General features: G+C 70.7%; 58 protein-coding genes and 1 pseudogene (2 of these 59 running past the window's edge). 37 read left to right on the forward strand and 22 right to left on the reverse strand.

All coding sequences use genetic code 11. The features are described from left to right. Window positions 1–1,394 carry the 3' portion of a sialate O-acetylesterase gene (locus ACO2Q0_RS08465; RefSeq protein ID WP_423351056.1) on the forward strand. It extends 142 nt beyond the left edge of the window, so only the last 1,394 of its 1,536 coding nucleotides appear in the window; its start codon lies off the left edge, out of view; the stop codon is at window positions 1,392–1,394. An 81-nt stretch (window positions 1,395–1,475) separates the two neighbouring features. Next, window positions 1,476–1,823 carry a hypothetical protein gene (locus ACO2Q0_RS08470; RefSeq protein ID WP_423351057.1) on the forward strand — a complete coding sequence of 116 codons (348 nt, stop codon included), beginning with the start codon at window positions 1,476–1,478 and terminating at the stop codon, window positions 1,821–1,823. Window positions 1,824–1,888: 65 nt separating this feature from the next. Here ACO2Q0_RS08470 and ACO2Q0_RS08475 read toward each other — a convergent pair whose 3' ends face one another. Then, complete coding sequence (locus ACO2Q0_RS08475; protein WP_423351058.1) at window positions 1,889–2,668, reverse strand: SDR family NAD(P)-dependent oxidoreductase; 780 nt, start codon at window positions 2,666–2,668, stop codon at window positions 1,889–1,891. Between the two features lie 65 nt (window positions 2,669–2,733). Between ACO2Q0_RS08475 and ACO2Q0_RS08480 the strand changes: the two genes are divergently transcribed. Continuing rightward, on the forward strand, window positions 2,734–3,156 hold the full coding sequence (locus tag ACO2Q0_RS08480; protein ID WP_423351059.1) for a YkvA family protein: 423 nt from the start codon (window positions 2,734–2,736) through the stop codon (window positions 3,154–3,156). Here the strand turns inward: ACO2Q0_RS08480 and ACO2Q0_RS08485 are convergent. Genes ACO2Q0_RS08485 through ACO2Q0_RS08495 form a run of 3 tightly spaced genes read right to left on the reverse strand, consistent with a single transcriptional unit; the run spans window position 3,140 to window position 5,961 of the window. After that, on the reverse strand, window positions 3,140–4,051 hold the full coding sequence (locus tag ACO2Q0_RS08485; protein WP_423351060.1) for a DMT family transporter: 912 nt from the start codon (window positions 4,049–4,051) through the stop codon (window positions 3,140–3,142). The genes ACO2Q0_RS08480 and ACO2Q0_RS08485 overlap by 17 nt on opposite strands. After that, a complete protein-coding gene (locus ACO2Q0_RS08490) occupies window positions 4,048–4,899 on the reverse strand; it encodes an SDR family NAD(P)-dependent oxidoreductase (RefSeq protein ID WP_423351061.1) in 852 nt (283 codons plus the stop codon). The genes ACO2Q0_RS08485 and ACO2Q0_RS08490 overlap by 4 nt, the downstream gene beginning before the upstream one ends. A 60-nt stretch (window positions 4,900–4,959) precedes the next feature. After that, on the reverse strand, window positions 4,960–5,961 hold the full coding sequence (locus ACO2Q0_RS08495; RefSeq protein WP_423351062.1) for an NADPH:quinone oxidoreductase family protein: 1,002 nt from the start codon (window positions 5,959–5,961) through the stop codon (window positions 4,960–4,962). A 134-nt stretch (window positions 5,962–6,095) separates the two neighbouring features. On the opposite strand from ACO2Q0_RS08495, the gene rlmN reads away from it, so the two are divergent. The 3 genes from rlmN to ACO2Q0_RS08510 are packed head-to-tail and all read left to right on the forward strand — an operon-like array spanning window position 6,096 to window position 8,577. Further along, entirely contained in the window at window positions 6,096–7,262 is a 1,167-nt protein-coding gene (gene rlmN / locus ACO2Q0_RS08500; protein ID WP_423351063.1) for a 23S rRNA (adenine(2503)-C(2))-methyltransferase RlmN, read from the forward strand. Between the two features lie 57 nt (window positions 7,263–7,319). After that, window positions 7,320–7,742, forward strand: a complete 423-nt coding sequence (locus ACO2Q0_RS08505) for a DUF350 domain-containing protein (protein ID WP_423351064.1) — start codon at window positions 7,320–7,322, stop codon at window positions 7,740–7,742. Between the two features lie 4 nt (window positions 7,743–7,746). Then, complete coding sequence (locus ACO2Q0_RS08510; RefSeq protein WP_423351065.1) at window positions 7,747–8,577, forward strand: S1 family peptidase; 831 nt, start codon at window positions 7,747–7,749, stop codon at window positions 8,575–8,577. Here ACO2Q0_RS08510 and ACO2Q0_RS08515 read toward each other — a convergent pair. Genes ACO2Q0_RS08515 through ACO2Q0_RS08525 form a run of 3 tightly spaced genes read right to left on the reverse strand, consistent with a single transcriptional unit; the run spans window position 8,574 to window position 11,760 of the window. Then, complete coding sequence (locus ACO2Q0_RS08515) at window positions 8,574–9,953, reverse strand: AmpG family muropeptide MFS transporter (RefSeq protein ID WP_423351066.1); 1,380 nt, start codon at window positions 9,951–9,953, stop codon at window positions 8,574–8,576. The two genes, ACO2Q0_RS08510 and ACO2Q0_RS08515, sit on opposite strands and share 4 nt — an antisense overlap. A gap of 35 nt (window positions 9,954–9,988) precedes the next feature. Further along, the gene (locus ACO2Q0_RS08520) at window positions 9,989–11,551 is read right to left on the reverse strand and encodes a response regulator (protein WP_423351067.1); all 1,563 of its coding nucleotides are present in this window, start codon (window positions 11,549–11,551) and stop codon (window positions 9,989–9,991) included. A gap of 23 nt (window positions 11,552–11,574) precedes the next feature. Further along, window positions 11,575–11,760, reverse strand: a complete 186-nt coding sequence (locus tag ACO2Q0_RS08525; protein WP_423351068.1) for a hypothetical protein — start codon at window positions 11,758–11,760, stop codon at window positions 11,575–11,577. Here ACO2Q0_RS08525 and ACO2Q0_RS08530 point away from each other — a divergent pair. The 4 genes and pseudogenes from ACO2Q0_RS08530 to ACO2Q0_RS08545 all read left to right on the forward strand — a co-directional run. Next, window positions 11,761–11,820 (forward strand): annotated as a pseudogene (locus ACO2Q0_RS08530) (hypothetical protein); the annotation flags it as partial. 169 nt (window positions 11,821–11,989) lie between these two features. After that, window positions 11,990–12,328 carry a hypothetical protein gene (locus tag ACO2Q0_RS08535; RefSeq protein WP_423351069.1) on the forward strand — a complete coding sequence of 113 codons (339 nt, stop codon included), beginning with the start codon at window positions 11,990–11,992 and terminating at the stop codon, window positions 12,326–12,328. Between the two features lie 191 nt (window positions 12,329–12,519). Next, a complete protein-coding gene (locus ACO2Q0_RS08540; RefSeq protein ID WP_423351070.1) occupies window positions 12,520–12,879 on the forward strand; it encodes a hypothetical protein in 360 nt (119 codons plus the stop codon). A 63-nt stretch (window positions 12,880–12,942) separates the two neighbouring features. Continuing rightward, window positions 12,943–13,398: a hypothetical protein gene (locus tag ACO2Q0_RS08545; RefSeq protein ID WP_423351071.1), complete on the forward strand. Its 456-nt coding sequence runs from the start codon at window positions 12,943–12,945 to the stop codon at window positions 13,396–13,398. On the opposite strand, the gene ACO2Q0_RS08550 is transcribed toward ACO2Q0_RS08545, so the two are convergent. The 9 genes from ACO2Q0_RS08550 to rdgB form a co-directional block, all read right to left on the reverse strand. Then, window positions 13,350–14,882 carry a YifB family Mg chelatase-like AAA ATPase gene (locus tag ACO2Q0_RS08550; RefSeq protein WP_423351072.1) on the reverse strand — a complete coding sequence of 511 codons (1,533 nt, stop codon included), beginning with the start codon at window positions 14,880–14,882 and terminating at the stop codon, window positions 13,350–13,352. The two genes, ACO2Q0_RS08545 and ACO2Q0_RS08550, sit on opposite strands and share 49 nt — an antisense overlap. Before the next feature lie 161 nt (window positions 14,883–15,043). After that, window positions 15,044–15,991, reverse strand: coding sequence for a glutathione synthase (gene gshB, locus ACO2Q0_RS08555; RefSeq protein ID WP_423351073.1), 948 nt, complete (start codon window positions 15,989–15,991; stop codon window positions 15,044–15,046). 58 nt (window positions 15,992–16,049) lie between these two features. Continuing rightward, window positions 16,050–17,702 (reverse strand): alginate O-acetyltransferase AlgX-related protein, encoded by a 1,653-nt coding sequence (locus tag ACO2Q0_RS08560; protein WP_423351074.1) that lies wholly within the window; start codon window positions 17,700–17,702, stop codon window positions 16,050–16,052. Beyond that, window positions 17,702–19,141: an MBOAT family O-acyltransferase gene (locus tag ACO2Q0_RS08565; RefSeq protein ID WP_423351075.1), complete on the reverse strand. Its 1,440-nt coding sequence runs from the start codon at window positions 19,139–19,141 to the stop codon at window positions 17,702–17,704. Before ACO2Q0_RS08565 ends, ACO2Q0_RS08560 begins: the two co-directional genes overlap by 1 nt. 66 nt (window positions 19,142–19,207) lie before the next feature. Further along, window positions 19,208–20,023 (reverse strand): transglutaminase family protein, encoded by an 816-nt coding sequence (locus ACO2Q0_RS08570; RefSeq protein WP_423351076.1) that lies wholly within the window; start codon window positions 20,021–20,023, stop codon window positions 19,208–19,210. Window positions 20,024–20,043: 20 nt separating this feature from the next. Next, on the reverse strand, window positions 20,044–20,427 hold the full coding sequence (locus ACO2Q0_RS08575; protein ID WP_423351077.1) for a YraN family protein: 384 nt from the start codon (window positions 20,425–20,427) through the stop codon (window positions 20,044–20,046). Next, a complete protein-coding gene (gene rsmI / locus ACO2Q0_RS08580) occupies window positions 20,424–21,290 on the reverse strand; it encodes a 16S rRNA (cytidine(1402)-2'-O)-methyltransferase (protein WP_423351078.1) in 867 nt (288 codons plus the stop codon). The genes ACO2Q0_RS08575 and rsmI overlap by 4 nt, the downstream gene beginning before the upstream one ends. A gap of 64 nt (window positions 21,291–21,354) precedes the next feature. Continuing rightward, window positions 21,355–22,473, reverse strand: coding sequence for a radical SAM family heme chaperone HemW (hemW, locus tag ACO2Q0_RS08585; RefSeq protein ID WP_423351079.1), 1,119 nt, complete (start codon window positions 22,471–22,473; stop codon window positions 21,355–21,357). A gap of 26 nt (window positions 22,474–22,499) precedes the next feature. Continuing rightward, window positions 22,500–23,099, reverse strand: coding sequence for an RdgB/HAM1 family non-canonical purine NTP pyrophosphatase (gene rdgB / locus ACO2Q0_RS08590; protein ID WP_423351080.1), 600 nt, complete (start codon window positions 23,097–23,099; stop codon window positions 22,500–22,502). 390 nt (window positions 23,100–23,489) lie between these two features. Between rdgB and ACO2Q0_RS08595 the strand changes: the two genes are divergently transcribed. Continuing rightward, the gene (locus ACO2Q0_RS08595; protein ID WP_423351588.1) at window positions 23,490–24,020 is read left to right on the forward strand and encodes a DUF2975 domain-containing protein; all 531 of its coding nucleotides are present in this window, start codon (window positions 23,490–23,492) and stop codon (window positions 24,018–24,020) included. 1 nt (window position 24,021) lies between these two features. Further along, the gene (locus ACO2Q0_RS08600) at window positions 24,022–24,258 is read left to right on the forward strand and encodes a helix-turn-helix domain-containing protein (RefSeq protein ID WP_423351081.1); all 237 of its coding nucleotides are present in this window, start codon (window positions 24,022–24,024) and stop codon (window positions 24,256–24,258) included. A gap of 27 nt (window positions 24,259–24,285) precedes the next feature. Here ACO2Q0_RS08600 and rph read toward each other — a convergent pair whose 3' ends face one another. Next, window positions 24,286–24,999, reverse strand: a complete 714-nt coding sequence (rph, locus tag ACO2Q0_RS08605) for a ribonuclease PH (protein ID WP_423351082.1) — start codon at window positions 24,997–24,999, stop codon at window positions 24,286–24,288. A 109-nt stretch (window positions 25,000–25,108) separates the two neighbouring features. On the opposite strand from rph, the gene hrcA reads away from it, so the two are divergent. The 3 genes from hrcA (at window position 25,109) to dnaN (ending at window position 28,057) form a co-directional block, all read left to right on the forward strand. Continuing rightward, complete coding sequence (hrcA, locus tag ACO2Q0_RS08610) at window positions 25,109–26,176, forward strand: heat-inducible transcriptional repressor HrcA (RefSeq protein WP_423351083.1); 1,068 nt, start codon at window positions 25,109–25,111, stop codon at window positions 26,174–26,176. A gap of 13 nt (window positions 26,177–26,189) precedes the next feature. Further along, on the forward strand, window positions 26,190–26,813 hold the full coding sequence (gene grpE, locus ACO2Q0_RS08615) for a nucleotide exchange factor GrpE (RefSeq protein ID WP_423351084.1): 624 nt from the start codon (window positions 26,190–26,192) through the stop codon (window positions 26,811–26,813). A 125-nt stretch (window positions 26,814–26,938) separates the two neighbouring features. Beyond that, window positions 26,939–28,057 carry a DNA polymerase III subunit beta gene (gene dnaN, locus ACO2Q0_RS08620; RefSeq protein WP_423351085.1) on the forward strand — a complete coding sequence of 373 codons (1,119 nt, stop codon included), beginning with the start codon at window positions 26,939–26,941 and terminating at the stop codon, window positions 28,055–28,057. 40 nt (window positions 28,058–28,097) lie between these two features. Here the strand turns inward: dnaN and ACO2Q0_RS08625 are convergent, their stop codons facing one another. Beyond that, window positions 28,098–28,346, reverse strand: a complete 249-nt coding sequence (locus ACO2Q0_RS08625) for a zinc-finger domain-containing protein (protein WP_423351589.1) — start codon at window positions 28,344–28,346, stop codon at window positions 28,098–28,100. Between the two features lie 150 nt (window positions 28,347–28,496). Between ACO2Q0_RS08625 and ACO2Q0_RS08630 the strand changes: the two genes are divergently transcribed. Next, window positions 28,497–29,450 carry an ABC transporter ATP-binding protein gene (locus ACO2Q0_RS08630; RefSeq protein ID WP_423351086.1) on the forward strand — a complete coding sequence of 318 codons (954 nt, stop codon included), beginning with the start codon at window positions 28,497–28,499 and terminating at the stop codon, window positions 29,448–29,450. On the opposite strand, the gene ACO2Q0_RS08635 is transcribed toward ACO2Q0_RS08630, so the two are convergent. Beyond that, the gene (locus ACO2Q0_RS08635; RefSeq protein ID WP_423351087.1) at window positions 29,447–29,851 is read right to left on the reverse strand and encodes a GFA family protein; all 405 of its coding nucleotides are present in this window, start codon (window positions 29,849–29,851) and stop codon (window positions 29,447–29,449) included. The genes ACO2Q0_RS08630 and ACO2Q0_RS08635 overlap by 4 nt on opposite strands. Before the next feature lie 72 nt (window positions 29,852–29,923). Next, window positions 29,924–30,475 (reverse strand): GNAT family N-acetyltransferase, encoded by a 552-nt coding sequence (locus ACO2Q0_RS08640; RefSeq protein ID WP_423351088.1) that lies wholly within the window; start codon window positions 30,473–30,475, stop codon window positions 29,924–29,926. 80 nt (window positions 30,476–30,555) lie between these two features. Between ACO2Q0_RS08640 and mutS the strand changes: the two genes are divergently transcribed. Continuing rightward, window positions 30,556–33,243, forward strand: coding sequence for a DNA mismatch repair protein MutS (mutS, locus tag ACO2Q0_RS08645; RefSeq protein WP_423351089.1), 2,688 nt, complete (start codon window positions 30,556–30,558; stop codon window positions 33,241–33,243). Here the strand turns inward: mutS and ACO2Q0_RS08650 are convergent. Further along, the gene (locus ACO2Q0_RS08650; protein WP_423351090.1) at window positions 33,213–33,578 is read right to left on the reverse strand and encodes a hypothetical protein; all 366 of its coding nucleotides are present in this window, start codon (window positions 33,576–33,578) and stop codon (window positions 33,213–33,215) included. The two genes, mutS and ACO2Q0_RS08650, sit on opposite strands and share 31 nt — an antisense overlap. Before the next feature lie 58 nt (window positions 33,579–33,636). Between ACO2Q0_RS08650 and ACO2Q0_RS08655 the strand changes: the two genes are divergently transcribed. The 18 genes from ACO2Q0_RS08655 (at window position 33,637) to trmB (ending at window position 52,506) form a co-directional block, all read left to right on the forward strand. Further along, window positions 33,637–34,587, forward strand: a complete 951-nt coding sequence (locus ACO2Q0_RS08655; RefSeq protein ID WP_423351091.1) for a glycosyltransferase — start codon at window positions 33,637–33,639, stop codon at window positions 34,585–34,587. A gap of 22 nt (window positions 34,588–34,609) precedes the next feature. Further along, complete coding sequence (locus tag ACO2Q0_RS08660) at window positions 34,610–37,426, forward strand: [protein-PII] uridylyltransferase (RefSeq protein ID WP_423351092.1); 2,817 nt, start codon at window positions 34,610–34,612, stop codon at window positions 37,424–37,426. Window positions 37,427–37,438: 12 nt separating this feature from the next. After that, window positions 37,439–39,169, forward strand: coding sequence for a DEAD/DEAH box helicase (locus tag ACO2Q0_RS08665; RefSeq protein WP_423351093.1), 1,731 nt, complete (start codon window positions 37,439–37,441; stop codon window positions 39,167–39,169). Window positions 39,170–39,200: 31 nt separating this feature from the next. Next, a complete protein-coding gene (murJ, locus tag ACO2Q0_RS08670; protein WP_423351094.1) occupies window positions 39,201–40,811 on the forward strand; it encodes a murein biosynthesis integral membrane protein MurJ in 1,611 nt (536 codons plus the stop codon). Window positions 40,812–40,968: 157 nt separating this feature from the next. Next, window positions 40,969–42,003 carry a tryptophan--tRNA ligase gene (gene trpS, locus ACO2Q0_RS08675; RefSeq protein WP_423351095.1) on the forward strand — a complete coding sequence of 345 codons (1,035 nt, stop codon included), beginning with the start codon at window positions 40,969–40,971 and terminating at the stop codon, window positions 42,001–42,003. Between the two features lie 44 nt (window positions 42,004–42,047). Further along, window positions 42,048–42,527 carry a universal stress protein gene (locus ACO2Q0_RS08680; RefSeq protein WP_423351096.1) on the forward strand — a complete coding sequence of 160 codons (480 nt, stop codon included), beginning with the start codon at window positions 42,048–42,050 and terminating at the stop codon, window positions 42,525–42,527. 54 nt (window positions 42,528–42,581) lie between these two features. After that, window positions 42,582–43,157, forward strand: coding sequence for a NifU family protein (locus ACO2Q0_RS08685; protein WP_423351097.1), 576 nt, complete (start codon window positions 42,582–42,584; stop codon window positions 43,155–43,157). Between the two features lie 37 nt (window positions 43,158–43,194). After that, complete coding sequence (gene tsaB / locus ACO2Q0_RS08690; protein ID WP_423351098.1) at window positions 43,195–43,839, forward strand: tRNA (adenosine(37)-N6)-threonylcarbamoyltransferase complex dimerization subunit type 1 TsaB; 645 nt, start codon at window positions 43,195–43,197, stop codon at window positions 43,837–43,839. Next, window positions 43,836–44,291 carry a GNAT family N-acetyltransferase gene (locus ACO2Q0_RS08695; protein WP_423351099.1) on the forward strand — a complete coding sequence of 152 codons (456 nt, stop codon included), beginning with the start codon at window positions 43,836–43,838 and terminating at the stop codon, window positions 44,289–44,291. The genes tsaB and ACO2Q0_RS08695 overlap by 4 nt, the downstream gene beginning before the upstream one ends. Before the next feature lie 70 nt (window positions 44,292–44,361). Beyond that, window positions 44,362–44,733 carry a Fur family transcriptional regulator gene (locus tag ACO2Q0_RS08700; protein WP_423351590.1) on the forward strand — a complete coding sequence of 124 codons (372 nt, stop codon included), beginning with the start codon at window positions 44,362–44,364 and terminating at the stop codon, window positions 44,731–44,733. A gap of 41 nt (window positions 44,734–44,774) precedes the next feature. Further along, complete coding sequence (gene miaB / locus ACO2Q0_RS08705) at window positions 44,775–46,118, forward strand: tRNA (N6-isopentenyl adenosine(37)-C2)-methylthiotransferase MiaB (protein WP_423351100.1); 1,344 nt, start codon at window positions 44,775–44,777, stop codon at window positions 46,116–46,118. Further along, window positions 46,115–47,071, forward strand: coding sequence for a PhoH family protein (locus ACO2Q0_RS08710; RefSeq protein ID WP_423351101.1), 957 nt, complete (start codon window positions 46,115–46,117; stop codon window positions 47,069–47,071). Before miaB ends, ACO2Q0_RS08710 begins: the two co-directional genes overlap by 4 nt. After that, a complete protein-coding gene (ybeY, locus tag ACO2Q0_RS08715; protein ID WP_423351102.1) occupies window positions 47,068–47,532 on the forward strand; it encodes an rRNA maturation RNase YbeY in 465 nt (154 codons plus the stop codon). Before ACO2Q0_RS08710 ends, ybeY begins: the two co-directional genes overlap by 4 nt. 46 nt (window positions 47,533–47,578) lie before the next feature. Next, window positions 47,579–48,418 carry a hemolysin family protein gene (locus tag ACO2Q0_RS08720; RefSeq protein ID WP_423351103.1) on the forward strand — a complete coding sequence of 280 codons (840 nt, stop codon included), beginning with the start codon at window positions 47,579–47,581 and terminating at the stop codon, window positions 48,416–48,418. Between the two features lie 7 nt (window positions 48,419–48,425). After that, a complete protein-coding gene (lnt, locus tag ACO2Q0_RS08725; RefSeq protein ID WP_423351104.1) occupies window positions 48,426–49,994 on the forward strand; it encodes an apolipoprotein N-acyltransferase in 1,569 nt (522 codons plus the stop codon). Window positions 49,995–50,051: 57 nt separating this feature from the next. Next, window positions 50,052–50,471 (forward strand): helix-turn-helix domain-containing protein, encoded by a 420-nt coding sequence (locus ACO2Q0_RS08730; protein ID WP_423351105.1) that lies wholly within the window; start codon window positions 50,052–50,054, stop codon window positions 50,469–50,471. 111 nt (window positions 50,472–50,582) lie between these two features. Continuing rightward, window positions 50,583–51,803: a methionine adenosyltransferase gene (gene metK / locus ACO2Q0_RS08735; RefSeq protein WP_423351106.1), complete on the forward strand. Its 1,221-nt coding sequence runs from the start codon at window positions 50,583–50,585 to the stop codon at window positions 51,801–51,803. A 28-nt stretch (window positions 51,804–51,831) separates the two neighbouring features. Beyond that, on the forward strand, window positions 51,832–52,506 hold the full coding sequence (trmB, locus tag ACO2Q0_RS08740; RefSeq protein WP_423351107.1) for a tRNA (guanosine(46)-N7)-methyltransferase TrmB: 675 nt from the start codon (window positions 51,832–51,834) through the stop codon (window positions 52,504–52,506). On the opposite strand, the gene ppa is transcribed toward trmB, so the two are convergent. Continuing rightward, window positions 52,503–53,030, reverse strand: coding sequence for an inorganic diphosphatase (gene ppa / locus ACO2Q0_RS08745; RefSeq protein WP_423351108.1), 528 nt, complete (start codon window positions 53,028–53,030; stop codon window positions 52,503–52,505). The genes trmB and ppa overlap by 4 nt on opposite strands. A 243-nt stretch (window positions 53,031–53,273) precedes the next feature. On the opposite strand from ppa, the gene rimP reads away from it, so the two are divergent. Further along, entirely contained in the window at window positions 53,274–53,819 is a 546-nt protein-coding gene (gene rimP, locus ACO2Q0_RS08750) for a ribosome maturation factor RimP (protein WP_423351109.1), read from the forward strand. A 12-nt stretch (window positions 53,820–53,831) separates the two neighbouring features. Beyond that, on the forward strand, window positions 53,832–53,924 hold the beginning of the coding sequence (gene nusA, locus ACO2Q0_RS08755) for a transcription termination factor NusA (protein WP_423351110.1). Its footprint extends 1,632 nt past the window's final position; the window shows 93 of its 1,725 coding nt (coding positions 1–93); its start codon is at window positions 53,832–53,834; its stop codon lies beyond the right edge, outside the window.

Below are 53,924 nucleotides of genomic sequence, written 5' to 3' on the forward strand. Positions count from 1 at the left end.
GCGCCAATACCGGCTTCGGTCAGATGCCGGACGCCTGGGGCCCTGAGGTCCACTTCGCCATCCAGTTCCGCGCCGAGCACCCGGACGAGGTGCTGCGGATCGTGAAGTCGGCCTGGGGCGGCTCGCCGCTCGACCAGGACAACGGCGCCTGGAAGTACGACTGGTCGCCGCGCAGCCGGGACGAGATCTTCGACGCCACCACCCAGATGATCCGCCGCGCGTCCAGCGCCGCGGACGGCGCCCTCCCCGAGGCGGTGTTCTGGGGCCAGGGCGAGACCGACGCGGAGACGCCCGCTTCGGCCGCCGCCTATCGCGCGAACCTGCCCGAGCTCTTCGCCGCCGTCCGCGCCGAATGGCTGCACGACGCCGACGGCCACATCGGCTTCTACCGCATCAACTCCAGCGCCGCGCACGGACCCGACGTCCGCTATGCACAGTCCGAGGTGGACCAGGCCGACGGCGCGGCCGACAGCATCGACGCCCGCGCCTACCCGCTGCTGGGCGACGGCCTGCACTTCTCGGCCGAGGGCTACCGCCTGTCGGGCGAGGACTACTTTCGGCTGTTCGAAGGTTGGCGGGCGGGCGGCGGGTCGAACGATCCCGGGGCCGGCCGGGTCATAAACTCGTCCGGTCCGGGCGATGCGCTGATCGGCGGCGCCGGCGCGGACACGCTGAACGCCAGCCAGGGCTCCGACGTGCTGACCGGCGGCGGCGGAGCCGACGTCTTCGCCTGGGCCGCCCAGCCCTGGTCTCCGGCCCGGGTGACCGACTTCACCGCCGGCGAGGACCGGCTCGACCTCTCGGACCTCCTGAAGGCCGCGGGCTATTCCGGCGCCGACCCGGTCGCGGACGGCTGGGTCTTCCTGTTCGACGACGGCGCCGGCGGCCAGAAGGTGCTGGTGGACCCGGACGGCCCCGGGGGCGCCTGGGCGAACTTCGTCGTCCAGCTCGAAAAGACGGGCGATCTGACCTGGGCCGACCTGCAGGGTCAGGGCGCCGAGCCGCCGCCGTCGGCCGGCGTGCGGGTGGACTCCGAAGGGCCCGGCGACACGCTGGAAGGCGGCGCTGGGGCCGACACCCTCGTGGCGAGCCGCGGGTCGGACGTCCTGGCGGGCGGCGCCGGCGCGGACCGCTTCGTCTGGACGGCCGAGCCCTGGTCGCCAGCCGAGGTGAAGGACTTCACGCCGGGCGAGGACCGGCTGGACCTGTCGGCGTTGGGCCTTGCCGGCGATCCGCTGGCGGATGGCCGCATCGTGCTCCTGGCCGACGGCGCGGGCGGCGCGAAGGTGCTGCTTGATCCCGACGGCGCGGGCGGCGGCTGGGGCAATTACGTCATCCACCTGCAGGGCGTCGCCCCCGAGCGGCTCTCCGTGGCCGACTGGATCTTCAGCTAGGCCGTCTTGCCACGCCCTGCGGTGGTGCTAGCGTCGACCCAAGCGCCGCGTCGAAACGACGGCGCGCATCGGGAGGATGCCATGCGGCCACTGGCCTTCGCCGCCCTCGCGGCTCTCATCGCAACGTCCGCCGCCCACGGCCAGACCGCGCCTGTCGCCAAGGGTCCGGCCGTGACGAACGTCGACGTGCCCGCCTTCTGCAACGCCGCGGGCTTCGCCGACGACAAGCACCAACCCGCCGGCTTCGCGATCCCGGCCGACAAGGGCGGCGGCACGCTCGAGTACGTCGACAAGACCCGGTCGGAATGCCAGCAGGTGGTCGGCAAGAAGCCCACTGGGCAATACAAGCGCCCGACGGTCTGCCCGCTGGGCGCGGGCCGCATCCAGCCCGACGGCGCCTGGATCTGCCGTTCGCAGAAGACCGGCTGAGGCCACGAAAAAAGGCCCCCGGCGTCGCCGCCGGAGGCCTCGTTCCTCCCGGATCGGCTCGCCGCTTAGCGCGGCGCCATCCGGATTGCGCCGTCCAGACGGACGTGCTCGCCGTTGAAGTAGCCGTTGCGGATCATCTCCAGCGCCAGCGAGGCGTATTCCTCGGCGTTGCCGAGGCGCTTCGGGAACGGCACGGAGGCGGCCAGCGCCTCCTTCACCTGCGGCGGCGCGCCCTGCATCAGCGGGGTGTTGAAGATGCCGGGCAGGATGGTGTTCACGCGGATGCCGTCGCCGGCCAAGTCGCGGGCGATCGGCAGGGTCATGCCGACGACGCCGCCCTTCGACGCCGAATAGGCCGCCTGGCCCATCTGGCCGTCGACCGCCGCCACCGAGGCGGTGTTGACGATGGCGCCGCGCTCGCCGTCGATGGGCTCCAGGTCCAGCATGCCCTTCGCCGACTTGGCGATGCAGCGGAACGTGCCCACCAGGTTGATCTGGATGATCAGGTTGAAGGCGTCGAGCGGGAAGTGCTTGGTCTCGCCCGTCTGCTTGTCGCGGCTGGCGGTCTTGGCCGCGTTGCCCGTGCCGGCGCAGTTCACCAGGATGCGCTCCTGGCCGTGGGCGGCGCGGGCCTTGGCGAAGCCGGCGTCCACGTCCTCTTCCGAGGTGACGTTGACCTTGCAGAAGACGCCGCCGACCTCTTTGGCGACCTGTTCGCCCTTCTGTTCGTTCATGTCGAAGATGGCGACCTTGACCCCTTGGGCGGCCAGCGCCCGGACGGTCGCTTCGCCGAGACCCGAGGCGCCGCCCGTGACCACCGCCGCGACGGATGAATTCAGTTCCATGAGCGCTGCGCTCCCCTATGATGACGCCCCAGAACGGAGGGCCGTTCGGTGAAGGCTTTAGCCCGATGAGCGCCAGCGAAAAAGCGTCACCCAACGTCAATGCCGCGTTCGATCCGGCCGCGCCGATCGCGCGCGACCACGCTCTCGTGCCCTCGGTGATGAAGCTCAACGAGGAACGCGTCGCCCGCGGCTTCTGGCCCAAGATCCGCAAGGTGGCAGCCAGCATACCCTTCGCCAAGGAGGCGCTGTCGGTCTGGTACTGCGCGCGCGACGACGAGACCCCGATCGCCGCCAAGGGCATGATGCTGGCCGCGCTCGCCTACTTCGTCGTGCCCACCGACGCGGTGCCCGACTTCATCGCCGGCCTGGGCTACACCGACGACGCGGCGGTCTTCGCCGCCCTGATGAGCGTTATCGGCAAGAACCTGAAGCCTCGCCACAAGGACGCCGCCAAGCGCGCCATCGAGGATCTCAGGGCCGACGACTGAGCCGCTGCTCGCGCCAGGTGATGAACAGCGTCGAGGCCACCACGACGCCTGCGCCCGCCATGGTCCACGCCGTCGGAACCTCGTGGAACAGCAGAAAGCCGGCCGCCGCCGAGAACACCAGCCGGGTGTAGTCGATCGGCGCCATGGCGGCCGCGTCACCCACCTGCATGCCCTTGATGTAGCAGGCCTGGGTGACCGTCCCCATCACGCCCATGGCGCAGAGCAGGGCGAGGTCCAGCGGCTCGGGCCATCGCCACGTCAGCACGGCGCCCGGGATCGAGAAGATCAGGCCCAGCGTCATCGCCCAGACCAGCAGCACGGTCGGAGAATGGTCCCGGGTCATCACCTTCATGCCCGTGATCGTCAGCGCGAACAGGAACGACGCGGCGAGCATGGCCAGCGCCGGCAGGCCGACGTCGAACCCCTGCGCGCCCGGGCGGATCATCAGCAGCACGCCCAGGAAGCCCACGATGGCCGCGCCGATCCGCAGCGGCCCCACCGTCTCCCGCACCACGATCGCCGCCAGCGGCACGAGCCACAGCGTCCGCGTGAACGACAGCGCGTTCGCATCCGCCAGCGGCATCTTCTGGAAGGCGTAGAAGGAAAGGATCAGGGCGATCGTGCCGGCCGACGAGCGGAAGAACAGGATGCCCGGCCGCGTCGTGCGGTAGGCCGCCCGTCCTCGCCTCAGGATCACGGGCAGCAGCACCGCGAAGCCCGCCGCCTGGCGGTAGAAGGTCTGCAGCGCCGCCGGATAATCGCTCCCGAGGAACTTGATCAGGGTCGTCATGACCGTGAAGCCGAGCGCGGAGGCCAGCATCCACAGCGCGCCCTGCAGGTTCGGCGTCAGGCCCGGCCTGGCCTGCGGCTCGACGTCGCCCGCCTCGTCGGTCATCCCGGCTGGGGCGCGAAGTCGGCGAACAGCGCCATCAGCGGCGAAGCGGCTTCCGGGTCCCAGGAATGGCGGCTGCCGACGGTGATGCCGCCGTCCACCACCAGATGCTGCCCGGTCATGAACACCGAAGCGTCCGACGCCAGGTAAAGCGCGGCCTGGGCGATGTCTTCGGGCATGCCGGCCTTTGGAATCGGCTGCGCTTTCGGCGCGTTCTCGGCGACGCGGGCCGCCATCTGGTCGGCGACTTCCCGCGGCAGGCCCAGCGAGGCGCCGAAGATCGAGGTGGCGATCAGGCCGGGGCAGATGGCGTTCACCCGGATCTTCTGCGGCGAGAGCTGGGCCGCGGCGCAGCGGCTCATGTGCACGACCGCCGCCTTGGCCGAGGAATAGGCGAGCGGACCCCAGCCGGCCTGCAGGCCGGCGATCGAGGCGGTGTTGATGATCGAGCCGCCGCCGCGCTCAAGCATCAGCGGCGTCGCGTGCTTGATGCCGAGCGCGGGTCCCCGCACCAGGACGTCGAAGATCCAGCTCCAGCGTTCGGGCTCGATCTCGGCGACGGTCCGCATCATGTCGGAGATGCCGGCGTTGTTGAACAGGATGTCCAGGCCGCCGAACTCGGATTTGGCGAGCCCCACCGCCGCGGCGATGTCGGCCTCCAGCGTCACGTCGCACCGGGCGTAGCGCACCTGGCCGCCGAAGCGGCGCTCCAGCATGGCACCCTTCTCGTCCTGGATGTCGGCGGCCACCACCTTCGCGCCCTCGGCGACGAACAGCTCCACCGTGCCCAGACCGATGCCCGAGACGCCCCCGGTGATCACCGCGACCTTGCCGTCCAGACGACCCGCCATGCCGTCCTCCCTGATTGTTGGTTATCGCTGATCAGTAGAGACGTGGCGGCGTCGCCGCAACTACTCCACTGTCACCACCACCTTGCCCATCGCCCGGCGGCTGGCCAGGTGCTTGATGGCGTCGGCGGCGCGCGCCAGCGGGAAGCGTTCCGACACGTACGGCTTGATCTTGCCCTGTTCGTACATGGCCATCAGCTCGGCCACGCTCTCGCGGTGCTTCTGCGGGTTCTTGCCCACCCAGGCGCCCCAGAAGACGCCCACGATGTCGCAGCCCTTCAGCAGGGCGAGGTTCAGCGGGATCTTCGGGATTTCGCCGGCCGCGAAACCCACCACGAGATACTTGCCCTCCCAGGCGATGGAGCGCAGCGCCGGCTCGGCGTAGGCGTCGCCGATGGCGTCATAGATCACATCGGCGCCGTTGGGGCCCGTGGCCTCCTTGAACAACGCGGCGAGCTGCTTCTGGCCGTCCTTGTCGAACGGCCCGCGCGGATAGACCACGCCGGCGTCGGCGCCCTTGCTGATGCACAGGTCCACCTTCTCCTGGCTGGAGGCGGCGGCGATCACCCGCGCGCCCACCGCCTTGCCCAGTTCCACGGCCGCCAGGCCCACGCCGCCCGCGGCGCCCAGCACCAGCATCGTCTGACCGGCCTTGAGCTGGGCCCGGTCCTTCAGGGCGTGCCAGCTCGTGCCATAGGTCATGATGAACGCGGCGGCCTCGTCGAAGGGCATGGAGTCGGGCATCTTCACCAGCCGGGCAGCCTCCAGGGCCAGTTCCTCGGCCATGCCGCCCCAGCCGGTGTTGCCCAGCACGCGGTCGCCGGGCTTCACGTGGGTGACGCCCTCGCCCACGCTCTTCACCACGCCGGCGATCTCGCCGCCCGGCGAGAACGGCCGCTCGGGCTTGAACTGGTACTTGTCCTCGATGATCAGCACGTCGGGGAAGTTGACGCCGATGGCCTTCACCTCGACCACCGCAAAGCCCGGCTTGGCCTCCGGCGACGCCACGTCCTCGAGGACCAGGGTGTCCGGACCGCCGACTTCCTTGCTCAACAGGGCCTTCATGAGCGCCTCTCCCAATCGTTGCAGGCGGCGACGCTAGCCAGTCGAACGCCTGTTTGAAAGCCCGGATTTCGTGACGCATTTGGCCGAAGGGCCCGCCTCACCTATATTCGCGCGCTCAGCGAAGGACTTACCTCTTGGGCGTGACCCTCGATCTCAGCCGCTCGGCGGCGCAGCCTCTTGCGCCTCGAAAGCCGAACCTCTCGGGGATGACCCGGGCGGAGCTGGCCGCCTGCCTCGTCGAGCTGGGCGTCGTGCGGCCCGAGAAGGCCAAGATGCGCGCCAGCCAGCTCTGGCGCTGGATGCACCACTACGGCGTCACCGAATTCGACAGGATGACGGACGTCGCCAAGGAGACCCGCGCCGCGCTGGCCGACGTCTGCGTGATCTCGCGTCCCGAGGTGGTCGAGCGCCAGGTCTCCAAGGACGGCACCCGCAAGTGGCTGATCCGCATGGCCCCGGGCATCGAGGTCGAGACGGTCTACATCCCGGACGTCGGACGCGCCGGCGCCTTGTGCGTCAGCTCCCAGGTCGGCTGCACCCTCAACTGCACCTTCTGCCACACGGGCACCCAGGCGCTGGTCCGCAACCTCACCGCCGCCGAGATCGTGGCCCAGGTGCAGGTCGCCCGCGACGATCTCGGCGAATGGCCGAGCCCCAAGGAGGACCGCCGCCTGTCGAACATCGTGTTCATGGGCATGGGCGAGCCGCTCTACAATCTGGACAACGTCGCCGCCGCCATCGACATCATCGCCGACAACGAAGGCATCGCCATCTCGCGCCGGCGGATCACCGTCTCGACATCGGGCGTCGTGCCGCAGCTCCCGGAGCTCGGCGAGCGCACCCAGGCCATGCTGGCCATCTCGCTGCACGCCACCAACGATGAGCTGCGCGAGAAGCTGGTCCCGCTCAACAAGAAGTACCCGATCGCCGAGCTGATGGCGGCCATCCGCGCTTATCCGGGGCTGTCGAACTCCAAGCGCGTGACCTTCGAGTACGTGATGCTGAAGGGGGTCAACGACAGCCCGGCCGAGGCCAAGGCCCTGGTCCAGCTGCTGCGCGGCATCCCGGCCAAGATCAACCTGATCCCGTTCAATCCGTGGCCGGGCAGCGAGTACCAGTGCTCGGACTGGGGCACGATCGAACGCTTCGCCGCGGTGCTGAACCGCGCGGGCTACGCTTCGCCCATCCGGACGCCGCGGGGGCGGGACATCCTGGCCGCGTGCGGCCAGCTCAAGAGCGAGAGCGAGAAGCTGCGGGCGAGCGCGCGCCGTAAGCTCCAGGCCGACCTGCCGGCCGACTGACCTTTTGGCCAAGGCCGTGCTAACGGTGGCGCCTCGTTTTCGGGGGAGTTTCGCCTGATGCCCACGCCGTCGCCTGAGATCCAGGCCTTCGCCACCGGCTTCCCGATCACCCTGCTGCACATCGCGGTCACGATGCTGATCCTGCTGGGGGCCGGCGCGCTCTACATCCTGCTGACCCCGCACAAGGAGATCACCCTCATCCGCGAAGGCAATGCGGCGGCGGCCGTGTCGCTGGGCGGCGTGATGCTGGGGCTCTCCATCCCGCTGGCGGTGTCGTTGCAGGCCTCCACGAACCTGATCGAGATCGGCCTCTGGGGCGCGGCCACGGTGGTGGTGCAGCTGCTGGTGTTCCGGCTGGTGGACGTCATGCTGCACGGGCTGCCCAAACGGATCCAGGACGGCGAGATGGCCGCCGCGGCCATGCTGGTCGGCGCCAAGCTGTCCACCGCCGTGATCGTCGCCGCCGCGGTGACCGGCTGATCCGATGCATTTCCCCAGGCTGCCGGACTGGGTGGTCTATGCGGCCGTCGTGCTCGCGCTGCTTTTCGCGGCGCTCGGGCGCGGCGAACGCGCCGACGCGCCTGCGGCGCCGCCCGACGTGGGCGAGCCGCTCGGGGACACCGTCGGCCCGGCCTCGCCCTTCGATCCCAACGTGGTGGTCGACGTGCCGAGCCAGACCGGCCCGGCCACCGGCACCGCCTTCTCCATCGCCCGCTCGGGCGTCTGGCTGACCGCCCGCCACGTGGTCGAAGGCTGCGCCCGGGCGGCGCTGGTGGTGGGCGACGGCGTCGGCGTGGCGACCGAGGTCCATATCGATCCGCGTGGCGAGGCGGCGCTGCTCTACACCGAGGGCGGCTCCGAGCCCCTGCCGCTGGCGCTGGGCGAGCCGCTGCGGCGCGGCCAGCGCGCCTATCACCCCGGCTTCCCGCAAGGCGAGCCCGGCGAAGCGACCTCGCGCCTGCTCGGGCGCGAGACCCTTCTCGTCAGGGGCCGCGGCGCCCGTAGCGAGCCGGTGCTGGTGTGGGCCGAGACCGGCCGCACCAAGGGACTGGAGGGTACGCTGGGCGGGTTGTCGGGTGCGCCGGCGCTGGACGCCCAGGGCCGCGTCGTGGGCGTCACGATCGCCGAGAGCCCGCGCAGGGGCCGCATCTATACGACCGCGCCCGAGATCGTGACCGCCACCCTGGCCGCCAGCGGCCGCCGCTTCGCGGCCAACGCCGAAGGACCCTCGCTGACGCCGCAGAACTACTTCTACGCCGCCGACGACCTGCGCCGCGGCCTGCGCGTCGCCCAGGTCGTCTGCCTGACGGATTAGGTCGCGGCCGCCGCCAGCGCCCGCTGCGCGCGTCGATGTCGCGCGCCCAGCACGAGGCAGAGGATCAGGGCCGGCACGCCGATGACGGCCGTTCCGGTGAAGAAGATCGCATAGGCGGTCATCGGGTCGTAGGTCCGCTCCAGCGTCTCCACGATCTGGCCCGAGAAGCCCTTCAGCACCTTGCCCAGCAGGGCGTAGAAGCTCGAGAGCAAGGCGTACTGGGTGGCCGTGTAGCCCAGGGTGGTCAGGCTCGACATGTAGGCCACGAGCGCCGCGCCGGCGAAGCCGGTGGACAGGTTGTCGACGATCAGCACGAAGCTCAGCGTCTCGACGCTGCCGCCCATGTAGGCCAGCGCCGCGAACGCCAGATTCGAGCCCGGCCCCAGGATCGCCCCCAGGATCAGGGTCGGGGTGAAGCCCAGGCGTACCGCGCTGAGCCCGGCGAGCGTGATGCCGACGACCGTTGCGCCGAGGCCGACCGTCGCGCGGACCCCGCCAACCACCTCCTTCGACAGGCCCACGTCCACGTAGAGCGGGCCCACCATCGGGCCCATCATGAAGTCGGGCAGCCTGTAGAGGCTGATGGCGGCGAGCATGAGCAGGGCGGCGCCGACGCCGTGATCGCGGAAGAAGGCGATGAAGGGGCCCACGACCGCGTCGAAGAGGCCGCGCGGCGTCCACAGCGCCGGACCCTTCTGGGCCTGGGCGGCCTCGGGGTTGATCCGCGCAGGCTCGGTCGCGAACAGCGTTGCGGTGAGGCCGATGCCGACCGCAAGCGCGCAGAGGACGTAGGAGTTGTTCCACCCGAGCTTGGCCGCGGCGATCAGGATCAGCGCGTCGGTGGCCAGGATCGCGATGCGATAGCCGAGCTGGTAGGCGGCGGTGAGCAGCCCCAGGTCCTCGTCGCTCTCGGCGCGCTCGATCCGCCAGGCGTCGACCACGATGTCCTGGGTGGCCGAGGCGAAGGCCACGAGCAGGGCGAAGCCTGCGAACGTCAGGAGTCCGCCCTGCGGTCCGATCGCGGCCATGGCGAACAGGCCCGCGCCGATCAGGACCTGCGACAACAGCATCCAGCCGCGCCGCCGCCCCAGGCGGCCGAGCAGCGGCACGCCGACCTTGTCCACCACCGGCGCCCACAGGAACTTCATCGAATAGGCGATGCCCACCCAGGACAGGAAGCCGATGGTGGCGAGCTCGATGCCCTCCTCGCGCAGCCAGAAGCCGAGCGTGTTGCCGGTCAGCATGAACGGCAGCCCCGACGAGAAGCCCAGCAGCAGGGTGATCAGCACGCGCGGATGGCGCAGCGCCTTCAGCACGTCCCGCGAGGTCGGGGCCTTGCGCTTCGGCGTGGCGTCGGCGGCGGTCTCTGTGGTCATCGACGTTCCTGCGGGACGCCCCCCGGCATCCTCGGTCAGCCGACCTTGGCGCGCGCCGCGGCCTTCGTCCAGCGGGCCCCGGCGCCGCACTGGGGTCCCGTCCATAGCGTCAGGATCGCCCGCAGCGCGTCGGGCGACAGCGGCTTGACCAGGAAGTCGTCCATGCCCGCCGCCAGGCAGGCGCGGCGGTCGTCCTCGAAGGCGTTGGCGGTCAGCGCCACGATCGGCGCGGCCACGCCGTCCTCGCGCATCCGGCGGGCGGTCTCCTCGCCCGAGAGGCCCGGCATGCGCATGTCCATCAGCACCAGGTCGAACACCTGGGCCCGCGAGGCCGCCAGCGCCTCTTCGCCGCCGACGGCATGCTCCACCGCGCAGCCTTCCCGCGTCAGCAGGGCGCGCGCCAGCATGGCGTTGATCGGGTTGTCCTCGACCAGCAGGACGCGGGCGCCCGGCGCGGCGGCCGCCGCGATCCGCTCGTCCTCACGGGGGTCGTCCGGCGCGCTGGCCGCGCCGGCGGCGACCAGCACTCGCTCAGCCAGGGAGGCCCGCCGCAGCGGCTTGATCAGGTATCCGGCGAATCCCGCCTCCCGCAGGGCGGGGATGCGGTCGCGCTCGTCGGGGGCCAGCATGACGATCGCCGTGCGGCCGGGCGGCGGCGAAAGCTCGACGTCATATCCGGCGGCGTCGATCAGCAGCACGTCCTCTATCGCCGTCTTCTCCAGCACGTCGGCGACGTCCGGCGCGGTTACGGCCTGGCCGCCGCTGGCGCGTACCTGCCGACGCGCGGCTTCGCGCACGATGGGGTTCTCGGAGATCACCGCCACGGTGCGGCCCTTCAGCGGCGGCGGCGCGTCCGCCTCACCGACGGGGGCGAAGTGGGCCTCGAACCAAAAGCAGGCGCCGGCGCCGCCGATGGCGCCGCGCGCCGCCTCGACGCCGACCTCCCCGCCCATGGCGCGCGCCAGCCGCCGGGCGATGGCCAGGCCAAGGCCCGCGCCGCCCAGGTCGGCGTGGCTCGCCTCGGCCTGGGCGAAGGCCTCGAAGATCCGGTCGCGCGCTGAGGCCGAGACCCCGGGTCCCGTGTCCTCGACGGTGAAGCGCAGGCGGCCCGGTTCGGGCGCGGCGACCGCCAGCAGCACGCCGCCGGCTTCGGTGAACTTCACCGCGTTGCCGGCGAAGTTGAGCAGGATCTGGCGCAGCCGACCTTCGTCGGCGTAGACCCAGCCCAGGCCTGCGGGCGCCGCCCAGGCGATCTCCAGGCCCTTCTCCCGCGCTCGCGGCGACAGCAGCTCGCTGACGCCGCGCAGCAGGCTCTCCACCTCCATCGGTTCGGCGTGCAGTTCGACGCGCCCGGCGCCCAGCTTGGCGAAGTCGAGCACGTCGTTGACCAGAGTCAGAAGGTGCTGGCCGCTCTCGCGGAGCGCCGAGACATAGGCCTGCTGCTCGGCCGTCAGGCGAGTGCCTTCCAGCAGTCGCGCCATGCCCAGCACGCCGTTCAGCGGGGTGCGGAACTCGTGGCTCAGCGACGCCAGCTGCTCGGCGCTGATGTTGGCGCGCGTCGGGCGGCGTTCGGAAAGGGGTCTCAGCGGTCTACGCATCCGCCGAACTTGGCCCATAGCGCTTAACGGTCGGTCAAACGGCGGCAGAAGAACGCGGGCGTCGGGGCGAACTTCGCGCTAAAGTAGACGGAACGCCAAAGCCGTCGTTTATTAAGGCCGTCATGTCGATGCGTAACGACACCGCCAGCCATCCTGCCGAGCTGCTCACGCAGCGCGAGCGCGAATGCCTGCGCCTGGTCGACCAGCATTTGAGTTCGAAGCAGATCGCCCGCGAACTCGGCATGTCCAAGACCTCGGTCGACACCTATTGCGACCGCGCCCGGCGCAAGCTCGGCGTGCCCGACCGCTACGAGGCCGCGCGCCTCGCCCGGCAGCTCGATCTTAACCCTGTCCTGACCGGATCAGGACAGGACGCGATCAGGACAGACAATCCGCCCGACCCTTGGCTGGATGACCCCGCAACCAACGGGGGAGCCCATGGGCGACTGGCAGAACTTCGACAATCGAGCGGTGATCGGACGGGCGCTTCGCCTGCGCCGGGAGATCGACGACTTCGAGGCCCGCTGGCCGGCCTTGGCGAACCGCGAGGAGACGCTTCCGGGCTTCTCCTGGACGCAACTGGAGCGACAGCTCGTCGACCTGTCGGCGACGCCCGCCCAGGCGGACATGGCCCGGCACCTGGTTTCCGCCACGCGGAAGCTGGCGCCGTTCAAGCCGCCGGAGATGGTGTTGCGCGAGATCCTGTGCCTGACCTGGGTTCTCCTGGACGAGAACTTCCGGCCCGATACGGATCAGGACTTGTCGCGAATGAGCTAGGCCCAGCCGCGCGGCTCGGCGCAATCGTGGCCGTGGCGATCCTGACTGCCCTCGCCTTTGGCGGGATGCTCGCGGGACTCCACGCGCTTCAGAGCCTGGTCGCCTCTTAACCCAACGCCTGAACGGCGACGAAACCCTGTTTTGTTAAACCCTTAGGCGCGCCACGGCCCGTGGCGCGATGGAGAGAGCTCATGCTCAAGCAACGACGTATGGCCGCCGAGCAGATCGCCGGCGCCCTCTTCGAGGCCGAGGCTGCGATCGACGCCGCCCTCGCCAAGACCGCCCACCTGACCGGCGTGATGCCCAGCCTGCGCACCATGGCGGGCGCCTCCGCCCTCATCGGCCAGGACGCCGTCGAGCGCGCCAGCCAGGCCATCATGGCCCTGGCCGAAGCCCGCCGCGCCATCGTCGAGACCCACAAGGAACTCAGCGTCGCCCAGGGCCAGGTCGGCCTCGGCGCCGTGGCCCTCGGGGACGCGGGCGACAAGCCGGCGCCGACGGCCTCCACGCAAGAGGCCGGTCGCCGCCTGCGCGAGGTGCGGGCGGCCTAGTCGCCCGTTCCGCAACTCCGAAGTTTTTGCCATTGTGGGCCCTCGGCAAGACCGAGGGCCCTTTTGTTTTCCCAGTTCTTCTCGCTCGCCCACCTGCCGTGGACCCTCGCCACCCTGGCGATGTTCGCCGTCGCGATGTGTCGTGGCGGCCCGGACGAGCGGCTGGCGGCGAATACGGTGCTGATCGGCTGGCTGCTCAGCAAGATCATGTTCCGCTACCAAGGCCTGGAAACCGAATGGGGCGTGCTGGTCGTGGACATCGGCGCGCTCGCGGTATTCGTCTGGATCGCGTTGCGCAGCGCCCGCTACTGGCCTCTGTTCGCCGCGGGCTTCCACCTGCTGTCGGTGGTCACCCATATCGCGCGCATGGTCGATCCGACGGTCGGCGGCTGGGCCTACCTCACCGCCGGGATCATCTGGGGCTATCTGCTGCTCGCCACCATCGCCTACGGCGCCTGGACTTCGCCGCGCTACGCCCAGGCCGGCGCCGGGGCGCCCGCAACCGCCACGCGGCGGTAGATCAGCGCCTCGGCGACGTGGACGCGTCGCACCGACTCGGAGCCTTCCAGATCGGCGATCGTGCGGGCGAGCCGCAGGGTCCGCGTCCAGCCCCTCGCCGACAGGCCGCCCGCCTCAGCCGCCCGCGTGAGCAGCGCCCGCGCCGGGTCGTCCAGCGCCGCGGCGGCCTGCAGGAAGTCGCCATCGGCCTGCGCGTTCAGCGCCGCCCCGCCAAGCCGCTGGGCGCGCTCCGCCTGCAAGGCCCGCGCCCCGCTCACCCGCGACGCGGCCTCGGCCGTGCCCTCTGTGGGCCCCGGCAGGGCGAGGTCGGCGGCGGTCACTGGCGGGACCTCCACCTGCAGGTCGATGCGGTCCATCAGCGGCCCTGAGATCCGCCCCTGGTAGTCGGTCTGGCAGCGCGGCGCCCGGCCGCACGCGCCACGTCCGGGGCCGCCCTGGCCGCAGCGGCAGGGGTTCATCGCCGCCACCAGCTGGAACCGCGCCGGATAGCGCACGTGGGCGTTGGCGCGGGCCACCACCACCTCGCCGGTCTCCAGCGGCTGGCGCAGGCTGTCCAGCGCCTGGGCGCCGAACTCCGGCAGCTCGTCGAGGAAGAGGACGCCGTTGTGCGCCAGGCTGACCTCGCCGGGCTTGGCCTTCAGGCCGCCGCCCGTCAGCGCCGCCATGCTGGCCGAGTGGTGCGGGTTGCGGAACGGCCGCGCGCGGGTGAGCTGGCCCTTGGCGATCAGGCCCGCCACCGAATGGATCATCGACGTCTCGAGCAGCTCCTCGGACGTCAGCGGCGGCAGCAGACCCGGCAGCCTGGCGGCCATCATCGACTTGCCCGAGCCGGGCGGGCCGGAGAATAGCAGGTTGTGGCCGCCGGCGGCGGCGATCTCCAGGGCCCGCTTGGCGTTCTCCTGGCCCTTCACGTCGCGCAGGTCCGGCGTGCGCTCGTCGTCAAGCATCGGCCCGGGCTTCGGCGGCGCCAGGATCTGGGTTCCGCGGAAGTGGTTCACCAGCGCGATCAGCGAGGGCGCCGCCAGCACGCGGGTCTCGCCGGCCCAGGCCGCCTCGGGCCCGCACGCCTCGGGACAGATCAGGCCCAGTCCCTGCGCGCCCGCCGCCATAGCCGCGGGCAGGGCGCCCGCGACGGGCGCGATCCGGCCGTCCAGCGACAGCTCGCCCATCGCCGCCCAGCCCTCCAGCGCGTCGGGCGGGATCACGCCCATGGCAGCCATGACCGCCAACGCGATCGGCAGGTCGTAGTGACTGCCCATCTTCGGCAGGTCGGCGGGCGCTAGATTGGCGATGATCCGACGGCCAGGCATCGCCAGGCCCATGCCCGCGAAGGCGGCGACCACCCGCTCGCGACTCTCGGCCACCGCCTTGTCGCCCAGGCCCACGACGATGAACGCCACCGCCCCGCCGGTGAACTGAACCTGGACGTCGACGCGGACGGCCTCCACGCCCGAAAACGCCAGGGTCACCACGCGCGCCGCCATCCTCGTCCCCAGCCCCAAGCTGTTGTGGTCAAGCCAGACTTATCCACAAACCACAGCATGAAGCGTGGCCTGGATCAAGAACAGAAAAGGAACTTTTCGGGAAACCTAAAGGATACGGCGACTTGCAGGCGCCTTTTGATGCGCTCGCCGAACGTGGTGCGCTAAGCGCCTTTCCGGAGCGCCTCGATCCGCGTCCACATCACCTCGGAGGCGTCGACGCCGGTGAACCGCTTCAGGGCCACCGCGCCCGTGGGCGAGGTGACGTTGATCTCGGTGAGATAGTCGCCGATCACATCGATGCCGACGAAGACCAGGCCGCGGGCCTTCAGCTCCGGCCCGATGGTCGCGCAGATCTCGCGGTCGCGGGCGGTCAGCTCCACCGGCTCGGCCTTGCCGCCGACGGCCAGGTTGGAGCGGATCTGGCCCTTCTCCGGCACCCGGTTGATCGCCCCCACGGGCTCGCCGTCGACGATCAGGATGCGCTTGTCGCCCCTGGTCACGGACGGCAGGAACTTCTGCACGATCACCGGTTCGCGGCCGATCTGGGCGTGCAGCTCCAGCATGGCGTCGATGTTGGGGTCGTCGGCCAGGTGTCGGGTCACGCCCGAACCGCCGCGGCCGTTCAGCGGCTTCATGACGATATCGCCGTGGCGGGTCCGGAAATCGTAGATCGCGTCCCGGTCCTGGGTGATCAGCGTCGGCGGCTGCAGGCCGGGGAACTTCGTCACGAACAGCTTCTCGGGTGCGTTCCGCACCTCGCGCGGATCGTTCACCACCAGCACCCGCGGATGGATCGCTTCCAGGAAGAAGGTGGTGTCGATGTAGTGCATGTCGAAGGGCGGGTCCTGGCGGAGCAGGACCACGTCGAACTCGGTCAGCTCGGTCCGGCGCCAGGGGCCCAGCGTCGCGTGGCCGCCGGCCACCCGCTGCACCTGCACGTCGCGGCCGCGGGCGAACACCCGGCCGTCCTCCATCGCCAGCTTGTCGGTGGTGTAGACGAACAGCGAATGGCCCCGCGCCTGGGCCGTCTCCATCATCAGGAAGGTCGTGTCGCCCTCGATGTTCACGCCCTCGATGGGATCCATCTGGACGGCGACTTTCAGAGACATGCGCTTCCTCGGGCTGAACGGCTCAGGTCAGCGACATAGGCGCTGCGCACGTCGCGCGCTAGCGTCGGCCGACGGCGTCCGTCGGCAGCGTGTCCGCACGGACCCCGACCAGCACCAGCCGCCCGCCCGGCGTGACGATCACCGCATCGGGGCCCTCCTGGCGCACCTCATAGGGCACGCCCGGCTCCACGACGACGCGGTCTCCCTCGGCGGCGGAGAAGTCCAGCACGTGGTCGGTCCCGACGTCGGCTCGCGTGACGAAGATGTCCGGCCCCCGCCCGCCGCGCAGCACGTCGTCGCCCTTGTCGCCGCTGATCCAGTCGGCGCCCGGACCGGCGTCGATCCTGTCGCCGCCGGCGCCCGTGCGGATGATGTCGTCGCCGTCGCCGCCGTCGACGGTGTCGGGCCCCTGCCGGCCCAGGATGATCTCCGCGCGCGGGCCGCCCCGCAGGAGGTCTGGTCCAGGACCGCCGGTGATGGTCGGCATCGGGCCGCGGGGCCGCACCCGGGCGACCTCGTATTCGGCGGGCACGCGATGCGGCAGGTCCAGGGCCGCGGCGATGCGCTGCCGGGCGGTCAGGCTGGCCTCCGGCGCCGGGGCCATCACCAGCGGCAGCCCGTTCTCCACCACCTCCAGGATGACCACGTCGGGCTGGTAGCGCTCGATGAGGTCGTCGCGCCACGGGCCGTCCTGATTGTGCGCCAGCACGATGCGGCTGAAGTGCGAATAGAAGAACGGCAGGAAGGCGTTGGAGAACGAGTCCATCGTCATCAGCAGCACGGGCTTGCCCGCTTGGCCGGTGTCGATCACCCGCGGCTGGGTCCAGTCCTGGGAGGGCGTGAGCCACGTGACGCGCAGCCGGTCCTCGGCGGCCGGATCGGCGAGCTCGGGGTAGTCGACGTTCACGAAGCTCGCGACGCCCAGCATCAGGGCGAGATTCCTGGGCTTGTTCGGGTCGCGCTCGCGGACCTCGACGAAGTCGTCCAGCGGCCGCGGCCCCTCGGCCACGCCCAAGGCCTGCAGCCGACGCATCACGGCGGCATAGCCGTAATAGGCGCCGAGACCCGTCCAGTGGGTGTCGTTCGGCGTGTAGGTCTTCAGGCCCCAGCGGGTCGGCTGCTCCAGCGCTTCGTGCAGGTAGAGCACCTCACCCGCCTGGGAACTGGCCGCCAGCGCCGGCAGCAGCTCGGCCGGGCGGTTCAGGTTCGGCCCCTTGAACCAGCGGGGCCCGAGCTCGGGATAGACCGTCTCCTTGTCGGGAGCCGCCACGACGAGATAGGTCGCGCCGCGGGCCCGGAGCGCCTCGGTCCGGCCGGCCAGTCCCGCCAGCCATTGGCCCGCCTGGGCGTCGGTGTAGGCCGGGTCGTTGCGGGCCGAGCCCAGGTGCGTGCCGTTGTCGAAGAACAGCCAGCCGTCGCGGCCGACGATCACCTTCTCCGAGCCGCTGACGCCCAGCTTGGCGCGGAGGAAGTTGAGGCCCCCGATCAGGTGCGGTCGGGCCGGGAAGTGGTCCGCCACCCAGGCGTCCGCCGCCTGCGGATACTCGCGCAACGCCCGCCATGACGCCTTCAGCTCGGGCGCTGGGGCCGGGGCGCGGTTCTCGGCGAGGTCGGGCGCGGGCGCGAGCCTCGGCGCCAGGAAGCCGGCGGCCAGCACGGCGGCGCTCGCTCCCATCAGCCCGATCCAATGTGCGCGGAGGGACCGGGCCATCAGAACCGGAAGTACAGGAAGGGGTTGAGGCTGGAGCCCGCCAGGAAAGCGACCGAGAGCACCAGGCCCGCGATCAGCAGCGGCGTGGCCAGCACGTGGACGCCCTGGGTGTCGAGGCGGGCTTCCAGGGTGGTCGAGGCCTCGAGCCTTGGCGCGCCGAGGCGCTTCATGGCCCAGGGCAGGGCCGGGTAGGCGAAGACGCAGCCCAGCGCCAGCGCCGCCAGCACCTGGTTGTCCAGCGCCACCTGGGTGGCGAGCGGCAGGACGGTGAAGCCGGTCGGATCCACAAGCGCGCGCCAGTAGCCCAGCGCCTGCGAAAGGCTCTCGTCGCGGAACAGCACCCAGCCGGCCATCACCGCTAGCAGGGTGTAGGCGGTGGCGACCACGCGGGGCAGCCGCTCCAGCAGCCGGCCGACGCCGAACCGCTCGACCAGCAGGAAGCCTCCGTGAAAGAGGCCCCAGACCACGAAGTTCCACGCCGCGCCGTGCCAGAAGCCGGTGAGCAGGAAGACGACCAGCAGGTTGCGCACCGTCTTCCAGCGCCCGCCGCGGTTTCCGCCCAGCGGGATGTAGACGTAGTCCCGGAACCACGACGACAGTGAGATGTGCCAGCGCCGCCAGAACTCCGTCACCGAGCGCGCCATGTACGGGTAGTCGAAGTTCTTCGGGAAGGTGAAGCCCAGCATGAAAGCCAGGCCGATCGCCATGTTCGAATAGCCGCAGAAATCGAAGTAGATCTGCAGCGTGTAGGCCAGCATGCCCAGCCATGCGGTTCCGGCGTCCAGCGCGCCGGGCGACAGGCCAAACGCGTGGTCGGCCAGCGGGGCCACAGAGTTGGCGATCAGCACCTTCTGGCAGAGGCCGACGATGAAGTACTGGATGCCCAGCCCCGTCCGCCCGGTCTTGCGCCGGTCGGCGTGCAACTCGTCGCGGATGTGGGCGAAGCGGACGATCGGACCCGCGATCAGGTGCGGGAACATCAGGATGTAGGCGGCGAACCGGGTCAGGTCGCGTTCCACCTCGACCTGTCTGCGGTGAACGTCGAACAGGTAGCTGATCAGCTGGAAGGTGAAGAAGCTGATGCCGAGCGGCAGGCGCGGGTCGATGGCCGGCAGCGGATCGCCCGGCAGCAGCCCGTTGAGGTTGGCCGCGACGAAGCCTGCGTACTTGAACCAGCCCAGCACCGAGAGGTCGATGGCGATCAGGCCGCCCAGAGCCAGCCTGCGGCGGCCCGGCTCGGCCAGCCCGTCCAGCCAGCGGGCGCCGAGATAGTTCAGGCCGATCAGGCCCAGCAGCAGGAAGACGTAGGGACCCTCGCCCCAGGTGTAGAAGACGGCGCTTCCGGCCAGCAGAGCGCCCGTCCGCCAGCCGCTCAGGTAGTAGCCGAGCAGAAACAGCGGCAGGAAGTAGAAGATGAAGATGACGGAGCTGAAGACCATCCGCCGTTGCCGCGCCCCGCTCCCGAATCGCGGTCAGGATGGTGGCCGCCGTCTCCTACGGCAAGGTTAGTTGAGACGGAGCCTGACCCGCTCGCGATGCGCCCGGGCCGCCAGCGCCGCGCCGCCGTCGATGGAGCTTGCCCGCTGCAGCGCCTCCAGCGCGCCGGTCAGTGCGCCCTGGCCCTCGCGGGCGGCGGCGACGTCCAGCCACGGCCGGTGGTCAGCGGGATCGAGCAGCGCCCGGCGCAGGGCGGCGCGCTCGGCGCGGGGATAATCGCGGACCGCGCTGGCGCGGGCGAAGATGATGTTCTGCAGCCGCATCAGGACGGCCCGGTCGCTCACCGGCGCCATCAGCCGGTCGAGCCGGTCGGCGACGTTCGGGGTCAGGCCGGCGTGCAGCGCCCGCCGCGTCAGCTCGGACGGCAGCACCACGCGGCCCTCCGAGAACGGGTCCAGCGCGAGCGGCCCCTCCTCGGTTTCGATGCGCAGCAGGAAATGGCCTGGGAAGTCGACGCCCTGCACCGTCAGGCCGCAGCGGCGGGCGGCGTGCAGGTAGAAGATCCCCAGGGTGACCGCCAGGCCGCGCCGGGTCTCGGCGACGGTGATGATGTCGGCGTTGCCCAGGCCTTCGGTGGCGAACAGGTCCCCGCTCAGCCGCAGGTCGCCCGCCATGCTTTCGGCCAGCGCCTCCTCGGCGCTTTCCCGCTTCAGCCGCTCGGTCAGACGCTGGACGCCCGCCTGGGCAAGGTCGCGCGCCACGCCCGGATCGCGCGCGGGATCCTCATGCACCGCGCAGGCGATCGCCGCCTCCAGCAGCGGGAACTCGCCCTCGGGGGCGGCGCCTGCCTCCAGCAGGATCGTCTCGGCCTCTTCGCGGTCCATCCGTGGTGAAACTAGAATCCTCAGGCGCCCTTCCAGGCGTCGGGAATATGCATAGGAAGTCGTCCCGGCGCGAGGGCCAGAAGGTCGAGGCGAACCGACGCACCTTTGAGCCCCGGCCGCCGCGCGGCCAGGGTTGCGCCGGCCCGGCGCAGACGGTCCCGCTGGTCGTGCCGGACGGCGTCGAGCGCGGCCTCGAGGCTGGCCCGTCGCTTGACCTCCACCACCGCCAGAACGGTCCCGCGGACGGCGAGCAGGTCGATCTCGGCCTGCGGCGTCTTCAGCCGGAAGCCGAGGATGCGGTAGCCTCTGAGCATCAGCCACAGCGCCGCGACGACCTCTCCCCGCCGGCCGGAGACGCGGGCGGCGGCGCCCCGCGCGCCGCGTTCGGCGAGGCGGCCGCTCACCGTTTCAGCTCCAGCGCCCGGCGGTAGAGGTCGCGGCGCGGAAGGCCCAGCGCCTTGGCCACCTCGGCCGCGGCGTCGGCGGGCTTCAGCCGGCCGAGCGCCTCGGTCAAGGCCGCGTCGGCGTCGGCGGCGGTGGCCTCCGCCTCGCGGCCCGGCCCCACCAGAACCACCAGCTCGCCGCGCGGGGCTTCGAACTGCGGATCGGCGGCCAGCTCGGCCAGTCGCCCGCGCACGATCGTCTCGTACAGCTTGGTCAGTTCGCGGCAGACCACCGCCTCGCGCTCAGGGCCGAGGACCTCAGCCATGTCCGCCAGGCTGTCGGCCAGCCTCGAGCCGCCCTCGAAGAACACCAGCGTCGCCCGCACGCCTGCGATCTCGGCCAGGAAGGTCTTCCGCGCGGCGGACTTTGGCGGCGGGAAGCCCGCGAACAGGAAGCGGTCGGTCGGCAGGCCCGAGGCGGCCAGTCCGGCCAGCAAGGCGGACGCGCCGGGGATCGGGATCACGGGGAAGCCCGCCTGCGCCGCCTCGCGCACCACGCGGTAGCCGGGATCCGACACCAGCGGCGTGCCGGCGTCGGAAACCAGGGCCACCCGGCCGCCATCGGCCAGCACGCTCAACGCCCGCGGCGTCGCGCGGCCCTCGCCGTGTTCGTCGCAGCGTTCCAGCTTCGCCGAGAGGCCGAACGCCTGCAGCAGCTTGGCCGAGACACGGGTGTCCTCGGCCAGCACCAGGTCGGCCTGGGCCAGGACGTCCAGTGCCCGGAGGGTGATGTCCCGCAGGTTCCCGATCGGCGTCGCCACGACGTAGAGGCCGGGCGCGAGCGGGGCGTCATTGAGGGTCGGCGGGGGCAGCGCGCGGGCCATGGATCGAGGCTTCGCCGCTCCGGGCCCTGATGGCAAGCCGCATCGCTGGAGTGTGCGCCCGGGACTAGGCCTCCGTCGCGAGGGCGGTCGTCAGGCTGTCCAGCACACGCCCGCCGGCCGGCGTGGCCCGCAGACGTTGAGCGTCGTCGGCCAGCAGCGCCAGCTCGACCAGGCGGCGCACGATCGGGCTATCGGGTGTGAGGCCCAGCGCCGCCACCTCCTCGAACGCCACCCCTTCGCCGACCCGCAGCCCGCCCAGCAGCCGCTCCTCGGCCACGTCCTGGGCGGTCAGGAGCTCGCGGTTGGTCCGACCCGCGATGTAGTCGGCCGGCCGGTCGGCGGCGGTGGTGGCGAGCCGGCCCTCGGGCGTCGTGATGCGCCCGTGCGCGCCGGGGCCTGCGCCGACGTAGTCCTGGCCGCGCCAGTAGACGAGGTTGTGCCGCGAGCGGGCGGCCTCGCCGCGCGCATGGTTGGAGACCTCGTAGGCCTCGAAGCCCGCCGCCTCGAGCACCGCCTGCGTGGTCTCGTAGAGTTCCGCCGCCGGCTCCTCGGCGGGCGGGACCAGCAGGCCGCGGCGCACGGCCCGATCGAAGGCGGTGCCGTCCTCGATGGTGAGCTGGTAGGGCGAGACATGCTCGGCGCCCAGGTCGACGGCGGCGCGCAACTCGTCCGCCCACGCCTGCGGCGTCTGGTCAGGCCGGGCGTAGATCAGGTCCACCGACAGCCTGGGAAAAATCCCCGCCGCGGTCTCGGCGGCCCGGCGCCCCTCGGCCGCGTCATGGTTGCGGCCCAGCAGCTTCAGCGCCCCATCGTCCAGCGATTGCAGCCCTAGCGACAGCCGGTTCACGCCGGCGTCCCGAAAGCCTTGGAAGCGGTCGGCCTCGGCGTCGGTCGGATTGGCCTCCAGGCTGATCTCCAAGTCGGCCGCGGGGATCCAGAGCCGGCGTGCGGCGGCCACGATCTCGCCGGTCCAGTCCGGGTCCATCAGCGACGGCGTACCCCCGCCGAAGAACACGGAGACCAGTTCGCGCGGCCCGGTCAGTTCGGCCTGCGCCTCGAGGTCGCGCACGATCGCGCGGGCCAACTCGGCCGCCTCCGCCTCGCGGCCGCGGGCCTTGTAGACGTTGAAGTCGCAGTACGGGCAGATCCGCGCGCAGTAGGGCCAGTGGACATAGACGCCCAAGGGAATCCCTTGGGGCGGGCGGTTCGTCACAACAGCGCCGCCTTCAGCTTGGCGAAGGCCCGTGCCCGGTGGCTCATCCCGTCCTTCACCGCCGGCTCCAGCTCGCCAAAGGTCTGGTCCATGCCCTCAGGGACGAAGATCGGGTCGTAGCCGAAGCCCCTGTCGCCACGCGGCGGGAATACGAGGGTCCCATCGATGCGGCCTTCGACGACCACGGCCGGTCCGCCGGGCCAGGCCACCGCAAGCGCCGAGGTGAACCAGGCCGAGACGTCCTCCGAGCCGGCCTCCTCCAGCCGCTCCTCGACCTTCCTCATGGCCAGCGAGAAGTCCTTGGACGGCCCCGCCCAGCGCGCGGAATGGATGCCGGGCGCGCCGTCCAGCGCCGTGACCGACAGGCCGCTGTCGTCGGCGAGCGCCACCAGGCCCGAGGCCTCGGCGGCGTGCCGGGCCTTCAGCAGCGCGTTGCCGACGAAGGTGGTCTCCGTCTCGTCCGGCTCGGGCAGGCCGAGTTCGCCCGCGGTCACCAGCTCGAAGCGTCCTTCGAGGATCTCGGCCAGTTCCTTCACCTTGCCCGGGTTGTGGGTCGCCACCACCAGCCGGGTCCCGGGCTCCAGTCGCAGGGCCATCCGCTTAACTCCGTCTTTACGCGCGGCGGACCATAGCGCGCCCCCGCCGTGCTGCATTGCGAAAGTTTAATAAGGTTACGCCCTATTCACGTGATCGAAAAACGATGCGGGCGTATCGATAATCACGACAAGTAAGCGTGTCCTATCCACCCACGATGCTGCAACGCAGCATTACTCAGACAGGAGAGTTCCGATGTTCGCCAACGTCATGTCCTTCGTCGACCGCACCGCCATGACCTTCGCCGTCGTGCTGGGCGCCGTCCCGATGCTGGCCATCGCCGCCGCTCAATTCTAGGCTCGGCGCATGGGGTTCGTCAGATCCGCTCCGGCCGCCGCCCGAAGGCCGGCCTGAGCGGGTCCGGACGAGAAGCAACGGGGATGTTCCACGCCATGCGCGCCTTGGGTCCGGGCTCGGTTTCCAGCTTCCTGAAGATCATCCTGGACGTCGTCTTCGTCATCCTGTGGGTGCTTCTGGCGGCGGTCGCCGTCATCACGCTCGCCGCCGTGCTGCTGAGCTTCAATCCCGACCTGCTGGCCGGCGTCACGCTCGACTCCGAGGCCGGCGAAGTGGTCCGTCGCGGACCCGTCCTCGCCACGGGGCTCGCCGCCCTGGCCGTCTATCTCGCCGGCGTCCTCGTGATCGTGGGCTGCCTGCGCCGCATCTTCGCCACGCTGACCGCGGGCGATCCTTTCCATCCCGACAACATCGCGCGCCTGCGCCTGATCGGCCTGATCCTGGCGGCGCTGGAGCTCGGCCGGTACGCGCTCTGGGCCGTGGGAGCCTGGGTGCTGCCGGGCGTCACCGACGTGGAGCCCAACTTCAGCCTCACCGCCTGGTTCTCTGTCCTGGTGGTCTTCGTGCTGGCCGAGGTGTTCCGCGAGGGCGCGCGCCTGCGCCGCGAAGCCGAGCTGACCATCTGACATGCCGATCCGCGTCAATCTCGACCGAGTCCTGCTCGACCGGCGCATGTCGCTCACCGAGCTCGCCGACCGCGTCGGCGTCACCATCGCCAACCTGTCGATCCTGAAGACCGGCAAGGCCCGCGCCGTGCGCTTTTCGACGCTCGCCGCGCTGTGTCGCGAGCTGGACTGCCAGCCGGGCGACATCCTGGTCTACGAGGCCGGCCCCGACGATCCGCCCGACGACGAGCCGGAGTGACCGGGGGGCCGAGCGGCGAGGGGCAAGTTAGCCCACCGCCGCCCGCTGCAGCTCGCACAGCTCGCCGATGCCCTTGCGGGCCAGGCTGAACAGGGCGTCGAACTCGGCCTGCGAGAAGCCGCGCTTCTCGCCGGTCGCCTGCACCTCGACGATGTCTCCGTTGCCGGTGAGCACGAAGTTGGCGTCCGCCTCGGCGTTCGAGTCCTCCTCGTAGTCGAGGTCCAGCACCGGCGTCCCGGCGAACACGCCGCACGAGATCGCCGCCACTTGGTCGAGGATCGGGTCTTTCGCGATCACGCCTTCGTCCAGCAGGTATTTCGTCGCCAGTCGGAGCGCGACCCAGGCTCCGGTGATCGAGGCCGTCCGCGTGCCGCCGTCGGCCTGCAGCACGTCGCAGTCGACGGTGATCTGGCGCTCGCCCAGCGCCTTCAGGTCGGTGACCGCCCGCAGCGACCGGCCGATCAACCGCTGGATCTCCTGCGTCCGCCCCGACTGCTTGCCGGCCGCCGCCTCGCGTCGCCCCCGGGTGTGGGTCGCCCGCGGCAGCATGCCGTATTCGGCCGTCACCCAGCCTTGGCCCTTGCCGCGCAGGAAGCCCGGCACGCCTTCTTCCAGGCTCGCCGTCACCAGCACCTTGGTGTGGCCGAAGCTCACCAGGCACGAGCCCTCGGCATAGCGCGTGACGTTCGTTTCCAGCGTGACGGCGCGGAGCAGGTCGGGCGTGCGTTCGGACGGGCGCATGGCGGGAACTTCCGGAATGGCTTCGGCGCCTTGCGCCGATGGAGGCCGCGCTTATCCTAAACCTGAGAGGCGCCGTCCATGGGCGCCGCAACCCGCATCGCACGCCGACGTGACAAATCCGTTCCTCGCCCGCGGGCCGACGCTGACCGAACTGGACGAACGCGCCCGCGAAATCTTCCGGCGCATCGTCGAGAGCTATCTGGAGACGGGCGAGCCGGTCGGCTCGCGCACCCTCTCCAAGGGCGGCCTGCCGCTTTCGCCGGCGTCCATCCGCAACACCATGCAGGACCTGACCCAGCTCGGCCTGCTGGGCGCCCCGCACATCAGCGCCGGCCGCCTGCCGACGCACGCGGGGCTGCGCCTGTTCGTCGACGGCCTGCTGGAGGTGGGCGACGTCGGCGAGGACGAGCGGCGCAACATCGAAGCCCGCCTGATGGCGCACGGCCGCAACTACGAGGACGCGCTGAACGAGGCCTCCAAGATCCTCTCCGGTCTTGCAGGAGGCGCGGGCGTCGTCGTCACCCCGGTCCGCGAGGCCGGCGTCACCCACGTGGAGTTCGTGCCGCTGTCGGGGGAGCGCACGCTGGCCATCATGGTCTTCGACGACGGCACGGTGGAGAACCGGCTGATCCGCCGCCCGATGGGCGTCACGCCGTCAGCCCTGCAGGAGGCGTCCAACTTCCTCAACGCCCGCCTGCGCGGCCGCACCCTTGCCGAGGCCAAGGTCGACCTGCGCGCCGATCTGGACCGCGCCCGGCGCGAACTCGACGAGACCGCGGCCCGGCTGGTGGAGGACGGACTGGCGGCCTGGGGCGGCGGCGAGGACGACGAGCGCGCCCTCATCGTCCGCGGCCGCGCCAACCTGCTGGAGGACGCCGAGGCCATCGAGGACCTCGAGCGCGTCCGCTCGCTCTTCGAGGACCTGGAACAGAAGGAACAGCTGATCCAGCTGCTGGACGGCGTCCGCGACGGCCAGGGCGTGCGCATCTTCATCGGCGCCGAGACCCGGCTGTTCTCGCTTTCCGGTTCCGCCGTGATCGCGGCGCCCTATATGACGGGGTCGCAACGGGTGGTCGGCGCGATCGGCGTGATCGGCCCCACCCGGTTGAACTATGCCCGGGTCATCCCGTTGGTGGATTACACCGCCCGCGTGCTTGGCCAGGTGATGAACGCATAAGACCAGGTAGGACATGTCCGAAGACAACACCTCGCCCGAAACCAACGGCTCCGACGGCTTCGATTTCGACGTCGCCGAGCTCGAGGCGCTGAAGGCCGAGAACCAGGCGCTGAAGGACCAGGTGCTCCGCTACGCGGCCGAGGCCGAGAACACCCGGCGGCGCGCCGAGCGCGAGGCCAACGATGCTCGCGCCTACGCCATCCAGAAGTTCGCCCGCGACCTGCTGGGTGTGGCCGACAACCTCGACCGGGCCATGACGGCCTCGCCGGCGGATCACCCCGACGCCCCGGTGAAGAACTTCGTCGTCGGCGTCGAGATGACGGCCAAGGAGCTGCTGGGCGCCTTCGAGCGCAACGGACTGAAGAAGATCGACCCGGCCAAGGGCGAGAAGTTCGACCCCCACAAGCACCAGGCGATGATGGAGCAGCCCGGGACCGACGTGGCTCCCGGCGGCGTGATCCAGGTGCTGCAGGCCGGCTATGAATTGCTGGGCCGCCTGGTGCGCCCGGCCATGGTCGTGGTCGCCGCGAAGGGCGCCGGCGGCGGGTCGCAAGGGGGCGGCGGCGATGGCCAGCCGAACCCCTACGCCGCCAACGAAGACGGCGATGCGGGCGGGTCTGTGGATACCCGCGCCTAAACCGCGTCCCGGCCCCTTCCCCCGAGGGGGATTTTGGCTAATGTCGCAAGTCCCTTCCTTTCGGGGTTAGGGGCCGGCGCGGGTGATTCGCCGCCGGCCCTGAAAAGGCGAGCCGGGACCTAAGAATGAAGCTGACGATCGAACGCGCCGCGCTGCTCCGGGCCCTGGGCCACGTGCAGAGCGCGGTGGAGCGCCGCAACACCATTCCGATCCTGTCGAACGTGCTGTTGTCGGCCGAACGCGACCGCCTGACGTTCTCGGCCACCGACCTCGACATGGAGATCGTCGACGAGGCGATGGCGCAGGTGGACCAGCCGGGCCAGATCACCGCGCCGGCCCACACCCTCTACGAGATCGTCCGCAAGCTGCCGGAAGGCGCCGACGTCTCGCTCAGCTTCACGGGCGAGGACCCCCGCCTGACGGTCCAGGCCGGCCGCTCGCGCTTCAACCTGCCGGTCCTGCCGGCCGGCGACTTCCCGGTGATGTCGTCCGAGGGCTTCGGCGGCTCGGTCGGCGTGGACGTCAACGACCTGATCCGGCTGATCGACAAGACCCGCTTCGCCATCTCGGCGGAGGAGACCCGCTACTATCTGAACGGTCTCTATCTCCACACGGTGGTGATCGACGGCAGCCCGCGTCTGCGCGCCGTGGCCACCGACGGCTCGCGCCTCGCGCTGGCCGACATGCCCGCGCCCGAGGGTTCGGCCGGCGCCCCCGGCGTCATCGTGCCCCGCAAGACCGTGGCCGAGGCCCGCCGCCTGCTGGAAGACGCCGGCGAGAGCGTCGAGCTGCAGGTCAGCCCGCAGAAGATCCGCTTCGAGCTGGGCGGCGCCGCGCTGACCTCCAAGGTCATCGACGGCAACTTCCCCGACTACGCGCGCGTCATCCCCAAGGACAACAACCGCACGGTCATGGTCGACGCCAAGCTGTTCGCCCAGGCTGTCGACCGCGTCGCCACCATCTCGGCCGAGAAGAGCCGCAGCGTGCGCATGGCCATCGAGTCGGGCCGGGTAATCCTGACCGTCCGCAACATGGAAGCCGGCCAGGCGGTGGAAGAGCTCGAGATCGACTACGACGGCGAGCCCTTCGAGCTGTCGTTCAACGCCCGCTACCTGCTCGACATCACCGACCAGATCTCGGGCGAGCAGGCCGAGCTGCGCTTCGGCGGCCCGAACGATCCCGCCCTCGTGCTGGATCCGGCCGACGCCGACGTTCAGTACATCCTGATGCCGCTCAGGGTTTAGGTGCGTCGATCCCTCCTTGCGAGGAGGGATCCCCCTCGGCTCAGTGCCCGTGCGGACCCTCGTAGACGCCGGGCGCCAGGCGCTCGTCTTCCGGACCCTCGGAGCCCGCCGCGAGCACGAAGCGGCGGTCGCAGTAGGGACATTCGACGAAGCTCGCCTCGCCCATCTCCAGCCAGACGCGCGGATGGCCCAGAGCGCCGCCGACGCCGTCGCAGGCCACACGGCCCGACCGGACGGTGATCGTCTCGGGCGCCGGCAGATCGGGCGTCACCGCCGGCTTGGCCGGCATCGGCTCCGGCTGCTTCTGCGCCTTGGCGGACTTGGCGGACACGAGTTTGCGGGCCATCGGAATCGAACCTCAATACGGCCGCTGCTTGGCGGAGCCGCAGCGCGCGCCTAGGTATGCGACCGCGGCTTTCGCCGTCAACGACAGGTGATCATGGACCTTCCGGAATACGCCATCGAGGCCAAGGGCGTGGTCAAGACCTACGCCGCCACCAAGACCACGCCCGAGATGCGGGCGCTCAAGGGGATCGACCTGGCCATCCCCCGGGGCTCGATCTTCGGGCTGCTCGGCCCCAACGGCGCGGGCAAGTCCACCTTCATCAACATCCTGGCCGGCCTGACGAAGAAGACCTCAGGCACGGTCTCGATCTGGGGCCGCGACATCGACCAGCGGCCGCGCGACGCCCGCGCCGCCATCGGGGTGGTGCCCCAGGAGATCGCCGCCGACCCGTTCTTCACCCCGCGCGAGGCGCTGGAGGTGGCCGCCGGGATGTACGCGGTGCCGAAGTCCGAGCGCCGCACCGACGAGCTGCTGGCGGCGCTGGGGCTCGCCGACAAGGCGGGGGCCTATGTCCGCCAGCTCTCGGGCGGCATGAAGCGCCGGCTGATGGTGGCCAAGGCCATGGTCCACAATCCGCCGGTTCTGATCCTCGACGAGCCCACCGCGGGCGTCGATGTCGAGCTGCGCCGCCAGCTCTGGAACTATGTGCTGGAACTGAACCGCAAGGGCGTGACCATCGTTCTCACGACCCACTACCTGGAAGAGGCCCAGGAGCTCTGCGACCAGATCGCCATCGTCAACCGCGGCCAGGTGGTGGCCTGCGAGCCCACGACGACGCTGCTGCGCCGGATGGACACCCGCAAGGTCCTGGTGACACCCGAGGAGCCGCTGTCGGCCGCGCCGTCGCTGCCCGGCTTTGAGACCAAACTCACGAAGGCCGGTGGCTTCTCGGTCAGCTACCGCACCGGCCAGTCCAGCGTGGAACAGGTGCTGGCCGCCGTCCGCGCCGCCGGACTGCACATCAAGGACATCTCCACCGAAGATCCCGATCTGGAAGACGTCTTCGTCTCGCTGACCTACGCGGCGGAGGAAGCCGGGGCTGTCTAGAGGTGTCGCGTCTCGGCCGGCGCGTCCCACCAGGCATTGTCGCGGCCGTTGGAATACCGCACCGGCGCCTCGGCAAGCTCCGCGGGGTCGGCATCGTCGAGCGCGCCCAGATTGATCGCGACGAAGTCGCCGCCCATCTCGGCGATGTGTCCGCGGCCGAACGGCCGCACCCCACAGGTCCGGCAGAACAGGTGATGCACCTGGTGGGTGCCGAACTCATAGTCCGACAAGGCGTCCTCGCCCTGCAGAAGCCTGAAGGCGTCAGGCTTGATCGAGACGTTCCAGGCCCGCGTCTTCGTGCAGATCGAGCAGTTGCATTTGCCCGTGCCGGCGGCGAGGTCGATCTCGGCCTGGAACTTCACCGCGCCGCAGTGGCAGCTCCCGTGGAACGTCTTCAGCATGGCTCGTCCTCCGTGTGTGGACGCACCATTTCACGGCCCTGCTGACAGCAGTCTGTCAGCAGGCTTCGCTCCCTAGCGGGCGGAGAAGACGGTTCGGATATCCGCCCACCGGTACGCGACCTCGTGCACCGTTGCGCCGCCGGGGCCGATCTCTTCCCGGGCTGGCTCGGCCACGCCGCCCAGGTGCTCGTAGAAGCCCCGCGCCGCGAAGTTCTCGCGCAGCACCGAGATCATCAGCGAGGTCGCGCCCTGCGCCGCCAGCGCACGGGCCGTCTCGGTCAGCAGCCGCCGCCCCACGCCGCGGTTCTGCGCGGCGCGAACGAGGTAGAGCACGACGATCTCACCCTCGCCGGGGTGCTGCCGCCGCGACGACGGCGCGCCCGAGGCGTAGCCCACGAGGCCGAAGCGGTCGGCCGCGGCCAGGGTCACGCCCGGCTGCCGATCCAGCGACCAGCGGAACCGGCGGGCGAACTCCGGCTCGCTCATCCGCGCCAGATAGGCGTCGGGCAGCAGGCCCTTGTAGGTCTCGCGCCAGCTCGTGACGTGGACACGGGCCATGGCCTCGGCGTCCGCGGGGCCGGGCGGGAAGATCAGATAGGTCGGCGCGAGCGCGGGCTGCGGCATCAATCCACAGCTTGGCGTTCTTCCGCGGGGGTTCAAGGGGTCGCGGGACTCAAGCCGACCCGTTAACGTCCGCGCGACCCATGAACGCCCAGTCGCCCACCGCCGTCCCCGATCCCGCCGCCGGCGCCTCGCCGGTGATGGCGCAGTTCTTCGACGCCAAGGCCCGCCAACCGGACGCGCTCGTCTTCTTCCGCATGGGCGACTTCTACGAGCTGTTCTTCGAGGACGCGCAGAAGGCGGCCGCCGCCCTCGGCATCACGCTCACCGCCCGCGGCCAGCATGCAGGCCAGCCGATCCCGATGGCCGGCGTCCCGGCGCATGCCATGGAGGCCTACCTCGCTAAGCTGGTCCGGGCCGGTTTCAAGGTCGCGCTGTGCGAACAGCTCGAGGATCCGGCCGAGGCCAAGAAGCGCGGCTCGAAGTCGGTGGTCCGCCGCGACGTGGTCCGCGTCGTCACGCCCGGCACGCTCACCGAGGACGGCCTGCTGGACGCCCGCGGCGCCAATCGCCTCGCCGCCATCGCCGTGCGCGCCGGCGCCGCCGCCGTCGCCAGCGTCGAGCTCTCCACCGGCGAGGTGGAGTGCATGGCCGTCACGCTCTCGGGCCTTGCCTCCACGCTCGCCGCGCTCGGCCCCTCCGAGATTCTCGTCCCCGACCGGCTGTTCTCGGACGAGGGCGTGAACGCCGCGCTGAAGGCGGCCGGCGGCTTCGTCCAGCCGCTGCCCTCGGCGCTGGCCGAGCCCTCCGCCTCCGAGACCCGGCTGAAGCGGCTCTACGGTGTCGAGACCCTCGACGGCTTCGGCCAGCTCTCCGGCGCCGAAGTCTCCGCTCTGGGCCTCATCGCCGCTCACCTGGAAACCACCCAGGCCGGCAAGGTCCCGGCCCTGTCGGCGCCCCGCCGCGCGGGCGAGGCCGATGTCATGGTCATCGACCCGGCGACCCGGAACAGCCTCGAGATCGAGCGCGCTCAGTCCGGCGCCCGCGACGGCTCGCTGCTGGCCGCCATCGACCGCACCGTCACGGCGCCGGGGGCCCGCCTGCTGGCCTCGCGCCTGGCCCGGCCGCTGCTGGATCCTGCCGCCATCGACGCCCGCCTGGATGCGGTGGCCTGGTTCTGCGAGTCCCGGCCCACGCGGCAGAAGCTTCGCGAATGCCTGCAGCGCCTGCCCGACATGGCCCGGGGGCTCTCCCGCCTGGCGCTCGGCCGCGGCGGGCCTCGCGACCTCGGCGCCCTGCGCGACGGGCTTGCGACCGCCGACGCGGTGGCGGGCCTCTTCGCCAAGACCAATCCGCTGGTCGAGGTGCCGGCCGAGATCGCTCAGGCCGTGGAGGCCCTGGATCTCGCCAGGCGCCCGGCCCTGGCCGATTTCCGCGACCTGCTGGTCGCGGGCCTCGGCCCGGACCTGCCGGCGCTGGCCCGCGACGGCGGCTTCGTGGCCGACGGCATCCGCGCGGAGCTCGACCAGGCGCGCGCGCTGCGCGACGACAGCCGCCGCGTCATCGCCGCGCTCGAAGCCCGCCTCGCCGAGGAGAGCGGCGTCGCACTGAAGGTCCGCCACAATGCGGTCCTCGGCTACTTCGTCGAGACCACCGCCAAGGCGGCCGAGCCGCTGACGCAGGCGCCGCTGAACGCGACCTTCATCCACCGCCAGACCCTGGCCAACCAGGTCCGCTTCACCACGGTCGAGCTCGCCGAGCTGGACGCCAGGATCGCCCAGGCCGCCGAGCGGGCGCTGGCCATCGAAGTCGACACCTTTGAGGCGTGGCGGAGCGCCGCCATCGCCGTCGCCGCCGAGGTTCAGGCCGCCGCCGAGGCCGCCGCCCGCCTCGACGTCGCCTCCGGTCTCGCCGAATGGGCCGAGGACGTGGGCGCGAGCCGTCCGGTGGTCGACCGCTCCACCGCCTTCGAGGCCGAGGCCGCCCGGCACCCCGTCGTCGAGGCCGCCGTCCGCCGCGCCGGCGAGGCCTTCACGCCCAACGACTGCCGCCTCGACGGGGCGGGCGTCGTCTCGGCCCGGCTCTCCATCGTCACCGGTCCGAACATGGCCGGTAAGTCGACCTTCCTGCGCCAGAACGCGTTGCTCGCCGTGCTGGCCCAGGCTGGCTGCTTCGTCCCGGCCAAGCGCCTGCGCATCGGCGTCGTCGATCGCCTGTTCAGCCGCGTGGGCGCCGGCGACGACCTAGCCCGCGGCCGCTCCACCTTCATGCTGGAGATGGTCGAGACCGCCGCCATCCTGACCCAGGCCACGCCCCGGAGCCTCGTCATCCTCGACGAGATCGGGCGGGGCACCGCCACCTACGACGGCCTCGCCATCGCCTGGGCCTGCGTCGAGCAGCTGCACGAGACCAACCGCTGCCGGGCGCTCTTCGCCACCCACTACCACGAGCTCGCCGTGCTGGAGGGCCGGCTGGCCTACGTCTCCAACCTCTCCCTGAAGGCCAAGGAGTGGAACGGCGACCTCATCTTCCTGCACGAGGCGGCGCCCGGCCCCGCCGACCGGTCGTACGGGGTGCAGGTGGCCAAGCTCGCCGGCGTGCCGCCGGCCGTGGTCGCCCGCGCCAAGCAGGTGCTGGAGCGCCTGGAGCGTGAGGCTGGCGCGCCGGCCCATCTTGAGGACCTGCCCCTCTTCGCCGCCGTCGCCGAGCCGGAAACCCGCTTCGGCCCCAGCAAGGTCGAGGAGACCCTGCAGGCCCTCGACGTCGACGGCATGAGCCCGCGCGAGGCGATGGACGCCCTCTATCGGCTTAAGGGGCTCTTGGGCGGCTGAGGCTTCGCCCGCTTCCGCCGCACCACCGTCACCTTGAAGGCCTGGCGCCCGCCCGCCTTCAGCCGTTTGCGGGCCTCGTCGGCGATACCGGACTTTGCGGCGCTGACGGCCGTCGGCGCGCCCAAGCGTGCGGTCTGCTTCTCGGCGATGCCGTGGCGCTTGCGGGCGCGGGCGTCCTGCTCGGCCTGTTCGGCGCGGCTCTGGGCCGTGCGGGTCGTCAGGTCCTTGATCAGCGCCTTGCCCTTGCGGGTCCGGCCGGTCAGGGACGGGGAGACGTAGCGGTTGGCGTTCCAGCCGACCGGCGTGGAGCCGCCCCGATACGATCCTCTGCTCATGCCTACGCCAAACGCCTGAAACTTGCGGACGCCCTCCGGCTCTCCTACTCGGAGGACGATGAGCCGGATCGTCTATCTCGCATTCCCGGCCGGGGGGAAGATCACCGGCGGGCAGAAGATGATCCTTCGCCACGTCGAGACGCTGTGCGAGCTCGGCTTCGACGCGGTCCTCTGGCTCAATGAGGGGATGACGGCGCCGGCCTGGCTGGACCACCGCTGCCCGGTCGAGGTCGCCACGCCGTTCCGTCCTGACGACGTGCTGGTCCTGCCCGAGGACGCGCCGAACGCCATCCGCCACGTGGCCGGCCAGGCGAACCGGGCGGTCATCCTTTGCCAGAGCCACCTGAACCTGGTGGCGATCGGTGATGAAGCGCTGCGCCGTTTCCCCCGGGATCGTTTCCCCGCCTTCATGGGCGTCGGACCGCGCGTCGTGGCGGCGATCCGGCGCGACTATCCGGAGGCCGACGTTGAGCTGGTCCACTGCTTCGCTGACGAGCGGGTCTTCCATCCCCGGCAAGAGCGGCGGCCCGCCGTCGTGCACATCCCGCGCAAGCGACCGGGCGAGGCGATGGTGATCCGCTCCCTTTTCCAGCGCCGGCATCCGCGCCACGCGGGGCTCCCCTGGATCACGCTGGAGAACGCACCCGAGCAGGCGGTCGCCGAGGCCATGGGCTCCTCCACCCTCTTCCTGGCGCTGGGCCGGCAGGAGGCGGTGGGCCTGACCCCGCTCGAGGCGATGGCTTCGGGCTGTGTCGTGGCGGGGTTCAGGTCGATCGGCGGCGGCGACTTCGCGACGCCCCAAAACGGCTTCTGGGCGCCGGAGGAGGACTGCGAGGCCGCGGCGGATGCGCTGGCGCAGGCGGCCGATCTCGTGGCGGCGGGCGGGCCCGCCCTCGAGCAGACGCTGGACGCCGCCGCCGCCACCGCCCGCGAATGGTCCTACGAAGCCTTCCGGCCTCGCCTAGAATCCTTCTGGTCCCGGATCGCGCCGGAAGCGCGGCGTTCATGAAACGCCTATATCAGGCTCCGACATGCCGCCCCGCCTGAAGCCCACCCACCTGGAATACGTCGTCGACGGCGTGAAGCTGCGCAGCCAGCTCTCGACCGCCGCCCTCGAACACATCGGCGACGAGGCCGCCCAGCGGCGTGCGGCCCTGGAGATCCTGAAAGGCGCGCTCTTCCGCGGCCGGATGATCGCCAAGGAGCGGCTGGAGAATGGGGCCGGGGGCATCGAGACCGCCCGCCTGCTGTCGGGCGTCACCGATGAGGTGGTCTCGGCGCTCTACGACTTCACGACGGTCCACGTGTTCCGCGCCCGCAACCCCACCGAGGGCGAGCGGCTGGCGCTGATGGCGGTGGGCGGTTACGGCCGCGGCACGCTCGCGCCGTTCTCGGACATCGATCTGCTGTTCGTCCGGCCGTACAAGCAGACGGCCCACGCCGAGAGCGTCATCGAGTACATGCTCTACGCGCTGTGGGACCTCGGCTTCAAAGTCGGCCACGCCTCGCGGACGATCGACGAGTGCGTGAAGCTCTCCCGCGAGGACTTCACCATCCGCACCTCGATCCTGGAAGCGCGCCGGCTGACCGGTGACGAGCAACTGGCCGACGAGCTGATCGAACGCTTCCGCAAGGAGGTGGTGAAGGGCACCGGCGCCGAGTTCGTCGCCGCCAAGCTCAAGGAGCGCGACGACCGCCACGCCCGCGCCGGCGCCAGCCGCTACATGGTCGAGCCCAATGTGAAAGAAGGAAAGGGCGGCCTTCGCGACCTCAACACCCTCTTCTGGATCGCCCAGTACCTGCATCCTGGCGAGAGCCTGGAGAAGGTGATGCAGCTCGCCATCTTCGAGCGCCGTGAGGTCTCCACCTTCATCCGCGCCCTGGACTTCCTCTGGGCCGTGCGCTGCCACCTGCATTTCGCCACGGGGCGGCCGGAAGAGCGCCTGACCTTCGACCTGCAGCCGGAGATCGCCCGACGCATGGGCTACGGCGACCGCGGCGACGCGCCCGCCGTCGAGCGGTTCATGCGGCGCTACTTCCTGTTCGCCAAGGATGTGGGGTCGCTGACCCGCGTCTTCGCCGCCAAGCTCGAGGCCGATCGGGTGAAGAGCGCGCCCAAGGGCATCAGCCGCTTCATCCCGGGGCGATCGGTGAAGCGCAAGCCGCTGGACGAGCCCGGTTTCCACGAGGTGGGCGGCCGGCTCGACGTCGACCCCGACGTGTTCGAACGCGATCCGGTCAACCTGCTGCGGCTGTTCAGGATCGCCGACCAGCGCAACCTCGACCTGCACCCCGACGCCTTCACGGCGGCCTCACGGGCGACGGGCCTGATCACCTCGGCGGTCCGCCGTGACCGCCACGCCGCCAAGGTGTTCCTCGACATCCTGGCCCGGGGTCGCGATCCCCGGACGACGCTGGCGCTGATGAACGAGACCGGCGTCCTGGGCCGGTTCATCCCGGAGTGGGGCCGGATCGTCGCCCAGATGCAGTTCAACATGTACCACTCGTACACGGTGGATGAGCACACGCTGCGGGCCGTAGGGGTGATCGCCGACATCGCCGCGGGCCGCCTGGCCGACGACCACCCGCTGGCGGTGCAGATCATGCCGCTGATCGCCGACCGCGAAGCCCTGTTCCTGGCGATGCTGCTGCACGACACCGGCAAGGGCGGGGCCGGCGGACAGGAGGTTGCGGGCGCCCGCGCGGCCCGGCAGGCCGGCGAGCGCCTGGGGCTCGACCGCTCCAAGATCGAACTCGTGGCCTGGCTGGTCGAGCATCACCTGGTCATGAGCGACTACGCCCAGAAGCGCGACGTCTCCGATCCCCGCACCGTCGCCGACTTCGCCCGTATCGTGCAGACGCCGGAACGGCTGCGCCTGCTGCTGGTGCTGACCGTCGCCGACATCCGCGCCGTCGGTCCGGGCGTGTGGAACGGCTGGAAGGGCCAGCTCATGCGCGAGCTCTACACCGCCACTGAGGCGGTGTTCCGCGGTGGCCGGGGTTCGGACGCCGCCGCCGCGCTCAAGCGCTATCAGGAGAACGCCGCCTACGACGCGCGCGTGGGCTTGGCCAAGGCCGACCCGGCGGCGGAGCCTTGGGCCGACGCCATGGAAGACGCCTATTTCACCGCCTTCACCGAGGCCGAGGTGCGGATTCATGCGCGGCTGGCGCAAGCCGCCGGCTCCGGCGCCGCCGCCGAGGGGCGGATCCGCAGCGACCTGAACGCCGCCGAGGTGGTCGTGGCCGCCGCGGACCGCCCACGTCTGTTCGTGGACCTCGCCGAGGAGATCACCGCGGCCGGCGCCAACGTCGTGGGGGCCCGCGTCTTCACGTCCCGCGCGGGCCAGGCGCTGGATGTCTTCTATGTGCAGGATGCGACCGGCGCGCCGTTCGGCGCCCACGATCCCCGCGCCCTGCCGCGGCTCGCCGAAGCGCTGGCCGCCGCCGCCCGTGGCGAGCCGCACGTGCGCGAGGCTCGCCGAACCCAGGACCTGGGCCGCGCGGCCGCCTTCGCCATCACCCCCACGGTGATGCTCGACAACGAGGCGTCGGAGACGTCCACGGTGGTCGAAGCCTCCGGGCGCGACCGGCCCGGCCTGCTGGCGGCGCTGGCCCGTCGGATCTCGGACGCGGGCCTGTCCATCCTCTCGGCCCACATCGATGGCTACGGCGAGCGCGCCGTCGACGCCTTCTACGTGGTGGACGCGGGAGGCCAGAAACTCACCGATGCCCGCAAGGGCAACGCGCTGAAGGCGGCCCTTCTGGGCGCGCTCACCGAAGCCGAAACCGACGGCGGCGACAATCGCCGCGCCAATTTGCAGCGCGCCCGCGCCAGCATCGCGCGCTAAAGGACCAACCGCATGCCTTTTCCCGATACTCACCCGGCTCTGGGCCGGGCCCTTGCCGCACGCGGCTACGCCGAGCCGACGCCAGTCCAGGCCGCCGTGCTCGAGGCCGAAGCCGGCCGCGATCTCCTCGTTTCGGCCCAGACCGGGTCGGGCAAGACCGTGGCCTTTGGCCTGGCCGCCGCGCCCGTGCTGCTGGAGGAGGCCGAGCGGTTCGGCGTCGCCGGTGTGCCGCTTGGCCTCGCCATCGCCCCCACGCGCGAGCTCGCCCTGCAGGTGGCCCGCGAGTTGGAATGGCTCTACGCCGAGGCCGGCGTACGCGTCGTCACCTGCGTCGGCGGCATGGACGCCCGACGCGAGCAGCGGGCGCTCGCCGCCGGCTGCCATATCGTCGTCGGCACGCCGGGCCGGCTGCGCGACCACCTGGAGCGCGGCAATCTCGACCTCTCCGGCCTGCGTGTCGTGGTGCTCGACGAGGCCGACGAGATGCTGGACCTCGGTTTCCGCGAGGACCTCGAGGAGATCCTCGACGCCACGCCGGACACCCGCCGCACGTTCCTGTTCTCGGCGACGCTGGCGAAGGACATCGTCACGCTGGCCCGGCGCTACCAGAAGGACGCCGTCCGCATCGACACCGTCCGGCGCGATGAGCCGCACGGCGACATCGAGTATCGCGCCGTCCGCATCGCGCCCAACGAGCTCGAGAACGCCGTCGTCAACGTTCTCCGCTATTTCGAGTCGCCCAGCGCGCTGATCTTCTGCGCGACGCGCGAAGCGGTGCGGCACCTCTACGGATCGCTGCGTGAGCGCGGGTTCCCGGTGGTCGCGCTCTCGGGCGAGATGGGCCAGAAGGAACGGTCCGACGCCCTGCAGTCGCTGCGCGACGGTCACGCGCGCGCCTGCGTCGCCACCGACGTCGCCGCCCGTGGGCTCGATCTGCCCGAACTCGGCCTCGTGATCCACGCCGAGCTGCCGGTGAACAAGGCGACCCTGCTGCACCGGTCGGGCCGCACAGGACGGGCCGGGCGCAAGGGCGTCTCGGTGCTGCTCGTGCCCTACACCCGTCGCCGCAAGGCCGAGATGCTGCTCAACGCCGCGGGGGTGGACGTCACCTGGTCGGGCGCGCCCACGGTCGACGAGATCCGCGAGCGCGACCAGGTGCGGATGCTGGAGGATCCCATCCTCACCGAGGCGCCCACCGACGAGGACCTGGCGCTCGCGCGCAAGGTTCTGGAGGGCCGGTCGCCGGAGGCGGTGGCCGCCGCGCTCGTGCGCCTCTACCGCGCCCGCCTCCCCGAGCCGGAGGAGATGTTCGAGGTCGCCGATCGCGTCGAGCGCGGCGAGCGCCCGGTGCGCGAGCGCGCCCCGAACGTCGAGATGGATGACGGCGTCTGGTTCCGACTGCCGGTCGGCCGCTCGCAAAGCGCCGACCCCAAGTGGCTGGTCCCGCTGATCTGCCGCCTGGGGCATGTCACTAAGAAGGACATCGGCCAGATCCGCATCTTCGACCGCGAGACCAAGTTCGAGATCAGCCGCGAGGCCGAGGCGCGCTTCCGTGAGGCCGTGGCCGGCGCCGAAAGAGCCGAAATGCGGGTCGAGCCGTCTGGACCGCCCGGCGAGCGTCCGCCGCCGCGCGGCCCTCGCAAGGGACCGCCGCCACACCGCAAAGGCCCGCCGAACGACCGAGAGCCCCGGCGTGGGCCGCCGCCGAAGGGCGCCAAGCCGCACAAGCGGCCGCGCGCTTGACGCTCCCGGCGATGCAGCCGACCAACGTGCCGTGACCGAGAGCCCGCGCGACATCCCTCCGAAGAAGGGCGGCCTGATCCGCTCGTCGATGATCTATTCGGGGTTGACGCTGGTCAGCCGCTTCATGGGCCTGGCGCGCGACCTGGTCATCGCCGCGCGGCTCGGCGCCAGCCAGACGATCGCCGCCGACGCCTACTACACGGCCCTGACGTTCCCGAACCTGTTCCGAAGGATGTTCGCGGAGGGCGCCTTCGCCGCCGCGTTCGTCCCGGACTACGCCAAGAAGCTCGAAGGCGAGGGCAAGGAAGCCGCCGACCGCTACGCCTCGGACGCGCTGGCCACGGTGGCGGCCTTCACCGTCCTGCTCACCGTCGTCTGTCAGCTCGCCATGCCTTGGCTGATGATGGTCTACAGCTACGGCTTCATGGCCGATCCGGCGAAGTTCAAGCTGGCCGTCGTCCTGACCCAGATCACGATGCCGTACCTGCCCTGCATGGTGATCGCCTCGCTCTACGCCGGCGTCCTGCAGGCCCGCGGCCGCTTCATCATCTACGGCTTCTACCCGACGATCCTGAACGTCGTGATGCTGGCTGCGGTGCTGCCGCAGGACGATCCGGTGCGGGCCTCGTACGCCGCCTCCGTCGGCGTGATCGTCGCCGGCGTCAGCCAGGCGGCGCTCTGCTGGTGGGGCGCGCGGCGCCTCGGCGCCCGGATCAGCCCCTCGCGGCTGAAGCTCACGCCTGAGATCCGTACGCTTGTCCGCCGCATGGTTCCCGGCATCATCGCCTCCAGCGCCACTCAGCTGAACCTGTTCATCTCGGCGATCCTCGCCAGCCAGGTGGCCGGCATGCGCGCGTGGCTGAACTTCGCCGAGCGCTTCTATCAGTTGCCCCTCAGCCTGGTGGGCGTGGCCATTGGCGTGGCGTTGCTTCCCAGGCTGGCGACGGCGCTCCAGCGCGAGGACCACGACGACGCCCAGGGCGCCATGGACCAGGCGGTCGTCTTCGGCCTGGCGCTCAGCCTGCCCGCCGCGGCGGCGCTCATGGCGATGCCGTTCTTCCTGCTGGACGCGTTCTTCGCCCGCGGCGCCTTCACCCACGCCGATGCGGCGGCCTCCGCCAAGCTGCTCTTCCACTATGGCTGGGGCGTGCCGGCCTTCGTGCTGATCAAGATCCTGCAGCCGGCCTTCTTCGCCCGCGGCGATACGCGGACCCCGATGACCTACTCGCTGGTCTCCATCGCGGTGAACATCGTCCTCGGGGTCGGCCTCTTCTACACCCTGGGCTTCGAGGGCATCGCGCTCGCCACCGCCGCGGCGTCGTGGATCACCGTCGCTCAGATGGCCGTGAAGCTCTGGGCCACTGACATCTGGCGGCCGTCCGGCCGAGCCATCGGCAAGGTGGCGCGCGTGGCCGCAGCCTCGGGGGTGCTGGGCGGAGCCTGCGTGCTGGCCTCCACCTTCCGCACGGCTCTGGAGCGGCCGCTGGGCTCGAAGGAGCTGACGATCATCCTCGTGTGCCTGGCCGGCGGCGCGCTCTATCCGCTGCTGCTGTTCGCTTTCGGCGGCGTCACCCCCGCCGAGGCCCGGGCCGCGCTTCGGCGCCGCAAGGGCGATGCCCCCGTGGCCACGCCCGATCTCTGACTTGCCGTCGGGGCCGCCCGCGGGCTATCTCGCTGACCATGACGATCCGGACGCGCAACACCTCGCTCGCGATTGGGCGATGGCGGGCTTAGGCCGCCGATACTGACTTTCATCGGGCTTGCGCCCGCACGTCCATTTCGCTCAGAAGCCCAACATCATGACCGATCAAGCTCCCGCCCCCTACGCGGGCCCTCAACGCGTGCTCTCCGGCGTCCAGCCGACCGGCGACCTCCACCTCGGCAACTATCTCGGCGCCCTGGCCAAGTTCGCCCGGCTCCAGCACGAGCAGCCGACGTTCATCTTCGTCGCCGACATGCACGCGATCACCGTGTGGCAGGAGCCGGCGAAGCTGAAGCAGCACGTGCGCGAGATCGCCGCCGCCTACCTGGCCACAGGCCTCGATCCGAAGGTCGCCGCCATCTTCGCCCAGTCGGCGGTGCCCGAGCACGCCGAGCTCGCCTGGATCTTCAACTGCGTCGCCCGCCTCGGCTGGCTCGACCGGATGACCCAGTTCAAGGAGAAGAGCGGCAAGCACAAGGAGCGCTCCAGCGTGGGGCTCTACACCTATCCGGTGCTGCAGGCGGCCGACATCCTGGTCTACAAGGCGACCCACGTGCCGGTCGGCGACGACCAGAAGCAGCACCTCGAGCTGACCCGAGATATCGCCCAGAAGTTCAACAACGACTTCCAGGCGCCCGGCTTCTTCCCGCTGCCCGAGCCGCTGACGCAGGGGCCCGGCGCGCGGGTCATGAGCCTGCGGGACGGGTCGGCGAAGATGTCGAAGTCCGATCCCTCGGACCAATCGCGGATCAATCTCACCGACGACGCCGACGCGATCGCCAGCAAGGTGCGCAAGGCACGCACCGATCCCGACCCGCTGCCGGAGACGGTGGAGGGCCTGGAGGGCCGGCCGGAAGCCCGCAATCTGGTCGGCATCTACGCGGCGCTCGCCGGGAAGACCGACGCCGAGGTGCTGGCCGAGTTCGCCGGCCAGGGCTTCGGGGCGTTCAAGCCGAGGCTCGCCGACCTCGCGGTATCGGTGATGTCGCCGATCGGGGGCGAGATGCGCCGGCTGCTCGCCGATCCATCCGAGATCGACCGCATCCTCACCGACGGCGCGCAGCGGGCCCGGGAGATCGCCGTGCCGGTGGTGGCCGAGGTCAAACGCCTCGTCGGCTACTGGGCCGGCTGAGCCGCCCGCTTGCCTCCGTCTCCAGGGCGCCGCACCGTCCGAACATGAGCACCAGCAAACGCAAGTTCCTGGTCGTGGCCGACGGCACGCCGGAATTCCAGGCGGCCCTGCGCTTCGCCTGCCGCCGCGCCCGCTCCACGGGCGGGCACGTCGCGCTGCTGAAGGTGATCGAGCCCGCGGTCTTCGAGCACTGGTCGGGCGTGCGCGACGAGATCGAGCGCCAGCAGCGCGAAGAGGCGGAGGCCGAACTCCAGGACTCCGCCGGCCTGGTGCTGCAGGAGACCGGCCTTCCGCCGGAATTCCTGATCAAGAACGCCGACAGCGTGCGGGTCGCACTTCGTCAGGTCCTCACGGAGGACGAGGACATAAAGATCCTGGTGGTCGCCGCCGCCGTCGGCGGGCGCGGTCCGGGCGCCCTTGTGGCCTCGATCGCCAAGGACGGCGTGAAATGGGGCGATCGCAAGGTCCCGGTCACCATCGTCCCCGGCGACCTCACCGACGCGGAGATCGCCGATCTGGCTTAGGCTCGGAGACGTGCGGAACTTGCGTTGGAACCCAGGGGACGCCACATCTGACGCATGTTCATCCAGACCGAAGCTACGCCCAATCCCGAGGTCCTGAAGTTCTTGCCCGGCAAGACCGTCCTGGGCGAGGGTACGCGCGATTTCCGCTCGACCGACGAGGCCCAGGCCTCGCCCCTGGCGGCGGACATCTTCGACATCGAAGGCGTGCAGCGGGTGTTCTTCGGCCCCGACTTCATCACCGTGGGCAAGCACCCGTCGTTCGACTGGCCGCACCTCAAGGCGCCGGTTCTGGCGGCGATCATGGATCACTTCACCTCGGGCCGCCCGATGTTCGCCGAAGAGGGGGAGCAGTCCGGCGGCCACGACGAGGGCGTGTACGAGGGCGAGACCGCCCAGATCGTCGCCGAGATCAAGGATCTGCTGGATACCCGAATCCGCCCCGCGGTCGCCCAGGACGGCGGCGACATCCTCTTCCACAAATTCGAGCCCGACACCGGCGTCGTGTGGCTCAACATGCGCGGCGCCTGCTCGGGCTGCCCCTCCTCGACCGCGACCCTGAAGGCCGGCGTCGAGAACATGCTGAAGCACTATGTGCCGGAAGTGACCCGCGTGGAGCAGACGCTGGGATAGCCTTCCCGCCGCGCCTCCCATCCGCTAACCCCGCCCGATGATCGCTCTGGGGCTCGACACCTGCCTGAACGCCTGCTCGGTGGCCGTGGTCGACGGCGAGCGGGTGCTGGCGCACCGGTCCGAGGTGATGGCGCGCGGCCACCAGGAGCGCCTGGCTCCGATGGCCGAAGCCGTGATGGCCGACGCCGGGCTCGCTTTCCCCAGACTGCAACGGATCGGCGCCACCGTCGGGCCAGGCTCCTTCACCGGCCTTCGCGTCGGCGTGGCCTTCGCCAAAGGTCTGGCCTCCGCCCTGGCCATCCCGACGGCGGCTGTCGGCGTGCTGGAGGCGCTTGCGGCCGAGGCCGACGGCCTCGTGGCCGCCGCCGTCGACGCTCGCCGCGAGCAGACCTATCTGCAGGTCTTCGACGCCGGACGCGCGCTGATGGCGCCTGACGTGCTGCCGATCCCCACCGCCGCGGCCCGGCTCGTGGAACTGGCTCAGGGCCGGCCGCTGAGCCTGGTCGGCTCGGGGGCTCCGCTGCTGGCCGACATCGCGCCCGGCGCCATGGTCCTTACGCCCGAGGGCTGCGACGCCCGCACAGTGGCCCGGCTCGCCGCCGCGCGCGCCGCCGGACCGCTGAAGCCGCTCTACCTGCGCCCGCCCGACGCCAAGCTGCCCGGCGGCCGGTCACCCAAATGAACCTGCGCCGAGCCGAGGCCTACGACGCCCCGCTGATGGCGACGATCCACGCCCAGGCCTTCGACCGGCCCTGGGACGCCGCGGCCTTCGCGGACCTGCTGGCGGGGTCCGGCGTCTTCGCGCTGCTCGCCTTCGACGAGGATGCGACGGGTCTCGTGCTTTGCCGCGCGCTGGCGGGCGAGGCCGAGGTCCTGACCGTCGCCGTGCCGCCGTGGGCGCGCCGGCGCGGCGTCGCCAAGGCGCTGCTGACGGGAGCCTTGGGCTTTGCGCACGAACTCGGCGCGGCGGCGGCCTTCCTCGAGGTGGACGTCGACAACCGTCCCGCCATCGGGCTTTACGAGGGCCTGGGGTTCGAGCGGGCCGGGCTGCGGAAGGCGTATTACGATCGCGGCGCTGCAGGCCGCGCCGACGCCCTGGTCATGCGGCTCGACCTTGGAACGCAAGGCCACTAGACCTATCCTTGGTCAAAGCAGTGGAGGCTCCGTGGCGGACCGCATCGAGAAGCTCTGTGTCGACAAGGGCATGCGCATGACTGAGCAGCGCCGGGTGATCGCCCGCGTGCTCTCGATGTCCAGCGACCACCCGGACGTGGAAGAGCTGCATCGCCGCGCCCATGCCGTCGACCCGCACATCTCGATAGCCACCGTCTACCGGACGGTTCGGCTGTTCGAAGAGGCCGGGATCATCGATCGCCTCGATTTCCGCGACGGGCGCTCGCGGTACGAGGAGCACACCGATGATCACCACGACCACCTCATCGACATGAAGACCGGCAAGGTGGTGGAGTTTGTCGATCCCGAGATCGAGGCCCTTCAGGAGGCCATCGCGCGCAAGCTCGGCTACAAGCTCGTGGACCACCGCCTCGAGCTGTATGGCATGCCCATCGAGGACTAGTCGCCTTGCGTAGGGGCTCCGCCGACCCCATAACGCCCGCCATGTCCGAGACCGCGCCCGCCAAGCGCCTCTACATCAAGACCTACGGCTGTCAGATGAACGTCTATGACAGCGAGCGCATGGCCGACGTCCTTGCGCCGCTGGGCTATGGCATGACGGACGATCCCGCGGCCGCCGACCTGGTCGTGCTGAACACCTGCCACATCCGCGAAAAGGCCACCGAGAAGGTCTATTCCGAGCTCGGAAAGCTGCGCGAGATGCGGGACGAGCGGCTGTCCGAGGGCGGGTCGCGCATGACCATCGCCGTGGCCGGCTGCGTCGCCCAGGCCGAGGGCGAGGAGATCATGCGCCGGCAGCCTGCGGTGGACCTCGTGGTCGGACCCCAGGCGTACCACCAGCTCCCCGAGCTGATCGCCCGCTCCCACCGCGCGCGCGGCGAGCGCCTGGCCGCCGACTTCGCGCCGGACGAGAAGTTCGACACGCTGCCCAGCGACCGGCGGCCCACGGGCGTCAGCGCCTTCCTCACCGTCCAGGAAGGTTGTGACAAGTTCTGTACGTTCTGCGTGGTGCCCTACACGCGCGGCGGCGAATGGAGCCGGCCCCCCGACGCCATCGAGGCGGAAGCGCGTAGTCTTGCGGCGCAGGGCGTGCGTGAGGTCACCCTGCTGGGCCAGAACGTCAACGCCTACGGCGGCGAGGGCGGCTTGGCGGGTCTGGTGCGCCGGCTGGCGACGATCCCAGGCCTCGACCGGATCCGCTACACCACGAGCCATCCTCGCGACATGGACGAGGCCCTGATCGCCGCTCACGGCGAGGTGGAAGCCCTGATGCCGTACCTGCACCTGCCCGTGCAGGCCGGTTCGGACAAGATCCTGCGGGCGATGAACCGAACCCACACGGCGGAAAGCTACGTCCGCGTGGTCGAGCGCGTCCGCGCCGCGCGCCCCGACATCGCGTTGTCAGGCGACTTCATCGTGGGTTTCCCGGGGGAGCGCGAGAGCGACTTCGAGGCGACGCTGCAGCTCGTGCGCGAGGTGGGCTACGCCAGCTGCTTCTCGTTCAAGTACTCGCGCCGTCCCGGCACGCCGGCCGCCGCCCTGCCGGGCCAGGTGCCCGAGGAGGTGAAGGAGGAGCGGCTGTCGCGGCTGAACGCCCTGCTGGACGAACAGCGGATGGCCTTCAACCAGGCCCAGACCGGGCGCACGCTGAAGGTGCTGTTCGAGAAGGCCGGCCGCCATCCCGGTCAGCTGGTCGGCAAGAGCCCCTATCTGCAGGCGGTGCACGTGACGGCCCCGGATCGGATGCTCGGCGAGATCGTTCCGGTGAAGGTCGAGAGCGCCGCCCAGAACAGCCTGGCGGGCGTTGTGGAACTGGAGACGGCTTGAGCCGAGCGCCTGAATTCATCGCCCTGTCGGACGCCGCGGTGCGCGCCGTCGCAGGGGCGAACAGCCGCCATGCGGCGCTGATCGAGGACGCCTTCGGCGTGCTGGTCGAAACCCCCGGCGGCGGCGTGTCGCTGAGCGGGGACACCAGGGCCCGCGGGCAGGCCAAGAAGGCGGTCCATGCGATCGCCGACCGCGCCGACCAGGGTCTGGAGGTCAATGAGGCCGACGTCCGCGTCGCCATCGGGCAGGCGCGCACGGGCTCCGGCGCGCCCGGAGCCGCGCCCCTGCCGGTGGGTCGGCGAGGGCAGGTGGCGCCGAAGACGGCGACCCAGGCGACCTACCTCCAGGCGCTGGCTGCCTGCGAACTGGTCTTTGGCCTGGGACCCGCAGGCACCGGCAAGACCTTCCTCGCGGTCGCGCACGGCGCGGGCATGCTGCTGCAGGGCGCAGTCGACCGGCTGATCGTGTCGCGGCCGGCCGTCGAGGCCGGGGAGCGGCTCGGCTTCCTGCCCGGCGACATGAACGAGAAGGTCGACCCCTACATGGCGCCCGTGTGGGAGGCGCTGACCGATATCCTCGGCGCTGAACAGCTCCGCCGTCGGCGCGAGAAGGGCGAGATCGAAGTGGCGCCCATCGCCTTCCTGCGCGGTCGAACGCTGAGCCACGCCTTCGTCATTGTCGACGAGGCGCAGAACGCCAGTCGCGCGCAGATGAAGATGGTGCTGACCCGGCTGGGCGAAGGCTCGCGCATGGCGGTGACCGGCGACCCGACCCAGATCGACCTGCCGAACCCGGCCGACTCGGGTCTCGCCCACGCGGTGAGCCTGCTGGACGACGTGAAGGGCATCGGCGTGGTCCGCTTCTCGTCGGAGGACGTCGTGCGGCATCCGCTGGTGGAGCGGATCGTGCGCGCCTACGATGCCGACGCCGCGCGGCGCGGGCGGACCGTTTGATCGACATCGAAGTCGAGGACGGGGCCTGGACGGCGGCGCTCGCGGACGCCGAGGCCCTGACGCGTCGGGCCGCAACGGCCGCGCTGCTGAGCGAAGGCGCCGAGGGCGAGGGCGTGAGCCTGTTGCTGACCGATGACGCCACGGTCCAGGCGCTGAACGCCCGCTTCCGCGACCAGGACAAGCCGACGAACGTGTTGTCCTTTCCCGCGCCGCCGAACCCGGAGAAGCATCTGGGCGACGTGGCCCTGGCGTTTGGCGTCTGCGCCCGGGAAGCGGTGGAACAGGGCAAGCCGCTCGCCGATCACCTGCAGCATCTGGTGGTGCACGGCGTCTTGCACCTTCTCGGATACGACCACATGAGCGAAGATGAGGCCGAGGCCATGGAAGGCCTCGAGCGCGTCATCCTGGCCGGACTGGGGATTTCCGACCCCTATGCGGCCAGCGAGGGAGAGCATGACTGACCTCGACCCATCGAGTAGGCGCGGCCCGGGCCGACGGCGCGGGCTGATGGCGTTCATCGATTTCTTCCGCCGGAGCGCCGATGGGGCGACCGACGTGACGCCCGAGCCGGAAACGGAGGGGGCGGGCGAACTGGTCAGCCAGGCCCGCGCCTTCCAGGACCTGCGCGTCGAGGACGTGATGAAGCCGCGCGCGGACATCGTGGCCGTCGAGCGCAGCAGCACGTTCTCCGAGGTGGTCGCCCGTTTCGTCGAGGCCGAGCACAGTCGCATGCCGGTCTACAAGGACACGCTGGACGAGCCGGTGGGCGTCGTCCACGTGAAGGACGTCTTCAAGCTGCTGGCCCGCAAGACCCGCAAGCCAAAGCCCGAGGACCAGATCCTGCAGGGCCGTTACCAGCTCGTCCGCAAGGTGCTGTACGTGCCGCCGTCGATGGCTGCGGCCGAACTGCTGGCGCTGATGCGCACCCGGCGGACCCACATGGCCCTCGTGATCGACGAGTTCGGCGGGACCGACGGCCTCGTGACCCTGGAGGATCTCCTGGAGAAGCTGGTGGGCGAGATCGCCGACGAGCACGACGAGGAGGGTGACGCCGGCTTCACGCCCATCGTCGAGGACGACGAGGGCTGGATCGCCGACGGGCGCGCGCCGCTTGAAGAGCTGGAGCAGGCGATCGGCGACGGCGTGGACCTCGCGCCCGAAGACCTGGACGAGGAAATTGAGACCGTCGCCGGCCTCGTGAACGCCCTGGCGGGCCGGGTGCCGCAGAAGCGTGAGCGGATAGACCACCCCGATGGCTTCTCCATCGAGGTGCTGGCCGCCGATCCACGGCGGGTGAAACGCGTGCGGGTGCGCCGCGCGCCCGCCCCGGCCTCCGCCGAAGCCTGAGCTTCCGTTGCGCAGCGCCTGGCTTCTCCGTCTATGGGCCCTGCTGGGCGGCCTTGGCGCCGCCCTCGCCCATCCGCCCTTCGGCCTGCTGCCGGGCCTGCTGGGCTATGCCCTGATCCTGCGAGCGCTGGAGGTGGACGACGACCGACCGCTGCGTTCGGCCTTCTTCCGCGGCTGGCTGGCCGGTCTCGGCTACTTCGGCCTCTCCACCTGGTGGATCGTGGAGCCGTTCCTGGTCGACGTGAAGGCGCACGGCTGGATGGCGCCCTTCGCGTTGGTCGCCATGGCCGGCGGGCTGGCGCTGTTCTGGGGCGCGGCCGGCCTGCTCTATCGGGCGATGAAGCCGGAGGGCGCCTGGAAGGTGCTGGTCTTCGCCGGCGTCTTCGCCGCCTTCGAATGGCTGCGCGGCCACGTGCTGACCGGCTTTCCGTGGAATCTGCCGGGCGAGGCGTGGCGTGCGGGCGGCCTTCCGTCACAGGCCGCGGCGCTGGTCGGCGCCTACGGGCTCAGCTGGATCACCCTGGCCCTGGCGGCGACCCCTGCCCTGGTCGCCCTGAAGCTCGGACGAGGCGCCAGGATCGCGGCGCTGGCGCTGGCCGGCATCGGGCTGGCGGCGCTCTACGGCTACGGCTGGAGCCGTCTCGAGGGCGCGCCGACCTCGAACGCCCGGGCGGACGCACCGCGCATCCGCGTGGTCCAGGCCGACATCGATCAGAAGGACAAGTGGAAGCCCGAGAACCTCCGGCTTATCTTCGAAGCCTACAGCGGCCTAAGCCGGCGACCCGCGGCGGCGGCGCCCGACATCGTCGTCTGGCCCGAGGGCGCCCTGCCGGCGGTGATCGACGATCTCATCGCCCCGGGTTCGGTCTATGGCCCGCTGCTGGTCGACACGCTGCAGAACGGCCAGACGCTGCTGATGGGCGCGAACCGGGCCGAGGTCACGCCCGCCGGCGAAGCGCGCTACTTCAACAGCCTGGTGGCCTTCCGGCGCGAAGGCGGCGGACTGCGCGTCACCGGCGTCTACGACAAGCACCGCCTGGTGCCCTTCGGCGAGTATCTGCCGCTGGGCGAGGCCGCCACGAAGCTCGGCATCCGCAGCCTGGTCCACATGCCGGAGGACTTCACCGCCGGATCGCCCCCACGCCCGCTCGCGCCCGCCGGCACGCCCGCCCTGCAGCCCCTGATCTGCTACGAGGCCCTGTTCCCGGGCTTCACCCGCGCCGGCGCGCAGCGGGACGCGGTCCGCCCCGCCTGGATCCTGAACATCTCGAACGACGCATGGTTCGGACGCACAAGCGGACCGCTGCAGCATCTCAACATCGCGAGCTACCGCGCCATCGAGGAGGGGCTGCCGATCGTGCGCTCGACGCCCACAGGCGTTTCGGCCGTGATTGACGCCTATGGGCGGATCGTCCCGGGCGCGAGCTTGGGCCTTGGCGAATTCGGGGTGCTCGACGCCCCGCTCCCCGCCGCTCTGCCGCCGACGCCCTTCCACAGGTGGGGCGACGGCCCCTTCGCCGTCATGCTGGCGCTGTCGGCGCTGGCGTGGATCATGAGCCGCGTTCATCGACCGTGATTATGTGACGCAGCCCCCGTCGGTTGCGATTTTCGGAAGCTTCGGTATGGGGCGTCCATGAACAGCTTCCCTGACGTAGACCGCGACGCGCCGAACCCCGTGGACCGCCACGTGGGCTTGAGAATCCGCATGCGGCGCAAGGAGTTGGGCATGAGCCAGGAGCGTCTGGCCGAGTCCATCGGCCTGACGTTCCAGCAGGTCCAGAAGTACGAACGGGCGACCAACCGCGTCAGCGCCTCCAAGCTCTGGGAAATGGCCCGCGTGCTGCGGACGACGGTCGGCTACTTCTACGAAGGGCTGAACGATGCTCCTGGGGCTGCGCCGGCTCAGCCGGAACCTGTCCAGGACTTCCTGCTGTCCAGCGAAGGCCTGGAGTTGGCTCAACTCTTCCCGCGGATCCCGCAGCCCCGGGTGAGGCGGAAGATCCTCGAACTCGTCCGGGCGATGGCCGAGGCGTCGGAGGCGGTCGGAGCCTGAGTCCCAGGGCGACGGCCGCTTGGCGGGACATAAAGATTTCTTTATAGGCTTCTCGACCTCCTGCCAGGCCGCCTGGATGCGCGGCCGATCCAAGCCCCGGAGCTAAGCGTCTTGAGCCGTTCGAACTACATCTTCACCAGCGAGGCCGTGTCCGAGGGCCATCCCGACAAGGTGGCGGACCGCATTTCGGATACCGTCGTCGACGCCTTCCTGTCGGTCGAACCCGAGGCGCGCGTCGCCTGCGAGACGCTGGTGACCACCAATCGCATCGTGCTCGCGGGCGAAGTCCGCGCGGGCAAGCCGGGCGGCTCGAAGGCCGAGAACAAGGCGCTCACGAAGGAGATCGTGAAGTCGCTGGAGCCGAAGGTCCGCGCCGCGATCAAGGACATCGGCTACGAGCAGAAGGGCTTCCACTGGCAGAAGGCGAAGTACGCCTGCCACCTGCACGAACAGTCCGCCCACATCGCTCAGGGCGTGGACGCCTCGGACAAGAAGGACGAGGGCGCCGGCGACCAGGGCATCATGTTCGGCTACGCCTCGGACGAGACGCCCGAGCTGATGCCGGCCACCCTGCAATACTCGCAGAACATCCTGAAGCGTCTGGCCGAGGTCCGGAAGTCGGGCGAATGCGCCGTGCTGGAGCCGGACGCCAAGAGCCAGGTCACCATCCGCTACGAGGACGGCAAGCCGGCCGAGATCCTGCAGATCGTCGTTTCCACCCAGCACAAGAAGCGTCTCGGCGACCAGATCGCCACGCCGAAGCGCCTGGCCGAAGTGATCAAGCCGTATGTCCTGCAGGTCGTGCCGGAAGGCCTGATCACCCGGAAGACCAAGTGGCACATCAACCCGACCGGCCGCTTCGAGATCGGCGGGCCGGACGGCGACGCGGGCCTCACCGGCCGCAAGATCATCGTCGACACCTACGGCGGCGCGGCCCCGCACGGCGGCGGCGCCTTCTCCGGCAAGGATCCAACGAAGGTGGACCGCTCGGCCGCCTACGCCTGCCGCTACCTGGCCAAGAACGTCGTCGCCGCCGGCCTCGCCAGGAAGTGCACGATCCAGATCAGCTATGCGATCGGTGTCGCCCAGCCACTGAGCTTCTACGTCGACCTGCACGGCACCGGTGAAGTCGATCCGGCCCAGCTGGAGAAGGTGCTCCCCGAGCTGATCGGCGGGGCGACCCCGCGGGCGATCCGCCAGCACCTGGGGCTCAACCGCCCGATCTATGCGCGGACCGCGGCCTACGGCCACTTCGGCCGCACGCCCGACAACGAAGGCGGCTTCTCCTGGGAAAAGACCGACCTCGTCGAAGACCTGCGCAAGCTGGCCTGAAGGGGGAGCCCGCTGTAGAGCGGGCGCCATGTCGGACAATCACCCGCCGCTCCGGTCGTTCGGCCGGATCAAGTCGCGCGTCATCAAGCCTCGCCAGGCGGCGCTGATGGACAGCCTGCTGCCGTCCATTCGCCCGCCGGAAGGGCGGTTCGCCCCCATCGACCTGATGCCGGGCGCCGCGGAGGCGTGGCTCGAGATCGGCTTCGGCGGCGGCGAGCACATGGCCGCGCAGGCCTCGCGCCGTCCCGACGTGCTGATCGTCGGCGCCGAGCCGTTCCAGAACGGGGTGGCGAGCGCGCTGCGCCACATCGACGAGCAAGGCCTGCAGAACGTCCGCGTCCACGACGGCGACGTGCGCGAGCTGATCGCGCGGATGCCGGACGCCAGCCTCGACCGGGTCTTCATCCTGTTCCCGGACCCGTGGCCCAAGGCGCGGCACAACAAGCGCCGGCTGGTGCAGGCGGAGACGGTGGCCGAGCTGGCTCGGGTGCTGAAGCCGGGCGGAAAGCTCCGCTTCGCAACCGACTGGGCGGACTATGCGGACTGGAGCCTGGAGCGGATCCTGAACGACGGCCGCTTCCAGTGGAGCGCGGCGCGCGCGGACGACTGGCGGACCCCGCCGGCCGACCACGTCACCACCCGCTACGAGGAGAAGAAGCTGGGCGACTGCGCGCCCGTCTTCCTCGACTTCGTCCGCACCTAGCCCTTGTAGGCCTCGATGGAGGTGCGGATCAGTTCCGCGGCCTCTTCCGGATCGGCCCAGCGCACGATGTCGACGCTCTTGCCCTTCTCCAGGTCCTTGTAGTGCTTGAAGAAGTGGGCGATCTGCTCGGTCAGGATGGCCGGCAGGGCGCGCCAGCTGTCCACGCCGGCGTAGAACGGGTGCAGCTTGTCCACCGGCACCGCCAGGATCTTCTCGTCGCCGCCGGCCTCGTCACGCATGATCAGCGCGCCGATCGGGCGGACCCGGATGATGGCGCCCGGCACCACAGGCGTCGGCCCCACCACGACGACGTCCATCGGGTCGCCGTCGTCGGCGAGCGTGTGCGGGATGAAGCCGTAGTTGCCCGGGTAGTACATCGCCGTGTGCAGGAAGCGGTCGACGAAGATCGCGCCGGACTCCTTGTCCAGCTCGTACTTCACCGGCTCGCCGCCCTGCGGGATCTCGATGATGGCGTTGACGTCGTACGGCGGGTTCTCGCCGACGGGGATCTTGGAGAGGTCCATGGGGAGATGGCCTTGGTCAGAGTGACACACAAAGAGGCGGGCTCTGTGGGCGATGCGCGGGCCCGAGTAAAGGGGCGGCGCGTCAAATGAAGCGGCGCCGCAGCAGCCTTTTGGAGAGGGCTTCCAAGAACGCCGGCCGTCCGCTATATTCGGGTCCAACATCGCTGATCGCGCTGGATAGCGCCTTCAAGCGGCGGGCTCCGGCCCGACCGCTTTTTTCTTTGCCGGAGGCCTGGGCCTTTCATGCGCGGGAAGACCGCCGAGGACCTGAAACTGCTGGAGATGCTCGATCCCGTGGCCGAGGCCGCGGGCTACGAGATCGTGCGCATCCGCCTGATGGGCGGCGAGCGCAACGTGCGGCGCCTGCAGATCATGGCCGAGCGGCCCGAGGACGGGGACATGAACGTCGAGGACTGCGCCAAGCTGTCCCGCGCCGTCTCCGAGGTCCTGGACGCCGCCGACCCGATCTCGGGCGAGTACACGCTGGAGGTCTCGTCGCCCGGCGTCGACCGGCCGCTGACCCGGCTGAAGGACTTCGACACCTACGAGGGCTACGAGGCGCGCCTTGAGCTCGACCGCCTGGCCGAAGGCCGCAAGCGCTTCCGCGGCGTGCTGGCCGGAACCGAGGACGGCCAGGTGGCCATCGACCTGGAAGGCGAGGAGGAGACGGCGCTCGTCCCCTTCGCCTGGATCATCGAGGCCAAGCTGGTGCTGACCGACGAGCTGATGAAGCGGGGGGCCGAGATGCGCGCCGCCCGCCTTTCCGACGAACAACAGACTTCCGAGTAGAGGAACGACCCCATGAGCCTGACCGGCATCTCCGCCAACCGGCTTGAACTCCTGCAGATCGCCGAGGCCGTGGCCCGCGAGAAGGCGATCGACAAGGAGATCGTC

Source organism: Phenylobacterium sp. VNQ135 (genome assembly GCF_049445735.1).
Taxonomy (GTDB): Bacteria; Pseudomonadota; Alphaproteobacteria; order Caulobacterales; family Caulobacteraceae; genus Phenylobacterium.

Excerpts from the sequence above, each read along its gene's own strand:
- ACO2Q0_RS08470 (WP_423351057.1), top strand. The coding sequence starts at position 1,476 with ATGCGGCCACTGGCCTTCGCCGCCCTCGCGGCTCTCATCGCAACGTCC.
- ACO2Q0_RS08475 (WP_423351058.1), bottom strand. The coding sequence starts at position 2,668 with ATGGAACTGAATTCATCCGTCGCGGCGGTGGTCACGGGCGGCGCCTCG.
- ACO2Q0_RS08480 (WP_423351059.1), top strand. The coding sequence starts at position 2,734 with ATGAGCGCCAGCGAAAAAGCGTCACCCAACGTCAATGCCGCGTTCGAT.
- ACO2Q0_RS08485 (WP_423351060.1), bottom strand. The coding sequence starts at position 4,051 with ATGACCGACGAGGCGGGCGACGTCGAGCCGCAGGCCAGGCCGGGCCTG.
- ACO2Q0_RS08490 (WP_423351061.1), bottom strand. The coding sequence starts at position 4,899 with ATGGCGGGTCGTCTGGACGGCAAGGTCGCGGTGATCACCGGGGGCGTC.
- ACO2Q0_RS08495 (WP_423351062.1), bottom strand. The coding sequence starts at position 5,961 with ATGAAGGCCCTGTTGAGCAAGGAAGTCGGCGGTCCGGACACCCTGGTC.
- ACO2Q0_RS08505 (WP_423351064.1), top strand. The coding sequence starts at position 7,320 with ATGCCCACGCCGTCGCCTGAGATCCAGGCCTTCGCCACCGGCTTCCCG.
- ACO2Q0_RS08510 (WP_423351065.1), top strand. The coding sequence starts at position 7,747 with ATGCATTTCCCCAGGCTGCCGGACTGGGTGGTCTATGCGGCCGTCGTG.
- ACO2Q0_RS08515 (WP_423351066.1), bottom strand. The coding sequence starts at position 9,953 with ATGACCACAGAGACCGCCGCCGACGCCACGCCGAAGCGCAAGGCCCCG.
- ACO2Q0_RS08520 (WP_423351067.1), bottom strand. The coding sequence starts at position 11,551 with ATGCGTAGACCGCTGAGACCCCTTTCCGAACGCCGCCCGACGCGCGCC.
- ACO2Q0_RS08525 (WP_423351068.1), bottom strand. The coding sequence starts at position 11,760 with ATGCTGGTCGACCAGGCGCAGGCATTCGCGCTCGCGCTGCGTGAGCAG.
- ACO2Q0_RS08535 (WP_423351069.1), top strand. The coding sequence starts at position 11,990 with ATGGGCGACTGGCAGAACTTCGACAATCGAGCGGTGATCGGACGGGCG.
- ACO2Q0_RS08540 (WP_423351070.1), top strand. The coding sequence starts at position 12,520 with ATGCTCAAGCAACGACGTATGGCCGCCGAGCAGATCGCCGGCGCCCTC.
- ACO2Q0_RS08550 (WP_423351072.1), bottom strand. The coding sequence starts at position 14,882 with ATGGCGGCGCGCGTGGTGACCCTGGCGTTTTCGGGCGTGGAGGCCGTC.
- gshB (WP_423351073.1), bottom strand. The coding sequence starts at position 15,991 with ATGTCTCTGAAAGTCGCCGTCCAGATGGATCCCATCGAGGGCGTGAAC.
- ACO2Q0_RS08560 (WP_423351074.1), bottom strand. The coding sequence starts at position 17,702 with ATGGCCCGGTCCCTCCGCGCACATTGGATCGGGCTGATGGGAGCGAGC.
- ACO2Q0_RS08565 (WP_423351075.1), bottom strand. The coding sequence starts at position 19,141 with ATGGTCTTCAGCTCCGTCATCTTCATCTTCTACTTCCTGCCGCTGTTT.
- ACO2Q0_RS08570 (WP_423351076.1), bottom strand. The coding sequence starts at position 20,023 with ATGGACCGCGAAGAGGCCGAGACGATCCTGCTGGAGGCAGGCGCCGCC.
- rsmI (WP_423351078.1), bottom strand. The coding sequence starts at position 21,290 with ATGGCCCGCGCGCTGCCCCCGCCGACCCTCAATGACGCCCCGCTCGCG.
- rdgB (WP_423351080.1), bottom strand. The coding sequence starts at position 23,099 with ATGGCCCTGCGACTGGAGCCCGGGACCCGGCTGGTGGTGGCGACCCAC.
- ACO2Q0_RS08595 (WP_423351588.1), top strand. The coding sequence starts at position 23,490 with ATGCGCGCCTTGGGTCCGGGCTCGGTTTCCAGCTTCCTGAAGATCATC.
- ACO2Q0_RS08600 (WP_423351081.1), top strand. The coding sequence starts at position 24,022 with ATGCCGATCCGCGTCAATCTCGACCGAGTCCTGCTCGACCGGCGCATG.
- rph (WP_423351082.1), bottom strand. The coding sequence starts at position 24,999 with ATGCGCCCGTCCGAACGCACGCCCGACCTGCTCCGCGCCGTCACGCTG.
- grpE (WP_423351084.1), top strand. The coding sequence starts at position 26,190 with ATGTCCGAAGACAACACCTCGCCCGAAACCAACGGCTCCGACGGCTTC.
- dnaN (WP_423351085.1), top strand. The coding sequence starts at position 26,939 with ATGAAGCTGACGATCGAACGCGCCGCGCTGCTCCGGGCCCTGGGCCAC.
- ACO2Q0_RS08625 (WP_423351589.1), bottom strand. The coding sequence starts at position 28,346 with ATGCCGGCCAAGCCGGCGGTGACGCCCGATCTGCCGGCGCCCGAGACG.
- ACO2Q0_RS08630 (WP_423351086.1), top strand. The coding sequence starts at position 28,497 with ATGGACCTTCCGGAATACGCCATCGAGGCCAAGGGCGTGGTCAAGACC.
- ACO2Q0_RS08635 (WP_423351087.1), bottom strand. The coding sequence starts at position 29,851 with ATGCTGAAGACGTTCCACGGGAGCTGCCACTGCGGCGCGGTGAAGTTC.
- ACO2Q0_RS08640 (WP_423351088.1), bottom strand. The coding sequence starts at position 30,475 with ATGCCGCAGCCCGCGCTCGCGCCGACCTATCTGATCTTCCCGCCCGGC.
- mutS (WP_423351089.1), top strand. The coding sequence starts at position 30,556 with ATGAACGCCCAGTCGCCCACCGCCGTCCCCGATCCCGCCGCCGGCGCC.
- ACO2Q0_RS08650 (WP_423351090.1), bottom strand. The coding sequence starts at position 33,578 with ATGAGCAGAGGATCGTATCGGGGCGGCTCCACGCCGGTCGGCTGGAAC.
- ACO2Q0_RS08655 (WP_423351091.1), top strand. The coding sequence starts at position 33,637 with ATGAGCCGGATCGTCTATCTCGCATTCCCGGCCGGGGGGAAGATCACC.
- ACO2Q0_RS08660 (WP_423351092.1), top strand. The coding sequence starts at position 34,610 with ATGCCGCCCCGCCTGAAGCCCACCCACCTGGAATACGTCGTCGACGGC.
- ACO2Q0_RS08665 (WP_423351093.1), top strand. The coding sequence starts at position 37,439 with ATGCCTTTTCCCGATACTCACCCGGCTCTGGGCCGGGCCCTTGCCGCA.
- trpS (WP_423351095.1), top strand. The coding sequence starts at position 40,969 with ATGACCGATCAAGCTCCCGCCCCCTACGCGGGCCCTCAACGCGTGCTC.
- ACO2Q0_RS08680 (WP_423351096.1), top strand. The coding sequence starts at position 42,048 with ATGAGCACCAGCAAACGCAAGTTCCTGGTCGTGGCCGACGGCACGCCG.
- ACO2Q0_RS08685 (WP_423351097.1), top strand. The coding sequence starts at position 42,582 with ATGTTCATCCAGACCGAAGCTACGCCCAATCCCGAGGTCCTGAAGTTC.
- tsaB (WP_423351098.1), top strand. The coding sequence starts at position 43,195 with ATGATCGCTCTGGGGCTCGACACCTGCCTGAACGCCTGCTCGGTGGCC.
- ACO2Q0_RS08695 (WP_423351099.1), top strand. The coding sequence starts at position 43,836 with ATGAACCTGCGCCGAGCCGAGGCCTACGACGCCCCGCTGATGGCGACG.
- ACO2Q0_RS08700 (WP_423351590.1), top strand. The coding sequence starts at position 44,362 with ATGCGCATGACTGAGCAGCGCCGGGTGATCGCCCGCGTGCTCTCGATG.
- miaB (WP_423351100.1), top strand. The coding sequence starts at position 44,775 with ATGTCCGAGACCGCGCCCGCCAAGCGCCTCTACATCAAGACCTACGGC.
- ACO2Q0_RS08720 (WP_423351103.1), top strand. The coding sequence starts at position 47,579 with ATGGCGTTCATCGATTTCTTCCGCCGGAGCGCCGATGGGGCGACCGAC.
- ACO2Q0_RS08730 (WP_423351105.1), top strand. The coding sequence starts at position 50,052 with ATGAACAGCTTCCCTGACGTAGACCGCGACGCGCCGAACCCCGTGGAC.
- trmB (WP_423351107.1), top strand. The coding sequence starts at position 51,832 with ATGTCGGACAATCACCCGCCGCTCCGGTCGTTCGGCCGGATCAAGTCG.
- ppa (WP_423351108.1), bottom strand. The coding sequence starts at position 53,030 with ATGGACCTCTCCAAGATCCCCGTCGGCGAGAACCCGCCGTACGACGTC.
- rimP (WP_423351109.1), top strand. The coding sequence starts at position 53,274 with ATGCGCGGGAAGACCGCCGAGGACCTGAAACTGCTGGAGATGCTCGAT.